General features: G+C 69.3%; 40 protein-coding genes (1 of these 40 running past the window's edge). 23 read left to right on the top strand and 17 right to left on the bottom strand.

Annotated elements, in window-relative coordinates:
- Both ACFYTQ_RS26050 and ACFYTQ_RS26045 read left to right on the top strand, forming a co-directional pair.
- The coding region (locus tag ACFYTQ_RS26050) for a hypothetical protein (RefSeq protein ID WP_387366173.1) at positions 1-194 on the top strand (194 nt) is incomplete at its 5' end.
- A gap of 227 nt (positions 195-421) precedes the next feature.
- The gene (locus tag ACFYTQ_RS26045; RefSeq protein ID WP_387366170.1) at positions 422-607 is read left to right on the top strand and encodes a hypothetical protein; all 186 of its coding nucleotides are present in this window, start codon (positions 422-424) and stop codon (positions 605-607) included.
- 600 nt (positions 608-1,207) lie between these two features.
- Here the strand turns inward: ACFYTQ_RS26045 and ACFYTQ_RS26040 are convergent.
- From ACFYTQ_RS26040 to ACFYTQ_RS26030, 3 genes are all read right to left on the bottom strand, one after another.
- Complete coding sequence (locus tag ACFYTQ_RS26040) at positions 1,208-2,050, bottom strand: helix-turn-helix domain-containing protein (protein WP_387366167.1); 843 nt, start codon at positions 2,048-2,050, stop codon at positions 1,208-1,210.
- Between the two features lie 103 nt (positions 2,051-2,153).
- Positions 2,154-2,612: a DUF4254 domain-containing protein gene (locus tag ACFYTQ_RS26035; protein WP_387366164.1), complete on the bottom strand. Its 459-nt coding sequence runs from the start codon at positions 2,610-2,612 to the stop codon at positions 2,154-2,156.
- Positions 2,613-2,615: 3 nt separating this feature from the next.
- Positions 2,616-2,912 carry a hypothetical protein gene (locus ACFYTQ_RS26030; RefSeq protein ID WP_387366162.1) on the bottom strand — a complete coding sequence of 99 codons (297 nt, stop codon included), beginning with the start codon at positions 2,910-2,912 and terminating at the stop codon, positions 2,616-2,618.
- A 234-nt stretch (positions 2,913-3,146) separates the two neighbouring features.
- Here ACFYTQ_RS26030 and ACFYTQ_RS26025 point away from each other — a divergent pair, with 234 nt between their 5' ends.
- The 4 genes from ACFYTQ_RS26025 (at position 3,147) to ACFYTQ_RS26010 (ending at position 5,404) form a co-directional block, all read left to right on the top strand.
- On the top strand, positions 3,147-4,004 hold the full coding sequence (locus ACFYTQ_RS26025; protein ID WP_387366159.1) for a helix-turn-helix domain-containing protein: 858 nt from the start codon (positions 3,147-3,149) through the stop codon (positions 4,002-4,004).
- Positions 3,997-4,368, top strand: a complete 372-nt coding sequence (locus ACFYTQ_RS26020) for a DUF397 domain-containing protein (protein WP_387366156.1) — start codon at positions 3,997-3,999, stop codon at positions 4,366-4,368. Before ACFYTQ_RS26025 ends, ACFYTQ_RS26020 begins: the two co-directional genes overlap by 8 nt.
- A gap of 218 nt (positions 4,369-4,586) precedes the next feature.
- Complete coding sequence (locus ACFYTQ_RS26015; protein ID WP_387366153.1) at positions 4,587-4,886, top strand: MTH1187 family thiamine-binding protein; 300 nt, start codon at positions 4,587-4,589, stop codon at positions 4,884-4,886.
- Between the two features lie 47 nt (positions 4,887-4,933).
- The gene (locus tag ACFYTQ_RS26010; RefSeq protein WP_387366150.1) at positions 4,934-5,404 is read left to right on the top strand and encodes an NUDIX domain-containing protein; all 471 of its coding nucleotides are present in this window, start codon (positions 4,934-4,936) and stop codon (positions 5,402-5,404) included.
- 550 nt (positions 5,405-5,954) lie between these two features.
- Here the strand turns inward: ACFYTQ_RS26010 and ACFYTQ_RS26005 are convergent.
- Positions 5,955-7,016, bottom strand: a complete 1,062-nt coding sequence (locus ACFYTQ_RS26005) for a dTDP-glucose 4,6-dehydratase (protein WP_387366147.1) — start codon at positions 7,014-7,016, stop codon at positions 5,955-5,957.
- A 20-nt stretch (positions 7,017-7,036) separates the two neighbouring features.
- Between ACFYTQ_RS26005 and ACFYTQ_RS26000 the strand changes: the two genes are divergently transcribed.
- Positions 7,037-7,483, top strand: coding sequence for a TIGR03086 family metal-binding protein (locus tag ACFYTQ_RS26000; RefSeq protein WP_387366144.1), 447 nt, complete (start codon positions 7,037-7,039; stop codon positions 7,481-7,483).
- 7 nt (positions 7,484-7,490) lie between these two features.
- Here the strand turns inward: ACFYTQ_RS26000 and ACFYTQ_RS25995 are convergent, their stop codons facing one another.
- The 7 genes from ACFYTQ_RS25995 to ACFYTQ_RS25965 form a co-directional block, all read right to left on the bottom strand.
- Complete coding sequence (locus ACFYTQ_RS25995; RefSeq protein WP_387366142.1) at positions 7,491-9,023, bottom strand: PfaD family polyunsaturated fatty acid/polyketide biosynthesis protein; 1,533 nt, start codon at positions 9,021-9,023, stop codon at positions 7,491-7,493.
- Positions 9,020-11,011 (bottom strand): beta-hydroxydecanoyl-ACP dehydratase, encoded by a 1,992-nt coding sequence (locus tag ACFYTQ_RS25990; RefSeq protein ID WP_387366139.1) that lies wholly within the window; start codon positions 11,009-11,011, stop codon positions 9,020-9,022. Before ACFYTQ_RS25990 ends, ACFYTQ_RS25995 begins: the two co-directional genes overlap by 4 nt.
- Positions 11,008-17,214, bottom strand: a complete 6,207-nt coding sequence (locus ACFYTQ_RS25985) for an SDR family NAD(P)-dependent oxidoreductase (protein ID WP_387366136.1) — start codon at positions 17,212-17,214, stop codon at positions 11,008-11,010. Before ACFYTQ_RS25985 ends, ACFYTQ_RS25990 begins: the two co-directional genes overlap by 4 nt.
- A 29-nt stretch (positions 17,215-17,243) precedes the next feature.
- Positions 17,244-17,849: an SGNH/GDSL hydrolase family protein gene (locus tag ACFYTQ_RS25980; RefSeq protein ID WP_387366133.1), complete on the bottom strand. Its 606-nt coding sequence runs from the start codon at positions 17,847-17,849 to the stop codon at positions 17,244-17,246.
- Positions 17,846-19,099, bottom strand: a complete 1,254-nt coding sequence (locus ACFYTQ_RS25975) for an NAD(P)/FAD-dependent oxidoreductase (protein ID WP_387366130.1) — start codon at positions 19,097-19,099, stop codon at positions 17,846-17,848. The genes ACFYTQ_RS25980 and ACFYTQ_RS25975 overlap by 4 nt, the downstream gene beginning before the upstream one ends.
- Positions 19,100-19,241: 142 nt before the next feature.
- On the bottom strand, positions 19,242-20,912 hold the full coding sequence (locus ACFYTQ_RS25970; RefSeq protein ID WP_387366127.1) for an AMP-dependent synthetase/ligase: 1,671 nt from the start codon (positions 20,910-20,912) through the stop codon (positions 19,242-19,244).
- Between the two features lie 87 nt (positions 20,913-20,999).
- Positions 21,000-21,932: a LysR family transcriptional regulator gene (locus ACFYTQ_RS25965; RefSeq protein WP_387366124.1), complete on the bottom strand. Its 933-nt coding sequence runs from the start codon at positions 21,930-21,932 to the stop codon at positions 21,000-21,002.
- Positions 21,933-22,193: 261 nt separating this feature from the next.
- Here ACFYTQ_RS25965 and ACFYTQ_RS25960 point away from each other — a divergent pair, with 261 nt between their 5' ends.
- Genes ACFYTQ_RS25960 through ACFYTQ_RS25945 form a run of 4 tightly spaced genes read left to right on the top strand, consistent with a single transcriptional unit; the run spans position 22,194 to position 26,182 of the window.
- Positions 22,194-22,577, top strand: coding sequence for a hypothetical protein (locus ACFYTQ_RS25960; RefSeq protein ID WP_387366121.1), 384 nt, complete (start codon positions 22,194-22,196; stop codon positions 22,575-22,577).
- Between the two features lie 40 nt (positions 22,578-22,617).
- Complete coding sequence (locus ACFYTQ_RS25955) at positions 22,618-23,115, top strand: MarR family winged helix-turn-helix transcriptional regulator (protein ID WP_387366118.1); 498 nt, start codon at positions 22,618-22,620, stop codon at positions 23,113-23,115.
- A 52-nt stretch (positions 23,116-23,167) separates the two neighbouring features.
- A complete protein-coding gene (locus ACFYTQ_RS25950) occupies positions 23,168-25,174 on the top strand; it encodes an MMPL family transporter (RefSeq protein WP_387366115.1) in 2,007 nt (668 codons plus the stop codon).
- Between the two features lie 18 nt (positions 25,175-25,192).
- Positions 25,193-26,182: a diiron oxygenase gene (locus ACFYTQ_RS25945; RefSeq protein WP_387366112.1), complete on the top strand. Its 990-nt coding sequence runs from the start codon at positions 25,193-25,195 to the stop codon at positions 26,180-26,182.
- Here the strand turns inward: ACFYTQ_RS25945 and ACFYTQ_RS25940 are convergent.
- Together ACFYTQ_RS25940 and ACFYTQ_RS25935 are read right to left on the bottom strand one after the other, a co-directional pair.
- Complete coding sequence (locus tag ACFYTQ_RS25940; RefSeq protein WP_387366109.1) at positions 26,149-26,880, bottom strand: TetR/AcrR family transcriptional regulator; 732 nt, start codon at positions 26,878-26,880, stop codon at positions 26,149-26,151. The genes ACFYTQ_RS25945 and ACFYTQ_RS25940 overlap by 34 nt on opposite strands.
- On the bottom strand, positions 26,880-27,440 hold the full coding sequence (locus ACFYTQ_RS25935) for a TetR/AcrR family transcriptional regulator (protein ID WP_387366106.1): 561 nt from the start codon (positions 27,438-27,440) through the stop codon (positions 26,880-26,882). Before ACFYTQ_RS25935 ends, ACFYTQ_RS25940 begins: the two co-directional genes overlap by 1 nt.
- A gap of 244 nt (positions 27,441-27,684) precedes the next feature.
- Here ACFYTQ_RS25935 and ACFYTQ_RS25930 point away from each other — a divergent pair, with 244 nt between their 5' ends.
- The 3 genes from ACFYTQ_RS25930 to ACFYTQ_RS25920 are packed head-to-tail and all read left to right on the top strand — an operon-like array spanning position 27,685 to position 32,179.
- Positions 27,685-28,869, top strand: coding sequence for a hypothetical protein (locus ACFYTQ_RS25930; RefSeq protein ID WP_387366103.1), 1,185 nt, complete (start codon positions 27,685-27,687; stop codon positions 28,867-28,869).
- Positions 28,866-30,749 carry an FAD-dependent oxidoreductase gene (locus ACFYTQ_RS25925; protein WP_387366100.1) on the top strand — a complete coding sequence of 628 codons (1,884 nt, stop codon included), beginning with the start codon at positions 28,866-28,868 and terminating at the stop codon, positions 30,747-30,749. Before ACFYTQ_RS25930 ends, ACFYTQ_RS25925 begins: the two co-directional genes overlap by 4 nt.
- On the top strand, positions 30,746-32,179 hold the full coding sequence (locus tag ACFYTQ_RS25920) for an NAD(P)/FAD-dependent oxidoreductase (RefSeq protein ID WP_387366097.1): 1,434 nt from the start codon (positions 30,746-30,748) through the stop codon (positions 32,177-32,179). Before ACFYTQ_RS25925 ends, ACFYTQ_RS25920 begins: the two co-directional genes overlap by 4 nt.
- Positions 32,180-32,182: 3 nt before the next feature.
- Here ACFYTQ_RS25920 and ACFYTQ_RS25915 read toward each other — a convergent pair whose 3' ends face one another.
- From ACFYTQ_RS25915 to ACFYTQ_RS25900, 4 genes are all read right to left on the bottom strand, one after another.
- Positions 32,183-32,791 (bottom strand): TetR/AcrR family transcriptional regulator, encoded by a 609-nt coding sequence (locus ACFYTQ_RS25915; protein ID WP_387366191.1) that lies wholly within the window; start codon positions 32,789-32,791, stop codon positions 32,183-32,185.
- A gap of 75 nt (positions 32,792-32,866) precedes the next feature.
- Positions 32,867-33,847, bottom strand: a complete 981-nt coding sequence (locus ACFYTQ_RS25910) for an oxygenase MpaB family protein (RefSeq protein WP_387366094.1) — start codon at positions 33,845-33,847, stop codon at positions 32,867-32,869.
- A 42-nt stretch (positions 33,848-33,889) separates the two neighbouring features.
- On the bottom strand, positions 33,890-34,768 hold the full coding sequence (locus ACFYTQ_RS25905; RefSeq protein WP_387366091.1) for an oxygenase MpaB family protein: 879 nt from the start codon (positions 34,766-34,768) through the stop codon (positions 33,890-33,892).
- Between the two features lie 36 nt (positions 34,769-34,804).
- Positions 34,805-35,632, bottom strand: coding sequence for an oxygenase MpaB family protein (locus tag ACFYTQ_RS25900; protein ID WP_387366088.1), 828 nt, complete (start codon positions 35,630-35,632; stop codon positions 34,805-34,807).
- 368 nt (positions 35,633-36,000) lie between these two features.
- On the opposite strand from ACFYTQ_RS25900, the gene ACFYTQ_RS25895 reads away from it, so the two are divergent.
- The 9 genes in view from ACFYTQ_RS25895 to ACFYTQ_RS25855 are tightly spaced (at most 19 nt apart) and all read left to right on the top strand, a layout consistent with a single transcriptional unit that may run on beyond the window.
- Complete coding sequence (locus ACFYTQ_RS25895; RefSeq protein ID WP_387366085.1) at positions 36,001-36,831, top strand: MlaE family ABC transporter permease; 831 nt, start codon at positions 36,001-36,003, stop codon at positions 36,829-36,831.
- Positions 36,831-37,706, top strand: a complete 876-nt coding sequence (locus tag ACFYTQ_RS25890) for an ABC transporter permease (RefSeq protein WP_387366082.1) — start codon at positions 36,831-36,833, stop codon at positions 37,704-37,706. The genes ACFYTQ_RS25895 and ACFYTQ_RS25890 overlap by 1 nt, the downstream gene beginning before the upstream one ends.
- Before the next feature lie 2 nt (positions 37,707-37,708).
- On the top strand, positions 37,709-38,731 hold the full coding sequence (locus ACFYTQ_RS25885) for an MlaD family protein (RefSeq protein ID WP_387366079.1): 1,023 nt from the start codon (positions 37,709-37,711) through the stop codon (positions 38,729-38,731).
- Positions 38,728-39,741: an MlaD family protein gene (locus tag ACFYTQ_RS25880; RefSeq protein WP_387366076.1), complete on the top strand. Its 1,014-nt coding sequence runs from the start codon at positions 38,728-38,730 to the stop codon at positions 39,739-39,741. Before ACFYTQ_RS25885 ends, ACFYTQ_RS25880 begins: the two co-directional genes overlap by 4 nt.
- Complete coding sequence (locus ACFYTQ_RS25875; RefSeq protein ID WP_387366073.1) at positions 39,738-40,790, top strand: MlaD family protein; 1,053 nt, start codon at positions 39,738-39,740, stop codon at positions 40,788-40,790. The genes ACFYTQ_RS25880 and ACFYTQ_RS25875 overlap by 4 nt, the downstream gene beginning before the upstream one ends.
- Before the next feature lies 1 nt (position 40,791).
- Positions 40,792-41,817: an MlaD family protein gene (locus ACFYTQ_RS25870; RefSeq protein WP_387366070.1), complete on the top strand. Its 1,026-nt coding sequence runs from the start codon at positions 40,792-40,794 to the stop codon at positions 41,815-41,817.
- Positions 41,814-42,824, top strand: a complete 1,011-nt coding sequence (locus ACFYTQ_RS25865; protein ID WP_387366067.1) for an MlaD family protein — start codon at positions 41,814-41,816, stop codon at positions 42,822-42,824. The genes ACFYTQ_RS25870 and ACFYTQ_RS25865 overlap by 4 nt, the downstream gene beginning before the upstream one ends.
- Positions 42,821-43,774 carry an MlaD family protein gene (locus tag ACFYTQ_RS25860; protein ID WP_387366064.1) on the top strand — a complete coding sequence of 318 codons (954 nt, stop codon included), beginning with the start codon at positions 42,821-42,823 and terminating at the stop codon, positions 43,772-43,774. The genes ACFYTQ_RS25865 and ACFYTQ_RS25860 overlap by 4 nt, the downstream gene beginning before the upstream one ends.
- Positions 43,775-43,793: 19 nt before the next feature.
- Positions 43,794-43,827: the start of a hypothetical protein gene (locus ACFYTQ_RS25855; protein WP_387366062.1), read on the top strand. The gene runs 581 nt beyond the window's last position; only the first 34 of its 615 coding nucleotides appear in the window; the start codon lies at positions 43,794-43,796; its stop codon lies off the right edge, out of view.

Below are 43,827 nucleotides of genomic sequence, written 5' to 3'. Positions count from 1 at the left end.
GAACTCTTTCGGATACGGCTTCGGCACTGCGACATCCTCTCAGGCTCGCCACCCGGCAAGCCAACTCGGTTGTCACCTATCCGTGCAGCAGCCCCGAAGACCTTGAGGCAGCGTTGAAGGATCCGGAGATTATGGGCGTAGCTCTGGAAATCCTGGATAAAGCCCGGCGTCGCCATTCGGCCCACAAACGATAGCGCCACGGATCTAACCCCCGACCTGCTCGACGCCTGCTGGCAAACCACCCAACTGATAGCAAGTAGGTAACGTTCCGAACGACATCCCGGCTACCAGCCCGCGGGCAGTCACCCCTAGTAGCTTCTCCTTATAGTATCTGCTACAGACGAGCCGGGGCGTCGGTGTGTTAGGGCCTCGATCGAAGAAACAATCAATAACGGAAACATGAAATGGAGACTGTTCCCCGATGGATCCTTACGCCCTCGCTGTAGCGTTCGGCGTCGGCACGACCGGTGTAGCAGCGCCTGTGGCGTGCGCCACCGCGAAAATTGTTGTTACCAAGAACAAGATCAGGCTGCTCCGTGAAGCTCTAAAAGATGTATCGGGGGCAGAGCGTCCTGCAGTCCTTCAAGCACTTGCTGAAATTCTGTGAATCTCGATCATTGGGTATTTCATCGCCAAAGTCAAACTTTGCAATGGCACGAGACCTACCTTCGGCCACGGTACGCATTATTGAGTCGAACTTCTTGCGCGCTGCCTCGCGGTCTGGGTCTGACACTGCGATCTGAGCTTCGTACCTTGCCAAGGAGGTCAAGAGGAGAGACAACCCGCCCTTGACCGAATCGACAATCCGGTCAAGGGCCTCGCCCAGATTGTAGGCGGCACCGGTTCCATCAAAAGCCCATTGGAATGGGCAGCCTGTTTGCTCAGCATCGCCTGGGCAGTACGGAGGCAACGAATTACCTATTCGGCATGCTCGGTGCCGGACTCCATCTTCAGCCGAATTTGAACTATCGGCACCAGACCGAGAATCGGCACAACTTTGGCCGAGCCTCGGAAACAAATGCGTAGCTGAGCTGCTAGAGTCGCCTCTCCCCTCTATCCCCCCGCTCGCGCCGCGAACGGCGCGACAGGCTTCGAGTGTCCGTGCTCAGCGGTTCGAGTACCGCAACGGGAGCGATCGCAATGCGGAATTTGTTTTAGACCGTCCGTATCTCAGCGCGGCGGTCATAGTCACCCCAAGCGGAGGGTGTTACGTCGACGCCGAATTTCGGAGTTCGGTGATGCCGGATCTGTAGCGGGCGATCTCGGCGGGCCGTTCGAGGTAGAGGTCGCCGACGTGTTCCTCGATGTAGACGATGGGAGGTTGGGTCATGCGGGATTTCGGCATCATCGGGAACTCCAGCAGCGAGAACGATCCGAGCAGGGCGCCGATGTGGTTGCGGGTGGTGAAGGGGACGACCCGGATCGACACGTTGAGGCGGTGATCGAGCTCGGTCAGGTGCTGGAGTTGTTCGGCCATCACGGCGGGGCCGCCCCATTCCTCGCGCAGCGCGGCCTCGGACAGGAGGATTTCGGCGGTGAAGGCCGGATCGTCAAGGCGGGCTTGGCGTTTCAGCTCGCGGTAAACGCGTCCCTCGATCTGGTCGGTGGGGGCATTGGGGCTGTCGGTCCAGGCCACGGCGCGGCTGTAGGCGGGGGTGCGGACGAGGACAGGCAGGCGGATGACCGCCCACGCCGTGAGGCGGACGGCTTGCTCCTCCAGCGCGATGCAGGGGTCGAAGTCGGGGATTTCCCGATCGAGAAGTGGCTGCCACCAGCCGCCACCCCGCTCGGCGGTGCGGCGTGTTTCGCACGCCAAGGCCAGGATCAGGCGACGCTCCTCGTCGGACACGCGGTAGAGGTTGCACAGGGTGTTCATGTAGAGGTCGCTCACCGAGCGGACCGACAACCCTTCCTCCAAGCGGCCCATCGTTTGAGGGGAGATCCCGAGGACGCGGGCGGCGGCTGCTTGGCTTATTTCCGCTCTGTCGCGCAGGGCGCGCAGTTTCTGGCCGAGGGCGCGTCGCGCGAATGTCGAACCTTCAGCGGGCATTTCGTCTCCTTGGCTTCGTCACATGGTTGCTTATTCAATTCAGTGCCAGCCCAATCGCGTTGGTGCTCAGCAAGTCCGGAGTTCGACTTCTCCGAATCCGATGTCAGCCACCGTCTCCGAGCGCCGGTAGCCGCAGCGAACGGCGGCTGAGTTCGGTGTTGAGATCCGTGTAGCCCTCCACCAATTCCGCCAACCGGTACCAGGCCGCGTGCACCTGCGGGTCCGTGCTGAGGTCCGCCACCGTCATCAACAGGTGGTAGGCGTGGACTTGCAGACGCGCCAACCGGTCGATCACCGCGCCGAGCGATTCGGTGTGCATCCGCGCACCGCCGCACGGCACCGGCAGGTTGCCCGCCGCCCACGTATCAACAGCGAGTACCAATTCCACTCTCGGGCAACAGCATTGAAGTGCGGAGGACCGCGCCGTTTGATACAGGGTTCCGAACTCCGCTGCGAGTTCGAGCACCGGATGCGCGTCGATATGGTGCCCGCGGATCGCCGCACACAGCTCATCCGCTGACGGCAGCACCTGCGGCTGCGAACCGTGCGATATGAGACCCATCGTTCACCTGCTCCCGGAGCGACCGTGTTGCGCTGCCGCACTTGCGACGTCATGTGCCGCTTCCTTCAGCGACCACAGGCGCTCGCCGGAGCTCTCCATCGTCGCCAGGCCGACGAGTTCGAGCAGGGTCAAGCCCAATACGGCGGCAGCCTCGCGCAGTTCGTCGAGGTCGTCGGCGACCCGCAAGGCGGCTCTAGCCTGCTCCAGCGACAGCGTCCGGCCTGGGAGGAAGCTCACCACCCATCTGTCCTGGCCGACGCTGCGGACATGGCGCCGAGTCACTTTCGAATCGAGTTGCATGGCAAACACCCCTCGCTGGGCCGTGATGGCTCGCCTGAGCAGCGCTGCACGGGAACGGTGGGACTGCTCGCCGTGTGCGCCGGGCTATCGTGATGACCGCCACAGGTAGACTAATGCTGCAACATTTGCAGCGTCAAGTGCTGCATCGATTGCAGCAACGTACGAAGCATCGTTCTCGGCCGCCTGTGCTGGACTGCTGAGAGCGGCGCGCGATGCATGAGGGAGGATTCAGCTATGGCGACCCCGTCACCCGCCGTCGCGAGGTGGGAACTCAGGCTCCGGATCGCTCAGTTGCGGAAAGACTCGCAGTTGGGTGACGCCGAAGTGATGGACGCCGTGGGCATCTCGCGGCCGTACTGGTCACAGGTGTTCAGCGGAACCCGCATGCTGACGGTCGACAAGCTTCGAGCATTGGCGGCGGCTTACGGGTGTGATGCTGATGAGCAGGACGAGTTGGTCCAGCTTCGCGAAATCGCCACCAAGGAACGCGGCTGGTGGATGAAGCATCCGGCGCTGATCCGGCCCGAGATGCAACAGCTTTACGGCCTGGAGCACGGCGCTCGGAGCATTCGCTGCTACAACAGTTTGTTGATCCCCGGACTGCTCCAGTGCGAGGGCTACGCCCGCACCATCATCGCCGCGAACACGATGATCAGGCCGTTCGAGGTCGAACAGCATCTCGCAGTACGGATGCAACGCCAGAGCCGACTGACCGACGACGATCCACTGCACCTGACGGCAATGGTTTCGGAGGCCGCGCTGATACAGCAGACCGGCGGGCCGGATGTACTCCGCGAGCAACTGCTGCATCTGATCCGACTCGCCGAGCAGCACCCGGAAACAATCGAGTACCGCATCATCCCGTTCACAGCCGCCGAGGGCACCGCGCTCGGCGGCTCGACCTTTCATCTACTCGACTTCAGCAGCACGAAGCTCCCCACGCTGGGCTGGTCCGAAACGCCCACGCGGGCTGGCGTTGTGGAAGACCCCACCGAGGTGAGCAGCCTGGCCTACGCCTATGCGCAGGCCATGACTCAGACTCTGAGCGCCGCCGATTCGCTGTCACTGATCAAGGAAAAAGTTCGTGAGTAACAATCGAAAACTCAATGACTCTACTTGGACCAAGTCCACATTTTCCGACCACGGAAACGCTTGTGTCGAAGTACTGGTCCAGAATGACTCGGTGCTGATCCGGGACAGCAAATTCACTGGAGATCCCACTTCCCAACCGATAATTTTTGTTCCTGTCACGCTGTGGTCCGAATTCATGTCGACCATCACTGATGGCGGAAAACAAGATAGGCCGCGCGGGATTCCTGGCGTCAACTATGACGCCACCAACGGAACGACAACTCTCACGGATTCAGCCGGAACGACGCTCGTCTATACCGAAGAGGAATGGACGGCGTTTATCGCCGGGATTCGCGCCGACCAGTTCTCCTTGACTTGTGTGTGATTTCTCCCCGCGATCGGTTCGAACGGCCACCCGGGCAACCCATGCGTTCCTGATCGGTCGAAGACGGCTACGGAGCGTCGCTCGCAAGTAGACTTGGATCGTTGGCTGCCGAAGCTTGTGCCCGACACCGCAACGACGATCCGTTGGCGGAAGTCACTGCCGCACAGGACCTTCGACGCGGGATCGTAAGTCCGCAACCGATCAGTCAGGAGCTGCTCATGATCATCGCCTTCTCGGTTACGCCGATGGGAACAGGGGAAAGTGTCGGTGAAGGTGTGGCCGAAGCCGTCAGGGTCATCCGCGCGAGCGGGTTGCCGAACGAAACGAACGCTCTGTTCACGACCATCGAAGGCGAGTGGGATGAGGTCATGGCCGTGATCAAGGAAGCGATCGATGCGGTCATGGCTGTCGCGCCCCGGTGCAGCATTGTGCTCAAAGGAGATATTCGGCCCGGTGTCACCGATGCGATGACGAGCAAAGTCGCATCGGTCGAGCGGTATCTCGGAGTAGCCGAATAGGTGCCGTACAGAAAGGCGCATCGCTTGAACGTAGTCGAGTCGACCCGATGACCGATCCGGCGGCAAATTTCGCAACTCCTCGACTGGCATCCGGGGCACTGTTTGTCAAGGGCGAGGACATATTGCTGGTACGTAAAACCTATGGCGATCGATGGGATATCCCCGGCGGCTACGTCGACCGAGGAGAGTCCCCGGCATCAGCTTGCGAACGTGAACTGCGCGAAGAATTGGGTCTGAAAAGGTCCGTCAAGCGGCTGCTGGTTCACGACTGGGCGCCGAGCGATACCGAAGGGGACAAAATACTGTATCTCTTCGATTGCGGGCCGCTGGGCGATGACGAGGACAGGATTCAGGTCGATGGAATCGAAATAGACCAGACCGAATGGGTCAACATAAACAATCTGTCAGAGTATGTGATCCAGCGCCTCGCGCGACGCCTGACCTACGGCTACCGCGCGTACGCTTCGAACGCTGTCATGTACCTCGAGCACGGGCAGCCCCGCACTGTAGGCAGATAGTGCCGCGTTCATGCCCAAGCAAGCGGCTGGCCGCGTTGCGGAGCGAGGAAACCACGATGATCGAAGCCGAATACAAAGCTCGACTTTCGGAGCCAGCGGCCCGTCCGTGCCGACCTACAGAGTCGAGCGGCGGTCGAGAAGGCAACGTACGAGGACACCTACTTCGATGATTCGAGCGGGTCACTGACGGACGGTGGCCGCGAGCTTCGAGTCAGGACGGTCAGCTCGGCCGCAGCAATTCGGCACCTGCTGACCTACTGCCGCCACCGCGCCGATGATCCGTTTTCATCAAGCCTCTCCGATGGGGCTCGAGCCCGGATCTCCGTGGTCGATTTCGTAGTCTCGTTCCCGCCGGAGCAGTTGTTGTTCCTGAAAGTCTTTGTGCCACAGTCGTATTCCCCAGAAGGGTGAGAGCTGCATGGTGGTAGGCGAGATGGACGGTGGGTAGGTGGGCAAGGTCGGCGGCCTCGTCGATTCCGTGTAGCCCTCGGTCGACCGCGTGATCGAGGTCGTCCAAACTGCCGCCCTGGGGTGACCCCCGCTCGGGCTCCTATCGCTCGACGACGCCGGCGTCTGTCCAGTCGAAGCCGAGTTCGCCCTTCTCCGCCAAGACCTTCTCCCACCAACCTCGGTTGTCGCGGTACCAGCGCACGACCTCACCGATACTCGACTCGAAATCGTGCTCGGGTCGCCAGCCCAGCGTCGATTCGATCTTGCGCGGGTCGATCAGATACCGGCGATCATGGTTCGGGCGGTCGGGAATGTGTTCGATCCACTCGCCCGGATCCAGCTCCAGCTCGGCGATAACCCGCCGCGCCACCTCCATATTGGTGACCTCGCACCGCCCGGAGACATCGAAGATCGGCAGCAAGGCCGGATCAGTGGCCGCCGCAGCCGGAATCGGATCGAGGTGCGTGTGGAGGACCCGGTGGATCGCGGCGCAATGGTCGGCCACATGCAGCCAATCCCGGGACTGCGAGCCGTCGCCGTAGATCGGCACCTTCCGGCCGCGCAGTAGGTTGGTCACCGCCATCGGAATCAGCTTCTCCGGCATCTGATATGGCCCATAGTTGTTGGCGCAGTGCGTCATTCGGATCGACAGCTCCGGATAGGTCTGCATGTACGCACGCACCATCTGATCGCCCGCCGCCTTGGCGGCCGAATACGGTGTCTTCGCGTTCAATGGCGAACCCTCGTGGAACCACTGCGCACCCTGCGCCAGCTCCCCGTACACCTCGATCGTCGACACGTGCACATGCGCCGTGACCGGCATCAACCGACTGCATTCGGCCATCACCTGCGCACCCATCGCGTTGGATCGCATGAACGCGCCGGGGCTCACAATCGCCCGATCGTTGTGCGACTCCGCCGCGAAGTTCACCACGTAGTCCGGCCCGTAACGGCGGTAGATCGCGGCCATCGCGTCGAAATCGGCGATATCGGCCTTTTCGAAGGCGATGCGGTCGCGCACGGGATCCAGATTGGCTTCGTTGCCCGCGAAACCGATGTAGTCGACCGCGACGATCTGCGCGTCGGGCTCCCAATCCGCGAGCAGGTGCAGGTAATTCGCACCGATGAATCCTGCGGCGCCGGTCACCAGGTAGACAGCCATGGGGCCCGAGCGTAGCCGAAGTGATTCGCTACCCGGCGGCGATGCTCACGAGCGTCGGGCGGAACGTCGAGGGCGGTTACGCTCTCAGTTCTGGGGACATGCACGACGACTGGCTCGGCGCGGATCACCGGGTCGCCTTCGCCGCGACCGCCGAGCTGGATCGAGCGGCGTGGCATCAACCGGCTACGGCGTCGGTCCGGCTGGGCTTCGGCACGCTGCCCGTCGCGGCGGCGGCGCTGGTCCACCTCACCGAAATCCTCGTGCACGCAACGGATCTCGCGCTAGTGACCGGGCAGGACGGTCGGGTGGACGACGCGCAGTGCGCCGCCCTGCTGACCGATATGCGCGCGACGGATTTCGACGCGTTCCGTCGTCCGGGCATGTTCGGCCACGAACGGCCCTGTCCGGCAGACGATCCCGCCCACCGCCGCCTGTTGGCGTTCGTCAGGCGGGATCTGACCGCCTAGGATTCGATCAGCCGACGAGCGGTCGCGGCACGTAGCGGGCGGTCGCGGCGGGCAGGCGCAACCCGGCCGTGCGGAGCTGGGCCACCCGGGTGAGATATGCCGCCCCGTACATGATCTGGTCGGCGATATCGGCGACCGTGCGGTTCTCCGGAACGGCGAGGTAGGTGCCCGCTACCCAGTCGTTGAAGCCGCCCATGGCCGGGCCGCACCAGATCTGGTAGTCGGCGGTGCGGGTGGCCTCGCCGCGAATGCTCCAACCCGAGGACAGGCCGAGGTACCAGCGGAAGACCAGGGCCATTTTGTGTTTCGGGCTTTGTTCGGCGCCGGTTACCTGGGCGGGGTCGCGTTCGGTGAAGAACGCTACGCAGTCGTCCCAGACCTGGTCGAGGGGGCGGGCGAAGATTGTTCGTTCGAGGTCGGCGCGTTGGTCGGGGGGGATGGCGTCGAGGCCGTCGTAGGCGCGGTAGAGGTCGTAGAGGCGTTGGGCTCGGGTGGCGAACATGGTGCCTCGGCGGAGGACCTGCACCTGGACGCCGAGTTCGAACATGTCCGAGGAGGGGGCCATGGTGCAGTCGGCGAAATCGGCTGTGGCCAAGAGCTTTTTGGTGTGGTCGCATTGGGCGGCCTCGCGGGTGGACTGGTTCACCGAACCGGTCACCACGTAGGCCGCGCCGAGGGCGAAGGCCGCGGCGGCGGCGTCGGGGGTGCCGATGCCGCCCGCGGCGCCGATCCGGACGTCGGCCGCGGCGGGGAGTTCGCGCGCGATGCGGTCGCGGGCGGCGACGATCTGCGGCAGCAGCACCACGAGCGGGCGACGGTCGGTGTGGCCGCCGGAGTCGGCCTCGGCGGTGATGTCGTCGGCCATCGGCACCCGAGCCGCGAGGGCGGCCTGTTCGGCGGTGAGGCGGCCGTCGGTCACCAACTCGCGCAACAGCTTCTCGGGGGCGGGTCGGAGGAAGCGCTCGGCCACCTCCGTGCGCGACACCTTGGCGATCAGCCGGTGACGGCGTTCGACGCGGCCCTGCCGGTCCGCGACCAGGCCCAGCGCGCGGTAGCGCACGACCTCGGCGGTGAGGTTCATGAACGCCGACGCCTCCACGCAGCGCACGCCGTGCCGCAGGCAGGCGTCGATGATGGCGCGCTCCAGGGCGGGTTCGGACGGGCTGTGAATCAGGTTGCAGGCGAAGGGTTTATCGCCCAGGGTGCCGCTCAGTTCGGCCAAGGCCGCGTCGATCACCCGCGGGGTCACCCCGGCCGCGCCGTAGGAGGCGAGGTATCCGGCGCTCGCCATGGCGGAAACCAGTGCGGGCGAGGCGATCCCGTTGGCCATGGCGCCCGCGGCGTAGGCCGCGCGCACCCCGTGGTCGGCGCGGAAACGGCTGTCGCCCAACTGTTCCGGCGGTAGCGGCGCGACAGCGGTGAGGACCTCCGCGCGGGCGGCCTCGGCGCGATCGGAGGTGGCCAGCACCCGGCCGTCCCGCCGGACGATCCAGCAGGGCCGCCGCACGTCCAGCAGCACCTCGGCGATATCGGCGGTCACGGCAGCACCTTCCGGTCGGCGAGTTCCACGGCGAGGTCGATCAGTTCGTAGATGCGCAGGCCCGGCTTCCACAGCGAGCCGTCCACGATCGCGACGACGCGGCCGTCCTCGCGGCGGACCTCCTTGATATGGGCCTCGAGTTCGACGGTGCCGTCGCTGGGCAGGAACTGACCGCGATACCGCCAGGAGAAGGCGATATCGGTGGGGATCCGGAACACCGGATCGGCCATCGCCGCCGCGAAGCCCTGATCGAGCAGCCACTCCTGCACGGCGTGCAGCACCGATTCCACGCCCAGCGAACCCGGGATGACCGGATCGAGGTGGAAGTGCCGGTCGAAGTACCAGTCGGTGGCATCGATCTCGCGCAGCGAATGCAGGTATCCTGCACCGTATTTCCCGCCGCCGTCGACCACGCTCACCCGGTCGATCAGCGCGAGGGTGTGCCGGGCGGCCAGCGGGGCGGCGGGATCGGCGCGGCGGGCGGCCACGTCGATGGTGCGGACCGGGGTGCCGGGATTCTCCGACAGCCAGGACGGGACGTGCCGACCGGCGTCCAGACCCGTCTGGTTGGCGAGCGCCTCGTCGCTGAAGTAGCCGAACATGGTCTCGCCGGTGTAGAACGGTTCGCCGTCCACGCTGAGGGTGTAGTCGAAGGTCTGCAATGACGAGCCGGGCAGGATGGTGGTCGACAGCAGCCGCGAGGACTGGTGGATCGTCTTGTCCCGCAGGTCGATTCGCCGTAGCACGGTCGCGGTGCCGCCGAGGTTGCGCAGGCTCAGGGTGGTGCCGGGCTGGGTGAGGGTCGGCCCGGCGTAGTAGCCCATGAGCAGCGCCGCCTGGAGGGAGGTCTCCATGTACACGAAGTGCGGCATGGATTCGTTGGCGGTGTCGGCGTAGTACCAGGAGTCGGCCGGGGAGTCGTATTCCGTTGTGTACGAGGCCCCGTCGAGCCGACCACGTTCCCCGTCGAAGGTGAGCACTCGGTCCACCAGCAAGAGCCCGCCCTTGGGCAGTCGCGTGGCGCGCACCCCGGTGTAGGGCGCGAACTCCGGTCCCATCGCGATGGCCTGATCGCCGCGGGCGAGGTGGTTCATGTGGAACTCGCTGAGCAGCAGACCGCCCGCGGCGTGCCCGGGACCGACCGCCGCACCCGCGGGTTCGGTCGCGGTCACGGTCACCCGGATCGCCCCCGCCGACGCGGTCAGATGCGGCCGCGGGATCAGGTCGATGTCGTCCACAACGAGATCGACTGTGCCCGAGCTGTTTTCGCCTGATCCTTCAATCACCGAGGTCAGCGTGGACCCGGGCAGCAACAGATGCAGCCCCGCGAAGAGGGCGAACACCTCCGCAGCCTGCACCACGGCCGCGCGGACGTCTCCGACGTAGGAGGCGACCACGCGCCCCTTGCCGTTCCCGCCCCGCAACTCGATCGCGTCCACTCCGGTGAGAACCAGCGCCGCCGAATCGGCCAGGCGCGCAACGGCATCCGCACCGGCCCGCGAGTACGCGGGACCGAACACCTCGGCCACGGCACCCTCGGCAAGCAGCCGCAGAGCAGCTTGGTCGAGCCGGTCCCGCGAACTCCGCACCGGAGGCTTGAACGCCGCCTCCGCCGCAGCCACCACCGGCCTGGCCGGGGAGAGCGAGCCCCGCGCGAGAAGCCCTGTCGCCAAATCATTCGCGGCCGACGACGTGGCTCCCGACCGGTCGGACCCGACCGGGGAGGGATTTCCAACGGCCGGGGCCGACTCGTCGGCGTTCTCCGGGGCGGTGGCGCTCAACCAGAGCGCGCGCTGGACCGCGACTTGGGCGTCCAGGGCGGCGCGGTGGGCCGCCAGGACGCTCGCCCGGATGCGGGCCACGGGGTTGTGGCCGGTCGGGGCGGGCGCCGCGGGGGCGGTCACCGGGTCGGGCGTCGGGGTGGGCGGGGCCGGGGGTGGGCCGCCCAGGGGGTCGAAGGCGACCCCGTCGAATTCGAGTACCGTCATGCGGTCCACCGCCTCACCGAGGTTCGGAACTTCTCCGTCAGGTCCGGGGTCGTCACCACGGTGACGTCCGAGAAACGTTGTAGGACATTGCCGTTCAGGTCGGTCGCGGTCGCGTCGATGCGGGCGTCGAAGCGGGTCGTGCGTGGGTTGTCGACGGTGACCAGGAACGGTTCGGGCGGGAGTGGCCGGTGGTAGTCGATCCGGCCGACCCCGAGGGGCAGGCAGGCCGCGCCGAGCAGGCGGTGGCCGAGCACGGGCGGGCATTGCAGGATCAGGTCGGCGAGCACCGGATCGTGCAGGCGACCCGCGTACGCGCCCTCGCCGACCCGGGCGGGGGGCAGCGCGCACTCGATGACCAGCGCCTCGTCCGTGGCCGACCGGACCATTCGCATGCCCTGGAGGGCGGGCGCGTGGAACTGGACGGCGTCGCGGTAGAGGCCGGCGGCCGATTCGCCGGGGCCCGCGGGCACGGTGATCCGCGGCTGGTCCGCGGCCGGGGCGCCGCGGCGCAGGGTGGCGCGGAATCGGATGGCGCCCGAGGCTTTCAGGGTCACCGAGACGGTGGTGGCGTCGACCAGTTCGAGGGCTAACTCGAACTCCTCGATCGGGTGATCGAACACCACGCCCTTGAGCACCTCGAAATCGCGCGCCTCGATCACCGCCGCGCCGGGCAGATTCCGTTCGACGAGGTTGATCATCGCGCCCAGCCCGAACGTCGCGGGCAGGACGATGTGCTCGCCGACGCGGTGCGCGGCGATGATCGGATCGTCGACCAGTCCGGTGATGACGCGACGGGCGCGCACCGGGGCGGGGGCGGTCTCGGCGCTCGACAGCGCGACCGCCTCACCCACCAACACCACGGTGTCGGCGGCCCTCTCGGGGGTGAACTGTTCGGTGAAGGCGACCGCACCGGTCTCCGGTGCGAGCAGGGCGATGCCCCGCGACCGGAAGTACCCGCGCAGTTCCGGCGTCACCATGCCGCCGTCCCAGGCGCCCCAATCCACCGCCGTCACATGGCATTCCGGATGCCGGTGCCGCCAGTTCGCGGCGAAGCGGCACAGCGCCTCGTTGGCGGCGGCGTAGTCGGCCTGCCCGGCATTGCCGAACAGTCCGGCCACCGAGGTGAACAGCACCAGATGCCGGGGGTCGGGGACCACCTCGAGCGCCGCCGCGAGCCCGGCCAGCTTCGGGCGCAGCACCCACGCCACCGAATCGGCGGTCTTGTCGGAGAGCATGGAGTCGGCCAGCACCCCCGCGCCGTGCACGATGCCGGTGAGGGTGTCGCGCCACGGCGCCAGCGCGGCCCGGACCGCCTCGGCGTCGGTGACGTCGGCGGAGACGTAGTGGGCGCGCTCCCCGAGTTCGGCGAGGATCTCGCGGATCTCCCGCCCGGCCCGCACGCGTTCGCAGGCGCGGTCGATATCGCGCGGTTTCGCGCCCGACCCCGCCAAGGCGCGCACGGCGGCGGCCTTGAGATCCGAATCCGCCTGTCCGACAGCCCATTCCGGCTCCGGGGTGAGTTCGGTGCGGCCCAGCAGTACGAACCGGCAGGCACTGCGCCGGGCCAGGTCCCGCACACAGGTGGCGGTGACCCCGCGCGCGCCGCCGGTGACCAGCAGGACATCCCGCTCGGTCAGCAGCGCCGGGTCCGGCTCGGCGGTCGGATCGACCCAGGTGACCGCCGAGGCGTCGGCATGTCGGCTGGGGACGGGAGTGCGGCGCTGCCGGTCGGCGTCCACGCCGATCTCGAGGGTGTCGCGGGCGGCGTCGACCAGTTCGGTCGCCACCACCGCGGCCAGCCCGTACCCGGTGAGGGCGGGGTCGATGTCGAGGGCGCGGCAGAACAGCGTCGGCTGTTCGGCGGCAAGGGTTTTCACCACTCCCCCGACGCCGCCGACGAGCGCCGCGACCGGATCGGCGTCGCCGCGCAGGCCCAGATGCCCGTCCAGGCGGGTGACCGTGAGGAAGGCCGCGCGGCCCTCGGCGTCGCGCAGCAGGGGCACCGACCGGCCCGCGGTGAGCACGGCCTCGGTCAGCACCCGCTGGGCGCGGTCCCAATCCCGCACACCGCCGACCACGACCACGATGGCGTCCGCGGGCCGGTCGGCGTCGCGCAGCACCGTCCAGCCGCGAGCGGTCAACCCGTCTTCGATGGCGTCGCAATCGGTTCCGGCATCGTCGCCGAGTCCGAGCACGACCGCGACCGCGTCGTCGCGATACGGGTTGACCGCCACGTCCACGGGCGCCACGGCGATCAGGTCGACGGTGTGCCGCGGCGCTCCCGCCGCGGCCTCACCTTTTGGGTGGACATCACCCCCGTCGGTCGCGGCCAGTTGCTCGGCCACCTGATCCAGCGTGCGCAGCGTGCCCAGCTGCTCCGGGCCCAGGCTCGGTAGGTGCGGAAACCGTTCCTGGAGCGCGCCGATCACCTGCACCCGCTTGATCGAGTCGACACCGAGGTCGGCCTCCAGATCCATGGAAGGATCGACCATCTCGACCGGATAACCGGTCTTGTCGGCGACGATCTCCTGGAGCGCGCGGCGCAGGACGGGCACGGTGGCCTCACCGTCGGCGGCGGGTTCGGCGGAAACCTCGGGGGCCGAGGCGGTTTCGGCTCCGGCGAGGGTATCGGCGACCTGATCCAGGGTGCGCAGCGTGCCCAACTGCTCGGGGCCCAGGCTGGGCAGGTGCGGGAAGCGCTCCTGGAGCGCGCCGATCACTTGGACCCGCTTGATCGAGTCGACACCGAGGTCGGCCTCCAAATCCATTGAAGAATCGACCATTTCGACCGGGTAGCCGGTCTTGTCGGCGACGACCTCCTGAAGCGCCCGGCGCAGCGTCTCGCGGGTGACGGCTCCGGAGCCGTTCGTGGACGGCGCGCTGCCGTTCGTGGCGGGCGCGGGGGCCGGTTCCGGGACGAACACGGGAGCCGGAGCCGGGGCGGCGACCGAGACCGGCTGGGGCGCAACGGGTTCGACCGGCGCGGCCGGGCTCAGCGCCCGCCGGACGGGCCGCTCGACGGCGATCGGCTCGGCCCGGTGCATCGGGGTCGAGACGACGCCGCTCTCCAACTCGGCGAGCTGGGCGAGCACCTCGCTGGCGCGGGTGTGGCTGTCGCTGATCGCGACGCCGTGCCCGGTGACGGCCTCGATGGCGCGCACCGCGCGGTCGTCGAGCCCGCCGTTGTGCAGGGCGTCGGCCAGGCTGCGGGCCAGATCGAGCTGGCCGTCGAGGTAGTGGCGGTGGGTGTGCAGATGCTGCACGAGCGCGCTGTCGAGGGCGTCGGCCGAGGCGACGCGGTACTGCGGCACGGACACGGGGTTCTCCGTCGGTTCGGCGGGAAGTGCGGGGGCAGGGGGCGTTTCGGCGACAACGGTGGCGGCGATCCGGTGGCCGTCGGCCAGCGCGGCGGCGTAGGCGGCGCGGCGGGTCTCGGGCACGTACTCGGGTGCGGACAGGGTGACCGTCATGCGGCCGGATTTCGGTTCGGCGCGCGGCGGTTCGGCGGTGTAGCGGTTGATGCCGCGCACGTCGAAGCCCAGCACCGCGAGCCGCACCGCGGCCCGCTTCAGCGCCAGATCCCCGTCCCCGATCGGGCCGGAGTCGGTGGCGATGGCGATCACGTCGTCGCCGAGGGTGCGACGCACCAGCGAGGTCAGCACCTGCTTGGGGCCGAATTCGACGAAGACCGTGCAGCCGTCGGCGCGCAGGGCGTCCAGCGCGGCCGCGAATTCGACGGGCTTGCCGAGCTGGGCGACCAGGGTGGCGCGATTGTCGGCGGCGTCGTCGCCGTAGCTCGCGCCGAGGGAGTTGGCGTACACGGGGATGCGCGGCGCGCCGATGGCGACCTCGCCCACGGCCGCGGCGAAGCGGTCCACCGCGTGCGCCACGTACGGGGTGTGGAACGCGCCCGAGACCGGCAATTCCTTGGTGGGAACACCCTTTTCGGCCGCCCGGTCGCGCACCGCCGCGACACCCGCCGCGCCGCCGCCGACCACGACCTGATCGGGGGCGTTGTGGTTGCAGATCCACACGTCCTCGACCCCGGCGAGCAGTTCGGTGACCGTCTCGCGGTCCGCGCCGACCGCGAGCATGGTGCCCGCGTCCACGCCGTCCTCGACCGCCATGGCCGCGCCGCGGGCGCGCGCCAGGGTGAAGTAGTCGGCGTCGGTCAGCGCGTCGGCCGCCCACAGCGCGGTCAGCTCACCGAAGCTGTGGCCGAGGTAACCCGTTGCGCGGAAACCGAATTCGCGCAGCACCCGGAACTGGCCCACGGACAGCGCGCCGATGGCGGGCTGGGCGAACTCGGTGCGGCGCAACAGGTTCTCCTGCTCGCTCCGCTCGTCCTCGGTGAAGGCGGGCGGCGGGAACACCACGCTCGCCACCCGCCGCTCGGCCCCCGCGAACGCCGCGTTGGCCTCGTCGAAGGCCGTCGCCACGGGCGGATTGTTCAGCGCGGCGGACGAACCCATATCCACGTACTGGCTGCCCTGCCCGGCGAACAGCGCGGCCGCCCGGCGGTTCGGCAGCGCCGCGGCCCGGAAGTAGACGCCCTCGGGATGGTCCCAGGCCGCGGCCTCGGAATTGCGGACGAGTTCGTCCACGGCCAGCGAGCGCAGATGCGCGGCGTGCTCGTCGTCGATCGAAACGAATCCGACCCGGGCGTGGTCCTCGGGAATGTCGCCGCCGTCGCCGGGCGCGGTGCTGCGCACGACGTCCACCAGCCCCGCCACGTCCGGCGCGTGCCACACGTGCGCCCGCGGCGTGCGGTGCAGCACCCGCAGCCCCTCGCGCCCGGAGTCGGCCTCCTCGAGCACGATGTGGAAGTTGGTGCCGCCGAAGCCCATTGCCGAGGCCGCGGCGCGCCGCACCGGCCGCCGCGGATCGCGGATCCACGGCCGGGTGCGGGTGTTGACGTAGAACGGCGCGCTGTCCCAATCGAATTCGGGATTGGGCGCCTCGACATTGATGGTGCCGGGCAGCACCTTCTGGTGCAGCGCCAGCGCCAACTTCATGACGCTCGCCGTCCCGGCCGCGCCCTTGGTGTGCCCGATCTGGGATTTGACGCTGCCCAGGGCGGCGAAGCGGGTCTCCGGGTCCGCCTCGGCGAGAACGCCTTTCAACGCGGTCAGCTCGGTCTTGTCGCCGACCGCGGTGCCGGTGGCGTGCGCCTCGATCAGCGCCACATCGGCGGGCGAGCAGTCGGCGTCGGCGTAGGCGCGTTCGAGCGCCACCCGCTGTCCCTCGGCGCGCGGGGCGTAGATGCTCTTGGAGCGGCCGTCGCTGGAGGAACCCAGGCCGCGGATCACCGCGTAGATCCGATTGCCGTCGCGGCGGGCGTCTTCCAGGCGGCGCAGCGCGAGCATGGTGATGCCCTCGCCCAGCAGGGTGCCGTTCGCGCCGTCGGAGAACGGGCTGATCCGATCGGTCGGCGACAGCGCGCCCACCTTGCTGAAGCACATGTAGATGAAGATGGTGTTCTCGGTGTCGACGCCGCCGGTGATCATCATGTCGGCGCGCCCGTCCTGCAATTCGGCGATGGCCGTGCGGATCGCCGCGAGCGACGCCGCGCAGGCCGCGTCGACCGTGCAGTTCATCCCGCCGAGGCCGAGCCGGTTGGCGACCCGGCCCGCGACCACATTGGCGAGCAGGCCCGGGAAGGAGTTCTCCTCCCACGGCGCGAACGCGGCCACGAACCGGTCGGCGATGGCGTCGGCGTCGGTGTCGGACAGGCCGACCGAGCGCGCGGCCTCCTTGAGCACCGGCGTGGACAGCCGGGCCGCCAGCGGATGCATGAGCGGCACCGGGCCGGTGGTGCCCAGCACCACGCCGGTGCGGCTCGCGTCGTACCAGGACGAGTCGAGCGCGCCGGCGTCGGCCAGCAGATCCCGCGCCACACCCAGGCTCAGGGTCTGCATGGTGCTGGTGACCTCGAGCTGATTGGGCGGCAGCCCGAATTCGAGCGGATCGAATTCGACGTCGGGCAGGAACGCGCCCCGGCGCGAGTACGTCTTGTCCGGCGCCTGCGGGTCGGGGTCGTAGTAGTCGTCGAGACTCCAGCGCGACCCCGGCACCTCCTCGGTGCAGTCCACGCCGTCGACGACGTTCTGCCAGAACTCGAGGTGGTTGTGGGCCTTGGGAAGTAGTCCCGACATCCCGACGATGGCGATCGGATCGCGCGCCAGGCGTCTGTCGTCAGTCACGAGGTTTCCTCTCGAACCGGGCTGCCCGATCAGGCGGCGACGGTGGTGGCGGTGGTCGAGGCGATCAATTCGGCCGCGGCGGCGGCGAAGACGCGGTGGCCGAGCGAGCTGGGATGCAGGCCGTCCTCGGTCCACATCTCCGGGCGCGCCCACTGCGGCTGCGCCGCGATGTCCAGCAGCAGCGTCCCCGTCTCCGAAACGGTCCGGGCGAGTGCGGCATTGGCGTGCGCGAAGCGTTCCCGCAACAGGTCGCGGAACCGCTCGGGCACCGGCAGCCGCGCCGGGATGTCCGGATAGGTGGCGGTGAACACCGTCGCGCCGGAGCAGCGCAGGGTGTCGAACAGGTGGGCGAGGTTGTCCTCGAACCGATTCCGGTCGTAGTCACTGACCAGATCGTTGACGCCGACGATCACGCCGTAGGCCGCCGCGCGGGCCGCGACCGCGACCCCCAGCTGCCGCTCCAGCACGATCGTGGTGGTCGCGCCGTGCTCGCCCAGATTGCGAATCATGGTGGGCCGCAAGCCGAGCTGGCTGCCCAGCCGGGGCACCCAGCCGCGCAGCGCGCCGCCGGGCTGCACGTCCCCGCGTCCCTCGGTGAAGCTGTCCCCGAGCGCCACCAGCGCCACGCCGCTCATGCGGGCACCCCCGCGTCCTTGGTGACGAAGCGGCGGTCGGCCGGGAAGTTCACCTTCTCGTACAGTTCGGCCAGCTCGGCCTCGCCGAAGTACTTGTCCGGCGAGTACAGGCCCGAGATGAGCCCGAAGAACTTCTTCGAGTAGTCGGCGTCGTAGCTGGTGGCGCGGAACACCGAGTCGTAGTACGGGGTCAGCGTCAACTCGGAGATGCTCTGGGTCAGCTCGAAGGTGCTGGCGCTCTGGGCATCCCGCTCGCGCTGGTACTCGGCCAGCGCCTCGGCCATCGGCCGCGCGCCCGACAGGCCCTCGTCGACCAGATCGGCCAGCAGCTGCGCGTACTTGAACGCGTCGGTGATGCCCCACCCGGTGAACGGATCCTTGTGGTAGCCCGCGTCGCCGACCAGCGCCCAGCCCGGACCGTAGGAGCGGCGGCGGTAGTTGTCGGGGTAGAGCATCGGCCGGAACGGCTCGACCCGCTTGGCGGTGTCGCGGAAGCGCGCGCCGATCTCCGGATCGACCTGCTCGATGATCTCCCGCACGCCCGCGTCGGGGTCGGTGCGGAACGCGCGGAACCGGTCGCGCTTGCGCATGACCGCCACCAGCGCCAGCCCGTCGTTGGTGGGCCAGGACGCGAACTGCTGCTCGCCGAAGCCGGTGCGGTGGTGCATACCCCAGTCGACGCCCTCGTAGTAGGAGTAGTAGACGAAGCAGGCCGCGGCCGAACCCTCGTAGACCTCCGCGCCGACCTGCTTGGCCACCGTCGACCCGGAGCCGTCCGCGCCGATCACGATGGTGGCCTCGAACTTCTGCTCGGCGCCCTCGCCGACCCGGCCGCGCAGCCCGGTCACCCGGTCACCGTCGAAATCCAGTGCGGTGACGGTGAATCCCTCGATGACCTCCACGCCCGCGTCCCGGGCGGCGTCGACGAGGATCTTGTCCAGCACCGTGCGGCGCGGGCAGTAGACGGTGTCGATGCCGTCGGCCGAGGGGTCGGCCATGCCGCGGATGTCGATGTCGGTGTAGGTGAAGTTCAGATGCCGCACCGGCGGGCAGCCGGTCGCCACGACCTCGTCGAGCAGACCCCATGTCTTCAACAGGCTCAGCCCGGCCTGGTGGATGTAGTGCGTGGAGGGGGTGTCGCTGGGGAAGGTCGCGCGATCCACGGCGAGCACCCGGTAGCCCTTGCGGGCCAGCAGCATGGCGACAGGAGAACCCGCGACGCGGGTTCCGACCACGATGACGTCGTACATGAGGCATCACTTTCGGTAGTCGAATTCCGATTTCGAGTCTGTCTTCGATTCCTCGCGTAAACCACGTCCGGCCAACGCAATTCATCGGACGATCGGTGACGGCTATCGCGATGGAGAAATTGCGCGCCGCTTTTCTACGAATTCACTTGCGCGCAACATAAAGCTGATCGATGTCGGCGGCGTAGGTCTCGGCGATCGCGGCCCGGCGCAGTTTCAGCGAGGAGGTCAGCAGGCCGTTGGCGACGGTGAAATCGCCCTCCACGATGCGAAATTCGCGAATCGATTCGGCCCGGGACACCAGCGAATTGGCCTCGTCCACCGCGTCCTGGATCGCGGTCGCCGGATCCGCGCCGGGATGCTCCGCGCGCCAGCGCTCGGCGCGCTCGGGGTCCAGGGTGACCAGCGCGGTGACGAACGGCCGCGCGTCGCCGACGACCATGCAGTTGCTCACCAGCGGATGCAGCCGCACCCGATCCTCGAGCGGGGTGGGCGCGACGTTCTTGCCGCCGGAGGTCACCAGGATCTCCTTCTTGCGACCGGTGATCCGCAGGTAGCCGTCGTCGAGTTCGCCCAGATCGCCGGTGTGCAGCCAGCCCTCGTCGTCGACCGGGCGCTGCGCGCTCGCCGCGCCCCAATAGCCCGGCGTCACATGCGGTCCGCGGACCAGCACCTCGCCGTCGGGACCGATGCCGACCGCGGTGCCGGGAATCGGCCTGCCCACGGTGCCGAGCCGATTGGACGCCGGGGCGCTGACGGTCACCGCGGTCGCGGCCTCGGTCAGCCCGTAGCAGTTGAGGATGATCGTGCCGAAGCCCGCGTAGAACCCGGCCGTCGAATCATCAAGGGAGGCACCGCCGCAGATGACGTGGCGCAGCCGCCCGCCCAGCGCGCTCGCCACCGGCTCGGTGAACTCGGCGGATTCGGGCGTGGCCAGCCGCGCGAGCCCGCGCTCGACGCCCGCGCGCTCGTCGGCCTCGGTCAGCAGGGAACGGCAGTGCTTGCGGATCTTCTCCAGGCCGTAGGGGATCATCGGCAGGAAGGTCGGGCGCACCCGCGACAGGGCGGGCACCAGATCCGGAATGCCCGGCAGCAGATGGGTTTCCGTGCCGCCGCACAGGCAGGCGAACAGCATGGTCTGGCCGAAGACGTGCGACAACGGCAGCGCGAGCACGGTGGTGCCGTCGAACACCGTGCCGGTCTGGCGGACCGTGTTGGCCGCGGAGGCGTACATGTTGCGGTGCGTGATCATGCAGCCCTTGGACAGTCCCGTGGTGCCGCTGGTGTAGACGATCATGGCCAGGTCGTCGGCGGCGACCGCGGCGACGAGCGGGTCGAGATCCGCGGGCGCCTCGCCCTTGGCCCACACGGCGACCTCGTCGAACAGCCACGCCCCCGCGCCGCCCGCGTCCGCCAGCCGCCGCGCGTCCGCGTCGGTCTCCGCGGCGAAATACGTGCTGCCGCTGTCGGAGAGGATGTGCTCGATCTGGCTGTGCGAGGAGGTCGGGTACACCGGCACCACCACCGCGCCCAGGGCGAGCGCGGCGCAGTCGAGCAGCGCCCACGCCAGCGAGGTCCGGCCGAGCACCGCGACCCGGTCCCCGTGCCGCACCCCGCGTTCGGTCAGTGCCCACGCCAGCGCGCGCACGCGGGCGTCGACCTCGGCGGCGGTGAGCGCGACGCCGTCGGCGCACAGCGACGGCCGCGCCGGATGCTCGCGCGCGGCCGTGGCCGGAATCGAGTACAGACCCGCCGCGTCGGCGAGGGCCGCTCCGTTCTCCGTGACAGACTTCTGCGTGACAGACACTGTGTTCACGAACCGAATTCTGCGGGGCGCCAACTCGACTCGTCGCCACGGATATCGCGGTTCCTACCGCGCGAATGTCATGGCCTATCGGGGTGGTCAGACCGAAATCGCGCGGGGAGAATCGAGGTCCGTCGCCTCCGCCGATTCCATACAGTCCAGAAACAGCTCGACCGCCGGATTGGATTCCTCCGCCCGCCACACCGCGTACAAATCCAGAGTGGGAACCGGATCGAAAAGTTTCACCGCCACCGAACTGCTGCCGGGCACACCCATGCCGAGCGAAATCGCCCGCGGCAGCGAGGCGAACCCGACCAGCGGCCGCACCGAGACCATGTGCGCGGTCGCCCCCGGATCGTCGGCCAGATGCGCGACCGTCAGCGAGATGCGGTTGTCGGCCGCCGCGGAGAGGATCGAGTCGTACATCGCCGGGCACTGCTCGCGGGCGAACAGCACGCACTGCTGTCCGGCCAGTTCCGCGAACCGCACCCCCGGCCGATCCGCCCAGCGGTGCCTGCGCCCGACGACGGCCACCAGCGGCACCCGGTGCAGCAGCCGCCGGTAGCGGAACTCCGCGGTGCTGGGATGGCCGTACACCAGCGCGAGATCCAGTGTGCCGTCGGACAATCCGGCCAGCTGCGGGCCGGTGCGCTTCTCCCACAGCGACACCACGATATCGGGGTGCCGCTCGGTCATCCGGGCCAGCGTCTCGGGCAGTACGTGCCGTGACGCGGGCAGGTTGTAGCCGATGTTCAAGGTGCCCGCACGTCCCTCGGCCGTGGCCCGGGCGGACTCGGCCGCCCGTTCCATCTGCGCCACGATCTGACGTGCCTGACTCTCGAACTCCCGTCCGGCCGCGGTCAACCGCACCTCGTGCGAATTGCGCGCGACCAGTTGCACTCCCAGTGATTTCTCCAGCTTCTGCAGCTGGGCGCTCAGACTTGGCTGAGTCAGATGAAGGCGCTGCGCTGCGCGGCCGAAGTGCAACTCTTCGGCTATGGCGATGAACGATACGAGATGTCGGAACTCCATGCCAGGCCTCCTCCGCCTACCTGGAACGTTAGCGACGTCAGATAACCGAGCATGAACCGAACACGCCCAGCGGGCACCGGATCCGTTGCCGGTGCGTGAACCCCGTCGTTCCCCGGCACAGGGTGTGCTAACTCCGGTGCGTGCACCCCGCCGTTCCCCGGCACAGGGTGTGCCAACTCCGGCGCGCGCACCCCGCCGTTGCCCGGCACGGGTGTGCCGACTCCGGGGGTTGGAACGGCCGCGGCGGGCTATCCGAACAGTATGCACCGCACCGTGTTCGCCGCGCTCGTCGTGGGCGCGGCACTGTTCGCCGCCTCGTGTGACTATGTGGGGGGCCATGATTCGGCCACCAATGCCGACGATCATCCGGCGTTCGTCACCACCACCTCCGCCTCGGTCGCCACCACCCCGGTGCGCGCGCCCTCGGCCAGTTCGCCCAAGCAGATCCGGCACGTGTCGTGCGAGGACCTGCTCGGCAAGTTGGACGGCGTCCGGGCGCAGTCGGGTCAGCCCGGTGTCGACAAGGCGGTGGCGGACACCATCGCCGACTACCCGAACAAACCCGACTGGGCCGTGCTCACCGGCGAACAGCGGCAGGCCGCGATCGACGGCGCCCACGACGCGGCCACCGGGACGTGCCCGTAACCCTCGCCTCGATCCGGCGGCCGTGCGGGAAGATCGCGGGGTGAGCCAATCCGAACACGCCGCGCGCGGCGGCGATCGCGCCGACCTCGAGACGCTGATCGCGGGCGATCTGCGCGCGCTCAGCGAGGTCTCCGAACAGATCGGCCAGGTGTTCGCGCGGGCGAACGACCTGCGCGCCAACGACTTTCGCGCCCTGCGCCACGTCGCGCACGCCGAGACCGAGGACCGGCCGCTGACCGCCGGGCAGCTGAGCGTCCTGATGGGCATGTCACAGGCCGCGGTGACCTATCTGGTCGAGCGCATGATCGAATCCGGTCACCTGCGCCGCGAGACCGATCCGGCCGACCGCCGCCGGGTGCTGCTGCACTACGACGAGCACGGCATGGCCGTCGCCCGCGACTTCTTCGGACCGCTGGGGCGGCGCAACACCGCCGCGCTCGCCGAGTTCCCCGACGAGGATCTGGCCACGGCCCATCGCGTCCTCGCGGCGATCATCGACGCCATGCGCGAGCATTACGCGTGGTTGTCAGCTACTTAAGTATCTGAAATAGTTGGTCACCGTGCGCGTCTGGGACCGATATGCCTCATGGGTGACCTCCCGTCGATCGTGGCTGCTGCTGGTGCTGCTCGCCGTCGTGGCGGGCGCGCTGATGGGCGGCGTGGGCGGCAACGATTCCGGGAACAGCGCGCCCGGTTCGCTACCCCCGGCCGCCGAATCCGCCCGCGCGTGTGACGCACTCGCGACCTTCCCGGGCGCCGACGATTCGGTGGCCATCGCGGTGGTCACCCGCGCGGACGGCAATGCCCTGACCGAGGCCGACCTCGCTGCCGTGCGGCCCGCGATCGGCGAGCCGACCCGGTCGGCGGACGGCGAGGCCGCGATCGGCCGGATCCCGGTCGACGCGTCGCTGACCGGTCTGGATCTCAACGACCGGATCGACGCGATCCGCGCGGACGCGAAAAAGGGTCTGCCCGAGGGTCTTTCGATGCGGATCACCGGCGGTCCCGCGTTCGGCGCGGATATCGCGAACTCCTTCTCCGGCGCGAACGTCACCCTGCTCGCGGTGACCGCGGTGGTGGTGGCGATCCTGCTGATCCTCACCTATCGCTCCCCCGTGCTGTGGCTGGCGCCGCTGCTGGTGATCGGCGTCGCCGATCGGGTCGCCACGACCGTGGGCACCGGGCTGGCCCGCGCGACCGGACTGACCTTCGACGGGTCCACCTCCGGCATCACCAGCGTGCTGGTCTTCGGGGCGGGCACCAATTACGCGCTGCTGCTGGTCTCGCGCTATCGCGACGAATTACATCGGCACGCCGACCATCGCCGCGCACTGTGGCACGCCGTGCGCCGGGCCGGCCCGGCCGTGCTCGCCAGCAACCTCACCGTCGTGATCGCGCTGCTGACCCTGCTGCTCGCCGACACCCCGAGCACCCGCAGCCTGGGCGCGCTCGCGGCGGCCGGACTCGTGGTCGCCGCGGTGTTCGTCCTGCTCGGCCTGCCCGCCGCGCTCGCGCTGTGCGGGCGGAAGATCTTCTGGCCGTTGACCCCGAGGGTCGATCGGCGCGACACCGCGGGCGCCGGCGCGTGGCACGCGATCGCCGAGCGGGTGACCCGGCGGCCGTGGCCGGTCGTCGCGGCCGCGCTCGCCCTGCTCGCGGTCTGCGCGGCCGGACTGGCGAGCACCTCGATCGGGCTGTCGCAGACCGAGAAGTTCCGGGTGCGCGCCGAATCGGTGGACGGATTCGACACCCTCGCGGCGCATTTCCCGTCCGGGGCCGCGAATCCGACCGTGGTCGTCGCGCGCGCGGACGCGAGCGACGGGGTGCGGCACGCGCTCGACGCCGACGGCGTGGTGAGCGCCCGACCCGCGGGTCCGCCCGCGCACGGGCTGCAACGCTGGTCGGTCGTGCTGGCCGCGAAACCCGCGTCCGCCGAGGCGTTTTCGACGATCCGCTCGATCCGGTCCGCGCTGGCGGCGGTGCCCGGGGCCGACGCCCTGGTCGGCGGCGGCGACGCCGAGGCGCTCGATGCCCGCGACGCGGCCCGCCACGATCTGCGCACGGCCGTGCCGGTGATCCTCGCGGTGGTGGTGGTCATCCTGCTGGCCCTGCTGCGCGCGATCCCCGCCGCGCTGCTGCTGGTCGGGGTGACCGCGGCCAGCGCGCTCGCGGCGCTCGGCGCGGGAAGCTGGTTGAGCGAGCACGCATTCGGTTATCCGGGGCTCGACGACAACGTGCCGCTGTTCACCTTCCTGTTCCTGGTCGCGCTCGGCATCGATTACACGATCTTCCTCGTCACCCGCGCCCGCGAGGAGACCCCCGAGCACGGGACGACGGGTGGCATCGTGCGCGCGGTCGCGGCCACGGGGGTGGTGATCACCAGCGCGGGCGTGGTGCTCGCCGCGGTGTTCGCGGTGCTGGGTGTGCTGCCGCTGATCACCCTCACCCAGATCGGCATCGTGGTCGGCCTGGGCATTCTGCTGGACACCTTTCTGGTGCGAACCATCGTCATTCCCGCGCTGTTCGCCGCCGTGGGGCCGAGAATCTGGTGGCCGGGCGTTGTGTGGGACCGCGAGTCCCATATAAACTCAGGGTAGACGCTGGAGGAGGCACCGATGACGCTGTCCGAGACCCGACGCACCGACCCCTTCGGGCCCGACTATCGGGAGACGCTGCAAGCCCTGTCCGAGGGTTCGGTGCGACGCAACTTCGATCCCTATCTCGACATCGATTGGGACGCACCGGAATACGCGATCGACCCGGACGATCCGCGCTGGGTGCTGGACCCGGAGATCGACCCGCTGGGCGCGACGCGCTGGTATCGCGAACTGCCCTTGGAACGCCGCATCGAGATCGGCAAATGGCGCATCGCCAACGCGATCAAGGTCGGCGCGGCGTTCGAGAGTGTGCTGATCCGCGGGATGATGCAGTACATCATGAAGCTGCCCAACGGGTCGGCGGAGTTCCGGTACTGCCTGCACGAGATGACCGAGGAGTGCAACCACATCCAGATGTTCCAGGAGCTGGTGAACCGCATCGGCGTGGATGTGCCGGGCATGCGCCCGATCTTCCGGGCGCTGTCGCCGTTCATCGGCGTGGCGGGCGGCTACGCGCACGTCATCCTGTTCATCGGCATCCTCGGCGGCGAGGAGCCCATCGATCACTACCAGAAGGCGCTCATCCGCGCGGGCGGGCGCATCCCCGACGCGGTGCACCGCACCATGGAGATCCACATCGCCGAGGAGGCCCGGCACATCTCGTTCGCGCACGAGTACCTGACCGTGCACATCCGGCGGCTCGGCCCGGGCCGGAAGGCGGTGTGCGCCATCGCCTTTCCGCTGGCCATGCGCTGGCTCGCCGGGGAGATCATGGCTCCCCCGCGCTCGTTCGCCCGGCAGTTCGACATCCCGCGCGAGGTGATCCGCGAAGCCTTCTGGCGCGCACCGCATTCCAAGCGCGTGCTCGCGGGCTACTTCGACGACGTGCGCAAGCTCGCCGACGATCTGGGCCTGCGGACCCCGGCGGCGCGGCTGCTGTGGCGCGCGCTGGGCATCGACGGCCCGACCTCGCGCTACCGCAGCGAACCCGCCCGGCGCGCGGCCTGATTCGCGGCGAGGTCGTCGAGCAGTTCCAGCAACGGCCGGTCCGGATCGAGGGCCAGGCCGTGCGACCGGGCCACCCCGTCGAGAATGCTCCAGGCGTAGCCGGAGATCTCCGCGATGAGATCCTTGCGGCCCAGCGCCGGATCCGGATCGCGCGACCACCGGGTGACGGTGGCCTCGGTCATCGACACGATCGCGAAGGTCATGGTGTCGATCACCGGCGGGTCGACGACCCCGACCGCCCCGGCCAGCCCGGTCACCAGCTGTTCGGCCCGCGCGGCGATGGCAGCCAGCAGTCCGGTCAGCGCGTCGCGCTCGATCGGATCGTCGGCGGCCGGTCCGCCGCGCAGGAATTCGTGCCAGCGCGGGTGATCGCCGATCCAGTCGACGACCACGCCGACCGCGCGTGCCAGGATGCGCGCGATCGACCCCGCGCCGACGTCGAGCGCGGCGTCCAACTCGTCGACGAACCGCTCGGCGATGACCGCGCGCACCCGGCGGTCGAGCTCCTCGCGGCCCGAGAATTGCCGGTACAGCACCGATTTCGCGAGTCCGGCGCGCTCGGCGATCCGCTGCGAGGAGATCGGCGCGCCCGGCGGGCCCTGTTCGATCAGCTCGATCGCGGCCTCGACGATGCGCGTGCGCCGCTCGTTGTTGTGCGGTTCCCAACGCGCCCGGCGGCCGCCGGTGTCCACCCCCATTACGTGGCCGGGCCCGGAACCCGGCCCGTGTCGCCGTAGACGGTCAGCCAGATGGCCCGGGCCAGGCTGCGCGCCAATTGCTCGTCGGCCGACTCCGGCCGGGTGCGGCAGTGCACGGTCATGGTCCGTTCCACCATCCAGGTGAGGGTGTGCGCGGTCGTCTCGGGATCGAGGTCGGATTGGATTGCGCCCGTACGCTGTTCGCGGGCCAGACGATCGCGCACCGCGTCGATGAACGTGCCCACCCGGCCGAGCCAGTACGCCGCGACATCGGGGTCGTAGGCGGACAGTTCGCTCAGCGCGAGCATCAGGTAGATGTGGGTGCGGCATTCGGAGAGCATCTGGCGCATGGCCTGTTCCACCCCGGCCGGGCCGTCGGTGTGGTCGGACTGCCACCACGTCAGCGCGGCGCCGAACGCGCCGACGGTGGCCTGTTCGGCCAGCGCGATGAGGAGCTGACTCTTGTCCGGGAAGTAGAGATACAGCGTCGATCGGGCGATCTCGGCGCGTTCGGCGATGCGCTGCATGGGCAGTTCGGTATACGGCGTTCCGTCCGACATCAACTCCTCGGTCACCCTTAGCACACGCTGGGCGACGTCCTCGCGGCGATCTCTGACTCGGGAACGTGAGCGGGTGGTGGTGGGCACCGCACCAGCGTATCGGCCGCGCGCCACCGTCGGACAGTGTGTCGACACCGCGTTGACTTTCGGACAGTGTGTCATCACACTGTTCGACAGCACAGTCTTGTCCGTTCAACCGGGCGGAAGTCCCGGCGGGCGAGGAGTTTCCGATCGGTAGGTCGTCATGTTCAACGCAACGAAGACGTTGCTGTCCGTAGGGGTTTCGGCCGTCCTGGCGGCGGCGTTCACCGCGATGGGAACCGCACCCGCGGGGGCGGACCCGTTTCCGGCGGGGACGCCGGTCCTCACCAGTGATCTGACCCCCGAAACCCAGCAGTCCGGCCATGTGGCCGTCCCCGCGGACGATGTCATGCATCCGGATTCGTGGGTGGAGTGGTGGTACACGATGCTGCGCGATCCGGCGTCCAAGCGGACCTTCATCGCGGTGATCACCTCCGCCCCCGCTCCCGCGGTGAGCGCGGTCTTCATGTACGGCAATGGAACCGACCTGCTGTCGGCTCCGGCCGGGGGCATCCTGCCGGGCGGGGGCCTGCCGGTGCTGCCGCCCGCGAACGACGGCCTGCCCGGCGTGCGCACGATCGCGGGCGGTTTGGACTTCGATCCGGTGCGCGGCGCGTATCACCTTGTGCTGCAGGCGCCTGTGCAGGCCGATGTGTGGTTCGACGGCGCGCCGCTGCCGGGGGCGACGGGGCGGATGACCATCGACGACGGCGAGTGGATGGGCTGGAGCGCGCCGGTCGCGTCGAGCACCGTGCACGGCTGGGTGCGGAGTCCCGGCGGGGCGCGCGAGAACGTGGACGGGTGGCGCGGCTACCACGACCACAACTGGGGACATTTCACGATGGTCGATCAGCGCGCCGACGGCTGGGAGTGGGGCGTGTCGTTCGAACCCGACGGCGGCGCAACGCTGCTGGGCGGTCTGGTCCGGCGCGGTGGGCAATGGAAGGGCACGCTGGTCGACGTGCGGCCCTCGGGCACCCGCGCGTGCGTGCCGACGACTCTCCAACTGTCGGACTGGTATTCGGGTCCGACGCCGCTGAGCGGGGCCACCTTCGCGCTGCCCGCCACGATCACTGCGGCCTGCGCGCCGCCGCCCGGACTGCCGGGCGCGATCTCCTCCGGCGGTGAGCTCTACGGCGCGGACGCCGAATTCGCCGCGACCTTCCATCTGACCGAATCGCTGGTCGCCGACGGGGGCGTGCTGGCGGCGTCGGCGGAGGCACCCTATCGCACGGTGCCGGGGTCGTTCGGCATCTTCGAACATGTGCGGTCGCTGGTGTCGCGGGTCGAGCAGGCCGGGCGCGAGGGGCAGGGCACGGTCGCGAATCCCGAAGGGGGACAACGATGACGGGCCCGGTGTCGCGGCGAACGATGCTGGGCGGCGCGCTGGCCGCCGGGGTCGCGGTGGCCCTGCCGCGGTCGCGCGCGGCCGCGCGGTTGGTGCCCGAGCGGCGGTCGGTGGCGGTGTTCGGCGCGGGGATGGCCGGGCTGGCCGCCGCGCACGAACTGGCCGAACGCGGATTCGCGGTGCACGTATTCGAGCGCAAGGCTCAATTGGGCGGTAAGGCACGCAGTTTCGGCGTTCCGGGCACGGCGACGAACGGCCGGTCGGAGTTGCCCGCCGAACACGGGTTCCGGTTCTTCCCGGGGTTCTATCAGCACGTACCGGATTCGATGTCGCGGATACCCCGGCCCGAACGCGGTGATACCACACTGGATTCGCTGCGCGGGCTCGACGAGTTCCCGGGTTTCGGCGGCGGGATCACGCTCGGACCCGGCCAGAGCGTCGGGGGGTATCTGCCCTATCGGCAACCGGCGGATCTGGCCCGGCTCGCCGATCCGGCGTACCTGGTCGCGAATGTGGCGGGGGCGCTGGCGATTCTGGTGGGCACGCCCGCGCTGCGGCTGCCGGTGGAGATGCTGGAATTCACCGCCAAGTCCTTGGCGTACATGACCTCGAGCCCGCAGCGGCGGCACGGCCCGTTCGACCACATCACCTGGTGGAACTATCTGGGCGCGGACGGCAAGTCGACCTACTTCCAGAACGCGATCGTCAAGGGCACCACCGAGGACCTCGTGGCGGTGAAACCCCGGATCTGCGCGGTGGATTTGGCGGGCAACATCATCGAGGCGTTCACCTGGAACATCCTCGGCTACCGCTACGGGCCGCACGACGCGTACCTGCTGCGCTTCCTGGACGGGCCGACCAGCGAGGTGTGGCTCGATCCGTGGACGCGTCACCTCGAGGGCCTCGGGGTGAGCTTCCATCCCGGGCAGGCGCTCGAGCGTTTCGACGTGGCGGGCGATCGCATCACCGGGGCCACGGTGGTGGACGGCGCCGGGCGGCGCGCGCGGGTCGAGGCGGACTGGTTCGTGTCGGCGCTGCCGGTGGACAAGGCGCGGCCGATCCTCACCGAACCCGCTGTGCTGCGGGCGGATCCGGCGCTGGAGGGCGTGAACGAGCTGACCGTGGACTGGATGAACGGCCTCCAGATCTACCTGCGCGAGCCGACCTCGCACGTGCGCGGGGTGCTGGGGACCCTCGATCATCCGTGGACGCTGAGCGCGGTCACCCAGTCGCTGCTGTGGCGCGAGGACTTCCCGCGGCGCTTCGGCGACGGCACGGTCGGCGAATGCGTCTCCGTCGACATCTCCACGTGGGACAACGGGGTGGGCACGACGCTGGTCGGCAAACCCGCGAACCGATGTACGAGAGATGAGGTGTTCCAAGAGGTTTGGGCCACCTTCAAGGCCCGGTTCGGCGCGGAGGAACCCGCCTTCCGCGACGCGAATCTGCACTCGTGGTACCTCGATCCGGCCATCGGCGTCGATCCGGAGACCGGCGGGCTGAGCAATGACGAACCGCTGACCGTGCAGACCGTCGGCACCTGGGACAAACGCCCCGACGGGTCGACCGCGCTGAGCAACCTGTTCGTGTGCGGCGACTGGATCCAGAATCCGGGCAATGTCGCCTGCATGGAGGCGGGCAATATCGCGGGACGGGTGGTCGCGGGAATGATCGTCGAGGCGGCGGGGGTCGGCGGTGCGCCGGTGCGGATCTGGGACGACCTCACCCCGCCCGCGCTGGCGCCGCTGATCCGGATGGACGCCGACCGCTTTCGGCACGGCCTGCCCAACATCTTCGAGGACCCCACCACCGCCCTGGCCGGAATCGATTTCGCCGCAACGGTTTCCGCCGCCGTCGACAACGCGATCGGGACGCCATGACAGCCGACACCGCACCGACCGGACCCGAACACGTCGACGCCGTCGTCGTCGGGGCGCGCTGCGCCGGGTCGGCCACCGCCACCGCTCTCGCCCGCGCGGGGCGCCGGGTGGTGGCGCTGGACCGCGCCCGGTTCCCCTCCGAGACCCTGTCCACGCATCTGCTGTTTCCCGGCGCGGTCGCCGAGTTGCGGGCGCTCGGCGCGCTCGATCGCGTGGCGGCGCTGGGCGCGCCGCGGCTCACCGCCACCCTGGCGGCGCTCGGCGGGCACGAGGTGCGCGGCACCTACTCCCCCGCCGACGGCATCGACTACGGAATGTGCGTGCGCCGAACGGGTTTGGACGCGGCGCTGGTCGCCACCGCGCGCGAGGCGGGGGCCGAGATCCGCGAACAGGCCACCGTGCTCGAGCTGTGCCGCGACGCCGACGGCCGGGTGCGCGGGGTGCGCTACCGCGATCGGCACGATCGGGTGCGGGAGGTGCGCGCCCCGCTGGTCGTCGGCGCGGACGGGCGGCGCAGCCTCGTCGCGCGGCACGTCGGCGCGGATCGGCCCTATCGGCGCAGTCCGAGCGGTCGGGCGTGCTTCTTCGGGTACTGGCGCGATCGCGATCCGAGTCGCCGCCATATCGCGGCCATGTGGCGGGTCGGGCCGGAACTGGGGACCGCCTTCCCCTGCGACGACGGTCTGGTGCTGGTGTTGTTGCAGCCGCCGGTCGAGCGCGCGAGGGAGTTCAGCGGCAATCTCACCGAGGAGTATCTGCGCACGGTCGCCGCGATCGCACCGCTCGCCGAACGGCTCGACGGGTGCGAACTAATCGGCCGCATCCGCTCCGCCACCGATATCGAATCCTATTTCCGCCGCGCCACCGGACCGGGCTGGGCGCTGCCGGGGGACGCGGGGCATTTCAAGGATCCCGTTACGGCGCAAGGGATTCGGGACGCCTTGCGGTTCGGCCGCCTGCTCGGCGAGGCGGCCGCGCCGGTGCTGTCGGACGCGGCCGCGCTGGATCGCGCCCTGGTGCGCTGGGAGCGCCGCCGTGAACGCGAATGCCTCGAGACCTATCAGTGGACCAATCAGCTGGCTCGGGGCGAGAGCCCGACGCCGCTCGAGGTCGAGCTCTATCGCGCCGGATCGCGGTCGGAGGAGTTGGCGCGGCGCATGTCCGACGTCTACGCCCGCACGATCGCGCCCGGGGAGGTGTTGGGCGCGGCCAATTCGGTGCGGCTGCTGGTGGGGGCGGTCACCCACCGTGACACCGATCTGCGGCGCTTGGCCGGGACCGCGGTCCGCGACATCCGCGGCGATGTGCTCGACCGGGCCGAGCGCTTCCGGGCCGCCTGGAGTCCGCTGCCGCCGCTGCCGAACGGATCCGGGAGCGGCGCAACGGGTTCCGACGCGGCGGCGCACCGGGCGGCGGGGTTGTCGGCGTGAGCCTCAGCCACCGACCAGGGGCACCAGATACCGGCGCGCGAAATCCCGGGCGCGGTCGATGTTCTTGATGGGGATCACCGATTCGGGAGTCTCGACCAGCGAGATCATCAGCCGGGACAGCATCTCGCCGACGATCTCCACATCGAGGTCGGCCGGTATCTGGCCCTGGGCCTGCCACAGCCGCAGCCGCGCCGCCACCCGTTCACGGGAGACGGCGATGACGTTCTCGTCGGTGAGGAACGCCGACAACTCCCCCGCCGCGGGCGACGCCCGGATGCTGCGGGTGAGCAACTTCGGCGCGGAGGCCGCGTGCACAAACGCCGCGAACACCTCCACCACCCCGTCCACGGCCGATTCGGCTCGCTCGGCGACCTCGTCGATGAGCGCGCTCACCCGCAGTGCCTCGTCGATGATGGTGAGCCGCACCAGATTCCGCTTGTGCCCGAAGCGGCGATACACCGTGGCCACCCCCACCCCGGCGGCGTCGGCGATGCGCTGCATGGTGGTGTCGGCGAAGCCGTACTCGACGAAACAGGTCCGGGCAGCGGTGACGATGCGGCGCGCGGTCGGATCGAGCTCGGCCCGCTCGGCGGGCAGTCGGCCGAGGGGTATCGCGCGTTCGGCCACCTGAGCTCCGTGGGGTCGGCGTCTTCCGGGTCGGTTCCCTTTCTATCACCGCGCTCGGGGTCAGCGCGTGTCGCCGAGGGTGAGCACCGGCTTGTCGATCGGCTGCTTCGGGCGCACCTGGTACGCCGCCGACTCGAGTTCGCGCCGCCGCATGGCCTGAACGCACTGGTGGTGCTTGCGGGCGTGGTAGGCCAGCGGGAAGTAGGTGAGACGGTCCGGCAGCACCCGGTAGGCCAGTCTGATCACCGCGAAAATCCGTGCCGCGCTCGCCTTTTCCTTGGCGGTCAGTTCCACGTCGAGCATCGCCCGGACGCACTCGTCCATCGCCGAGACCATGGCCAGATACGTCATCCGCAGCATCGGGCGCATCGCCGCCGTCACCAACGGCCGCAGCGGCGCGGGCATTTTCGCGAGTTGCTCGGGTCCGGGCCGCCCGGCGCGCAGATCACGTACCGCGTCGAGGGTTTGCGCGTTGGCCTGGAGGGTGGTGTCGATCATGCGGTCGAAGTAGGTCTCGAACTCCTCGTGGGTGGCCGGGTACCCCCTCATCGGCACCTGCAACAACCGCGCCAGCCGCCGGTTGTCGGTGAGCAGTTCCTCCCGCTCGGCGGTGGTGAACTCGCGCCCGATCAGCAGCGGCCCGGCGTTGATGGTGGTGATGTACGCGGTGGCGATGACCCATTGGTAGGCACCGGGATCCAGCGCGCTGATGTGCTTGCCGGTGGTGCTCGATCGCATCGTCAGCGGCTGGTGCAGCGAGCGCAGCCGCCGCCCCTCCTCGACCGCCTCGAGGCCGCCGTAGGTCCAGCGCAGCACCGAGTCCACCGAGCGGATGGCCCGGCCGCCGGGATCGGTGCGCGAGATCGAGTAGCGGTCCACCACCTCGGCGATGACCGGGTGCATGCCCTGCATGAGGAACGCCGCCGCCTCGAGCAGCAGATAGGTCCAGTGCCCGACCATCTCGGCGGTGAGCGAGTCGGGCGGGATCAGCTCGAGCGGTTCGCCGTCGACGAGCAGCTGCTGTTCCGGTGCGGTGGTCACGATGCATGTCCTTCGATTCGATGCGGTACTCCGGTCACGGCCTCACACCACGGTCAGGCCGAGGACGTACCGCAATCGCATGTCCCAGACCTGCAACAGGGTCATCGTCCGCACGACCACGCGCGGGGTGAGCCGATCGATCAGGCGGCCGAGGGCGAGCCAGCGCTGGAAGCGGCGTTCGTCGGCGGCGGTCCAGCCGAAGCCGAGCTTCGCGCGCAACCGCGGCGGCAGATAGCCCAGCGTCATGAACAGGTTCCACTCCCCCAGCAACGCCGGAACCGGGGCGGGCAGGAAGTCCAGCCGGGCGATGCCGACGAGGAAGCGGCGGGTCGGCTCGTCGAAATCGAGATGGTCGAGCTGCTGTTCGCGGTAGTGCTCGAGGGCCTCCCGGTCGGCGGGCCACAGCTGCCGGGGCACCTGCAAGGTGGTCGCGAACACCGACGCCGCCTGGTGGACGACCTCCGGATCGTGAAAGGTCTTGCCGCGCCGCAACTTCCGGCTGTCGTCGAAGACCAGCGCCAGACATGTCGCCACCCACAGTTGCAGGGTGGGGTCGAAGGCGTTGTAGCGCACCGGACTTCGCTCGGTCGAGCGCACCCGCACGTGCGAGGCGTTCACCGCCTCCCGGTAGATGCGCCGGTCCTGGGCGTTGCCCGCGAGCGCGACCGCGATGTAGGTCATCGTGGTGCGGGCCCGTTTGACCGGGTGCTTGTGCAGGTTGCCGCTGTCGACGCGGCTCTCCATCACGCCGTAGGCGACCTTCGAATTGGCCAGCTGCATGATGACATTGGCCGAACCGTAGGCGGGTCCGAGGCCGGGTGAGAGTTCGTCGAGCAGGAATCGGGTGTCGGCGGCGTCGGCGGCGTCGCGGGCGGCCCGCCGGGTCGGCGGCGGATCGGCGGGCAGGGCATCGAGCGTCATGGTGGATCGTCCTCGGCAGCGTCGACGAGACAGGGGTCAGGGTCGGGTGGTGGTGCGCGCGGCGGCGGGGTGGCGAATCCGGTCGGGCAGCGCCCGGTCCAGCGTCCGCACCGATCGGACCAGCCGATCGAACCGCCGGGCCCGCGCCGGGGACCAGTCCAGCCCGAGGCGGTCGCGGACCGCGGGCGGCACCAGCCCGGCGGTCGACAGCCGCCACAGGGCCGCCAGCGGCAGCGCGAAACCGTTCCAGAGCGCTTGCGGCACACGCAGATTCGGCGGCACCGGCATCGGCTTGCGGTCGAGTTCGATGATCAGGTCGGTGGCGGCGTTGCGTTCGAGGACCTCGTTCGCGGTGCGGTGGTAGTAGTCCCAGAACTCGGCGCGGGTCGCGGGCACCACGCGGTCGGGGATGCGCAGCACCGCGGCCAGGTCCCGCCACTCGCGGAACACGGCCTCCTCCTTGGCTTCGTCGACGCGCCCGTCGAAGACGCGGCGCACCTCGGCGGGCCCGGCGTAGCCGGTGGCGTGCACCCACAGATAGGCGTCGGCGTTGAGCGCGTGATAGCGCCTGCCCCGCGCGTCCACGCCCGCGATGCCGCGATGCATCTCGCGCAGCCGCTGTCCCTCGGCCACCGCCGCGTCCGCGCCGTGGAAGCCCGCGACCCGCTGCGCGGAGGCGAAGGTGCGGGTGATGCGCGACCAACGGTCGCTGAGGAATTCGGAGTGGTCGATGACGCCCGCGCCGACGATCGGATGCGCCACCTCGAGCAGGATCACCGCGCGGGCGCCGAGCACGCCGCGCCAGTCGAAACCCCACCGCCAGGTGGCGGAGCCCGGACCGATCGGCCGAAGCTCAGAAGTCAATGGGGATTCTTGTTCTGCCGTGGACATTCTCCGGCTCCTCCCCCTCGGCGAGCGACCATCCGAGGTGATAGAAACAGCGACTCTAAACTATCAACACAGTGTGACACAGCTCTCCGGCGATTGATAGATCTCGCCCCCATCTCTCTCGAAGCACGGCAAATCGCCTGGGTATATGTCACTTTGGGACAATCTCCCGAATCGCCTCCGGCCCGCACCTCGGGTGTGCCACCATTCGTTGATAGATCGAGGGGCCGACCGTCTATCAGGCTTTCACGCGTCGCCGACCCCGCTTCCGTCGGCGCGTATGTGAAGGCTCATTCATTCAGAGTTGACGGCTCAGAGCCTCATCGTTCGGAGGATGGGCAGGCATGGGAGCACTCGCCGAACCCGCGACGGAGCGGGTGGAATCGGTTGCGCCGCACCGGCTCACGGCCAACGTGCGTACGCTCGGCCGGGTAGTGCGGCTGGGCGCGCGCGCCACGGGAATTCTGGTGAGCGACGCCGCCGGGGGACGATTCCCGGTGCGGGAGGCGCTGATTCAGGGCTGGTTCTTCGTCTCGGTGTCGATGTGGCCCGCGATCCTCATCGCCCTGCCGATGGGTGTGGTGATCGCGGTGCAGGTCGGCAGCGTGACCGCGAACGTCGGCGCGACCTCGATGGCCGGAGCGGTCGGCGGGATGGGCGTCATGCAGCAGATCGCGCCGCTGGCCGCGGCCCTGCTGGTCGGCGGCGCGGGCGGGTCGGCGATCGCGTCGGATCTGGCCTCGCGCACGATCCGCGAGGAGATCGACGCCATGCGCACGATGGGTGTGGATCCCCAGCAGCGGCTCGTCGCGCCACGGCTGCTGGCCATGGCCGTGGTCGCGCCGATGCTGTCGGTGCTGATCATCCTGATGAGCGTGCTCGCCAGTTTCGTGGTGGCGGCGGTCGGGCAGGGCGTGGCGCCCGGGTCGTACTGGCTGTCGTTCGGCAGCTTCGCCTCGGTCACCGATCTGATCATCTGCCTCGGCAAGGCCGCGATCTTCGGGTACGTGGTCGCCGTCATCGCCAGCCATCGCGGGCTCGAGGCCAAGGGCGGGCCCAAGGGCGTGGCCGACGCGGTGAACGCCGCCGTGGTGCTGGGGATTCTGGCCTGCATGGTGATCGATCTGGTGATCACGCAGATCACCCTGATGTTCGCGCCGATGAGGTTCCTGTGATGGCCCGGCCGTGGGTGGCGACCCCGACGTCCTACCGCCCCAAGGGATTCCGCTGGACACGCGGTGCCGCACGCGCGTGGCTGCCGATCGAGGAACTCGGCCTGCAACTCCAGTTCGGCTGGGCAACCTTCCGCGGGATCGGGCACACGCTGCGCTACCATCGCAGGCACACGATCAGCATCTTCACCGATCTGGCCTGGGGCAACGGGCGTTCGGTGGTGGTGGGCGGCGGGGTGGCCCCGGTGCTGGCGATCATGGGCGTGGTCGCGGGCGGCATGGTCGGGCTCGTCGGCTACACCGCCCTGGACATGCTCGGCATCGGCCCGCTCGCCGGGGTGATGTCGGCGATCGCCAATCCGCGCGAGCTGGCCCCGCTGGTCGCCGCGGTCGGCTTCGCCGCGCAGGCGGGGTGCCGGATCACCGCGGAGGTGGGGGCGATGCGGATCTCCGAGGAGATCGACGCGCTCGAGGCGCAGGCCATCGATCCGGTGCCGTACGTGGTGTCCGCGCGGCTGCTGGCGGGCGTGCTCACGGTGATCCCCTCCTATCTCATCGCGCTGGCGCTGGGGTTCTGGACCACCGGCGTCACCGTCACCGTCGTGCACGGGCAGGCCTCGGGCGCCTACGACCACTACTTCCGAATGTTCGTCGACGCAACCGATCTCGGCTACTCGCTGGTGAAGGTCGTGGTGTTCGTCATGGTGGTCACCCTCGTGCACGCCTATCAGGGCTTCTACGCGCGCGGCGGCCCCGAGGGCGTGGGTATCGCGTCCGGGCGCGCGATCCGGGCCAGCCTGGTGCTGATCACCGTGACCGACATGGTCCTCACGGTCGTCATGTGGGGGCTGGAAACCACACTCAGCTTCTCGGGGTGAGCATGATCAGCAGAATCGACTCCGGACGCGGACCGGACGAGTGGGGGTTGCGGATCCGGGGGATCGCGGTACTCGTCGCCCTGGCGGTGGTGACGGGGGTGGCGTGGCGGTCGGCGCAACCGAATCGGAACGGGCATACCGATTTCGGGCTGACCGTCACCGCGCTCGGCGACGGGGTCGGTCCCGGTACGGGGGTCCGCCTGCGCGGGCTCACCATCGGCTCCGTCGTCGACGTGCGGCCGCAGGGGCCGGACCGGCAGCTGCTGACCGTCAGCGTCGGCGACGCGCCGCTGCGCGAACTGTCGACGGCGATGCGGGCCCGGTTCGTCTCCGCCAACGTCTTCGGCACCACGGCGCTGGAACTCATTCCGGCGCAAGGGGGTTCGCCGATCGCGCCGGGCAGCGTGCTGGATATGGCCGACGCGGTCGGCAACTACACCGTCACCCAGATCCTGCGCGACTCCGGCCGCGCGATCCTCGACGTGGTGACCACGCAGCTGACCGTCTCCGTCGACGGGGCCGCGGCGCTGACCAGCCGCACCGCGCCGATGCTGGCCGCGGGTCTGCTGACTCTGCGCACGCTGCAACGCAATCAGAACATGCCGATGCGTGACCTGCTGCCCAAGGTCGCCGACCTCACCGAGGGCGTGGCCGCGTTCACCCCCTCGGCGCTGGGCATTCTGGACGCGCTGGCGTCGGTGCCCGAACTCGACGACAACGGCCAGGTGGGGCTGGCGCACGACACCATCGTGGAGGTGTCGAATCTGGTGTTCTCCTTCGCCGGGAAGTTCGTCGGCGCGCTCGGCCCGTTCAGCGAATCGTTCGACGTGTTGCTGGATCTGCTGGTGCCGACGAATCAGGGCCTGCGCGATGTGACCCCCGATCAGGTGCGCCGCCTGCTCGCCGGGGCCGACGGCGCGCTGCACCGTGACGGCGACCGCGTCGCCCTCGACACCGAGATCATCCTGCAGGGGTTCCCCGCCTTCGCGATGCCGCTGCGGACCGCCGGGGAGGCGCCGCGATGAAGAACGCCCGCCGATCCGCCCTGCGCCTGGCCGTGCTCGCCGTGCTCGTGGGTCTGATCGTGACGCTGATCGTGCAGGCCGTCCAGCGGCCCGTGGGTGGCGAAACCCGCACGTACCACGCGCGTTTCGCCGATGTGTTCGGTTTGCGGAACAACGCGGACGTGCGACTGCGCGGGGTGCAGGTCGGCAAGGTCACCGGAATCGAACTCGGCCCGGACGCCACCGCGCGGGTGACGTTCACCCTGCGCACCGAGTACCGGCTGCGCGACACCGACGAACTCGCGGTGAAGTTCCAGAACCTCAGCGGCCAACGGTATCTCGCACTCACCCAGGGCGCGGACGGACGCACCCTCGCGCCGGGCGAACTCGTCACCCACACCGTCGACTCCTTCGACATCACCACCGTGTTCAACGGGTTGCGCCCGCTGCTGACCGAGGCCGATCCCGCGGTGTACAACCGGCTCGCGCGCAATCTCACCGCGCTGATCGAGGGCAGCGGCAACGATATGGCCCCGGTGCTGCGCGATGTGGCGACGCTGTCGTCCTACGCCGAGGACCGCACCGCGCTGATGACCGCCATCGTGGACAACCTGCAAATCGTCTCGGACAAACTCGGCGGCCGCTCGCAGAATCTGGAGGCGATCCTGCAAGTGTTCCATTCGATCTTCATGCCCATCGCCAGCCGGATGGACGAATTCCTGTCGCTGATGGACAAGGGTTCGGTGGAGCTGAGCGAGGTGGTGCGCCTGGTGGATTCGGTGTCGCTGCTGGGGCTGGGCGCGCGCGACCACGCCGACGATCTGACCCGCCGCATCGACGAGACCATCCCCGACACCCGCGAGGCGGTCCGCTCGCTGTCGCTGCTGCCGGGGCTGCTCGAGGGGCTCAACACGATGATTCCCGCCGCCGCGCCCGAATCACGGTGCGGCAACGGCGCTTTCCCGCTGCCGGTGACCGCCGCCGTGCTGCTGGCGGGGCGGCAGCTGACCGTCTGCAACGGAGGCCGATGATGATCGCCACGTTCACCCGGGTGCCCGCGCTACCGCACCGTCCGGCACTGCCGCGGATCTCGCTCGGCTCCGAGGAGGCGACCCCGCGAGCCCAGACGATCTGGGCGGTGCTCAGCCTCGTCGTGGTGACGGTGCTGCTGGCCGCGGCGGGCGTGCTGTACGTGCATCCGCCCGGGTACACCACCTATCACCTGGCGCTGCCGGAGGCCGGTGGGCTGCACGGCGGGGAGGGCGTGCGGGTGGCGGGGGTTCCGGTGGGGCGGGTGCTGGGCCTGCGGTTGCGCGGCGACGACGTGGAGATCGAGTTCTCGATGAAATCGGGTGTGCGCCTGGGCGATTCGACCTCGGTCGACGTCCGGATGCTCACCCCGGTCGGCGGGCTGTACCTGGCGGTGCTGCCCGCGGGCGCGGGACCGTTGCGCGGCGCGATCCCGGCGACGCGGGCCCGGTTGCCGTTCGTGGTCAACGATCTCGTCGCCGCCGCGAAGTCCGAGACCGACAAGGTGGACATCGACGCGCTGCGATCGAGCCTGTCCGGGGCGGCGGCCGCGGTGTCCGGCGCGCCCGACGCCCTCCGCGGTTCGGTGACCGATCTACAGAAGGTGGTGGAGCTGTTCGCCACCCAGCGCGACCGCATCCGGGAACTGGTCGCGCTGTCCGACGAATACGTCCAGGCCGTGCGCGACAATCAGGCCATGGCCGCGGAGGTGCTGCGCGCCTACGCGTTGCTGGGTCCGCAGATCGTCGCCACCCGCGCCAAGGTCAAGACCTTCGCCGACGCCACGGCCGCCATCGTCGGGACGCTGTTCGACTTCCTGTCCGGCCCCTACGCCACCAAGGTGGAACCGCTGCTGCCGCCACTCGAGCAGACCCGCGATCTGGGCGGCCAATTGCTCGCCGAGACCGACCGGACGATGCGCGCGCTCACCGAGACCGTCACCGAGCTCGGCGCGCTGGCGGGGCCCGAGGGCGCGGCGCTGATCGACCAGAGCGGGTTGACCGTGGCCGCGCCGAATCTGTGCCTGCCGCTGCCGGGGAAGGGGTGCTGAGATGAAACCGCCGTCCCGGATGTCGCTGGTGGTGGTCGCGGTGGCCGTCGTCCTCGCCACCGCCGCCACCGTGCGCTGGCAGGTCGGGCGCGCCGAGACGCGTTCGCTCTGCGCGGATTTCGACACCACCTACGGGCTCTACGACGACGCGGCGGTCACCATCCGCGGCATCACCGTCGGCAAGGTGCGCGCTTTGGAACCGCAGGGCGGTCACGTGCGGGTCCGCATGACCCTCGACGATCGCCCGCTGCCCGCGAATGTCGGTGCGGCCGTGGTCGGTTCGTCGATCCTCACCGATCGGCGGGTGGAACTGGTCGACGCGTCCTATCACGGCGGCCCGCTGCTGCCCGCCGACGCGTGCATCGCGCGGGACCGGACCCGGGTGCCGGTGAGCGCGTCGGACGCGCTGGACTCGTTCGCGAAACTCGTCCATCAGGTCACCGCACCCGACGCCTCCGGCACGCCGCCGCTGCAACGGCTGCTCACCGGGACCGATCGGGAGATGTCGGGGCTGGGCCCGACCATCAATCAGGAACTGCGGCAACTCGCCGACGCGCTGGCGCAACCGGATGCGCTGCTCGGCCACTTCGGACGGCTGCTGGACAACGGCGCGGAGTTGAGCGAATTCGTCACCGCGCAGTGGGACGACCTGAATACGACGCTGGTCACCTTCGGCCCCGGCCTGGAACTCATCGAGCACATGCTCGGCGTGGTGAAGGTGGTGGTGGAGAAGCTCGCCCTCGCCGTCGGACCGCTGGACCGGCTGTTCGATCAGCATTTCCCGTATCTGATGGAGGCGCTGAACTCCACCATCCCCGTGATGACGCTGGTCCGCACCCGCACCGAGGAGTCCAAGGATCTGCTCGACCGCATCCCGGGGGTGATCGCCATGCTGCGCACCATGATTCAGGCGCAGCCCGGGGCGGTGGCACTGGACTATCGGGCGCCCGAGGTGAGCACCGCCGATCCCGCCGGGACCGTGCCGCTACCGCAATTGCTGGTGACCCTCGCCGGAGGCGCGCGATGATCCGTCCCGTCACCGCCGTACTGGTCGTCTTGACCGTCTTGGCCACGGCCGCATGCGGTTTTAACCCGAGCAACTACGTCATGCCCGGAACCGGGGTGGGCGGGCCCACCTATCGGCTCGATGTCGAGTTCAGCTCGCTGCTCAGCCTGCCCGCGGGCGCCGATGTGCGCAGCAACGGCACGAAAGTCGGTTCGCTGCACTCGATCTCGCTCACCCCGGCGTGCGCGGTCGCCCATCTCGACCTCACCACGGCGGTACGGTTCCCGCGCGGCACCCGCGCCGAACTGCGGCAGACCACGGTGCTCGGCGACATCTACCTGGCGCTGCTCCCGCCGCGGGGCGGCACGGACCCGCCGCTGGGCGACGGCGACACGATTCCCTTGCGCGACACCGATCCCGGGCCGCAGGTGGAGGACATCCTGCAGCGGATCGCGCTGTTCGTCAACGGCGGCAGCATCACCCGCTTGCAGGACGCGTTCGATCGGCTCGACAGCGTGCTGCCGCGGGATCCGGCCGAGACGCGTGATCTCGCGGCGGGCATCACCGCGAATCTGCGCGACGCCGCCGCCGACACCGCCGATATCGACCGCATGCTGGCGGCGACCGATCAGCTGGCACAACGGCTCGCGGGGATGCGGGACCGGCTCGGGTTCATGTTCTCCGACACCGCGCGGCGGCGGCTCGAGCGGGTGCCGGAATTCATGACGGCGGTGCTGAACGTCGTCATCGATATCAACACCCTCACAACGGGTTTGGACTGGTTGATCCCCCGGCTCCCACATCTGAACGAATTCCTCGACAAGATCGCGCCGCTGCTGCGCGAACCCTCCCCCAGCGCGACCGAATCGCGCGGCAACGGGGCGGCGGCGATGACGCTGACGCAGGACAAGGTCATTCCGTTCCTGCTCGGCCCGAATGTGAACATCCGGCAGGTGAGCGTGGCCGGGCCCGGGGACGTCACCAAGGACGCGGTGGTGCTGTTGCAGATGATCGGAGCGCTGCGATGACCCGGATTCCGCACTGGCTGTCCGGGGTGGCGCTGGTGGTGGTGCTGGTGCTGGGCGGCAGTTATCTGGTGCTGGGCGTGCTCGGTGTGGAACCCGCGCGGCAAATGCGCCACGCGACAGTGGATCTCGGCGAGAGCGGTGGGCTGCGCGGCGGCTCCGAGGTGGTGTATCGCGGGGTCACCATCGGACATGTCGACGAGATCCACGGGGTGCCGGGCGGGGTGCGGATGAGGATGTCCTACGACGCCGACTACCGGATTCCGGTCGATTCGGCCATGCGGGTCGAAACCCTTTCGGCGCTGGGCGAACCCGTGTTCGCGCTGCTGCCCAGTGGGACGGACGGGCCGTTTCTGGCCGAGGACGCGCACCTGACCGGGCCCGTGCGGATCCCCACCTCGGTGCCGGAACTGCTCGCGTCGAGTTCCACCCTGCTCGGGCAGATCGATCCGCGGCAGGCCGCGCGGCTGGTGGACACCTTCGCCCAGGCGGTGACCGGATTGGACACGGCGCTGCCGACACTGGGGCGGAGCGCGGATCTGCTGTTGGCCACGCTACTGGCGCACCAGAATTCGCTCGACACGGTGCTGCGGAATCTCATGACGGCCATGCACGATGTCGACTGGGCCAAGCCCGCGATGACCTCGGCTCCACCGCAATTGGACGGTTTCGGGGCGACGCTGGGCGTGTCGTATCGGTATCTGTTCGAGGGTTCGCGCCAGTTGCGCGGCAACGAAGTGCTGGGTTCGTGGCACGAGCAGGAGAACCAGCTCGTCGACTATCTGCAACGCCTCGCACCCGAACTCGGCGCGATCGGCGTCGCGCTGCGCCCCGTGACCCGAGCCACCGGCCCGCTGCTCGGTTCCATCGACCTCGGGACCCTGCTCGAACAGGCCCTGGCCGCCCTCCCCGGCGACCGCCTCCGCATCGCGCTCACCGCCCCGCCCCGCTGACCACCCTCGAGGAATCGCCATGTCGGACACCGATATCGAAGACCCCACGGTCG

The sequence above is a fragment of the Nocardia sp. NPDC004068 genome, assembly GCF_042874315.1.
Taxonomy (GTDB): Bacteria; Actinomycetota; Actinomycetes; order Mycobacteriales; family Mycobacteriaceae; genus Nocardia.
The sequence above is the reverse complement of the archived record's forward strand: the minus strand, read 5'-3'. Positions and strand labels throughout refer to the sequence as shown.

What these genes read in the sequence shown, in the direction of transcription:
- ACFYTQ_RS26035 (WP_387366164.1), bottom strand. Translation starts at nt 2,612, where the DNA reads ATGGGTCTCATATCGCACGGTTCGCAGCCGCAGGTGCTGCCGTCAGCG.
- ACFYTQ_RS25880 (WP_387366076.1), top strand. Translation starts at nt 38,728, where the DNA reads ATGAAGAACGCCCGCCGATCCGCCCTGCGCCTGGCCGTGCTCGCCGTG.
- ACFYTQ_RS26005 (WP_387366147.1), bottom strand. Translation starts at nt 7,016, where the DNA reads ATGGCTGTCTACCTGGTGACCGGCGCCGCAGGATTCATCGGTGCGAAT.
- ACFYTQ_RS25945 (WP_387366112.1), top strand. Translation starts at nt 25,193, where the DNA reads ATGACGCTGTCCGAGACCCGACGCACCGACCCCTTCGGGCCCGACTAT.
- ACFYTQ_RS25925 (WP_387366100.1), top strand. Translation starts at nt 28,866, where the DNA reads ATGACGGGCCCGGTGTCGCGGCGAACGATGCTGGGCGGCGCGCTGGCC.
- ACFYTQ_RS25960 (WP_387366121.1), top strand. Translation starts at nt 22,194, where the DNA reads ATGCACCGCACCGTGTTCGCCGCGCTCGTCGTGGGCGCGGCACTGTTC.
- ACFYTQ_RS25965 (WP_387366124.1), bottom strand. Translation starts at nt 21,932, where the DNA reads ATGGAGTTCCGACATCTCGTATCGTTCATCGCCATAGCCGAAGAGTTG.
- ACFYTQ_RS26025 (WP_387366159.1), top strand. Translation starts at nt 3,147, where the DNA reads ATGGCGACCCCGTCACCCGCCGTCGCGAGGTGGGAACTCAGGCTCCGG.
- ACFYTQ_RS26040 (WP_387366167.1), bottom strand. Translation starts at nt 2,050, where the DNA reads ATGCCCGCTGAAGGTTCGACATTCGCGCGACGCGCCCTCGGCCAGAAA.
- ACFYTQ_RS26010 (WP_387366150.1), top strand. Translation starts at nt 4,934, where the DNA reads ATGACCGATCCGGCGGCAAATTTCGCAACTCCTCGACTGGCATCCGGG.
- ACFYTQ_RS25865 (WP_387366067.1), top strand. Translation starts at nt 41,814, where the DNA reads ATGATCCGTCCCGTCACCGCCGTACTGGTCGTCTTGACCGTCTTGGCC.
- ACFYTQ_RS25990 (WP_387366139.1), bottom strand. Translation starts at nt 11,011, where the DNA reads ATGACGGTACTCGAATTCGACGGGGTCGCCTTCGACCCCCTGGGCGGC.
- ACFYTQ_RS25930 (WP_387366103.1), top strand. Translation starts at nt 27,685, where the DNA reads ATGTTCAACGCAACGAAGACGTTGCTGTCCGTAGGGGTTTCGGCCGTC.
- ACFYTQ_RS25940 (WP_387366109.1), bottom strand. Translation starts at nt 26,880, where the DNA reads ATGGGGGTGGACACCGGCGGCCGCCGGGCGCGTTGGGAACCGCACAAC.
- ACFYTQ_RS26015 (WP_387366153.1), top strand. Translation starts at nt 4,587, where the DNA reads ATGATCATCGCCTTCTCGGTTACGCCGATGGGAACAGGGGAAAGTGTC.
- ACFYTQ_RS25980 (WP_387366133.1), bottom strand. Translation starts at nt 17,849, where the DNA reads ATGAGCGGCGTGGCGCTGGTGGCGCTCGGGGACAGCTTCACCGAGGGA.
- ACFYTQ_RS25870 (WP_387366070.1), top strand. Translation starts at nt 40,792, where the DNA reads ATGAAACCGCCGTCCCGGATGTCGCTGGTGGTGGTCGCGGTGGCCGTC.
- ACFYTQ_RS25975 (WP_387366130.1), bottom strand. Translation starts at nt 19,099, where the DNA reads ATGTACGACGTCATCGTGGTCGGAACCCGCGTCGCGGGTTCTCCTGTC.
- ACFYTQ_RS25905 (WP_387366091.1), bottom strand. Translation starts at nt 34,768, where the DNA reads ATGACGCTCGATGCCCTGCCCGCCGATCCGCCGCCGACCCGGCGGGCC.
- ACFYTQ_RS25860 (WP_387366064.1), top strand. Translation starts at nt 42,821, where the DNA reads ATGACCCGGATTCCGCACTGGCTGTCCGGGGTGGCGCTGGTGGTGGTG.
- ACFYTQ_RS26030 (WP_387366162.1), bottom strand. Translation starts at nt 2,912, where the DNA reads ATGCAACTCGATTCGAAAGTGACTCGGCGCCATGTCCGCAGCGTCGGC.
- ACFYTQ_RS26045 (WP_387366170.1), top strand. Translation starts at nt 422, where the DNA reads ATGGATCCTTACGCCCTCGCTGTAGCGTTCGGCGTCGGCACGACCGGT.
- ACFYTQ_RS25895 (WP_387366085.1), top strand. Translation starts at nt 36,001, where the DNA reads ATGGGAGCACTCGCCGAACCCGCGACGGAGCGGGTGGAATCGGTTGCG.
- ACFYTQ_RS25875 (WP_387366073.1), top strand. Translation starts at nt 39,738, where the DNA reads ATGATGATCGCCACGTTCACCCGGGTGCCCGCGCTACCGCACCGTCCG.
- ACFYTQ_RS25935 (WP_387366106.1), bottom strand. Translation starts at nt 27,440, where the DNA reads ATGTCGGACGGAACGCCGTATACCGAACTGCCCATGCAGCGCATCGCC.
- ACFYTQ_RS25890 (WP_387366082.1), top strand. Translation starts at nt 36,831, where the DNA reads ATGGCCCGGCCGTGGGTGGCGACCCCGACGTCCTACCGCCCCAAGGGA.
- ACFYTQ_RS25920 (WP_387366097.1), top strand. Translation starts at nt 30,746, where the DNA reads ATGACAGCCGACACCGCACCGACCGGACCCGAACACGTCGACGCCGTC.
- ACFYTQ_RS25885 (WP_387366079.1), top strand. Translation starts at nt 37,709, where the DNA reads ATGATCAGCAGAATCGACTCCGGACGCGGACCGGACGAGTGGGGGTTG.